Origin of the sequence: Dickeya undicola, assembly GCF_000784735.1 — a bacterium.
Taxonomy (GTDB): domain Bacteria; phylum Pseudomonadota; class Gammaproteobacteria; order Enterobacterales; family Enterobacteriaceae; genus Dickeya; species Dickeya undicola.
Map to the genome: position 1 here is coordinate 1 of NZ_JSYG01000033.1, position 57671 is coordinate 57671.

General features: G+C 56.5%; 53 protein-coding genes and 1 pseudogene (1 of these 54 running past the window's edge). 28 read left to right on the top strand and 26 right to left on the bottom strand.

Translation table 11 applies throughout. From position 1 onward, the window contains the following. Nucleotides 1-3343 (bottom strand): Ig-like domain-containing protein (locus tag OB87_RS15325; protein ID WP_161783621.1); only part of this gene is annotated, 3343 nt, incomplete at its 3' end. 340 nt (nucleotides 3344-3683) lie between these two features. Further along, nucleotides 3684-4079 (bottom strand): winged helix-turn-helix transcriptional regulator, encoded by a 396-nt coding sequence (locus OB87_RS15330; protein ID WP_033570286.1) that lies wholly within the window; start codon nucleotides 4077-4079, stop codon nucleotides 3684-3686. Nucleotides 4080-4862: 783 nt separating this feature from the next. On the opposite strand from OB87_RS15330, the gene OB87_RS15335 reads away from it, so the two are divergent. After that, the gene (locus tag OB87_RS15335) at nucleotides 4863-6110 is read left to right on the top strand and encodes a conjugal transfer protein TraF (RefSeq protein WP_033570287.1); all 1248 of its coding nucleotides are present in this window, start codon (nucleotides 4863-4865) and stop codon (nucleotides 6108-6110) included. 40 nt (nucleotides 6111-6150) lie between these two features. On the opposite strand, the gene OB87_RS15340 is transcribed toward OB87_RS15335, so the two are convergent. The 4 genes from OB87_RS15340 to OB87_RS15355 form a co-directional block, all read right to left on the bottom strand. Beyond that, on the bottom strand, nucleotides 6151-9237 hold the full coding sequence (locus OB87_RS15340) for an efflux RND transporter permease subunit (protein WP_033570288.1): 3087 nt from the start codon (nucleotides 9235-9237) through the stop codon (nucleotides 6151-6153). Then, nucleotides 9237-10379 (bottom strand): efflux RND transporter periplasmic adaptor subunit, encoded by a 1143-nt coding sequence (locus OB87_RS15345; protein WP_081977404.1) that lies wholly within the window; start codon nucleotides 10377-10379, stop codon nucleotides 9237-9239. The genes OB87_RS15340 and OB87_RS15345 overlap by 1 nt, the downstream gene beginning before the upstream one ends. Nucleotides 10380-10510: 131 nt before the next feature. Continuing rightward, nucleotides 10511-11680: a sensor histidine kinase gene (locus tag OB87_RS15350; protein ID WP_033570289.1), complete on the bottom strand. Its 1170-nt coding sequence runs from the start codon at nucleotides 11678-11680 to the stop codon at nucleotides 10511-10513. Next, nucleotides 11677-12372 (bottom strand): response regulator, encoded by a 696-nt coding sequence (locus OB87_RS15355; protein WP_033570290.1) that lies wholly within the window; start codon nucleotides 12370-12372, stop codon nucleotides 11677-11679. The genes OB87_RS15350 and OB87_RS15355 overlap by 4 nt, the downstream gene beginning before the upstream one ends. A gap of 139 nt (nucleotides 12373-12511) precedes the next feature. On the opposite strand from OB87_RS15355, the gene OB87_RS15360 reads away from it, so the two are divergent. Together OB87_RS15360 and OB87_RS15365 are read left to right on the top strand one after the other, a co-directional pair. Further along, nucleotides 12512-13297, top strand: a complete 786-nt coding sequence (locus OB87_RS15360; RefSeq protein ID WP_033570291.1) for a MipA/OmpV family protein — start codon at nucleotides 12512-12514, stop codon at nucleotides 13295-13297. Between the two features lie 371 nt (nucleotides 13298-13668). Beyond that, entirely contained in the window at nucleotides 13669-14778 is a 1110-nt protein-coding gene (locus OB87_RS15365; RefSeq protein WP_033570292.1) for an SDR family oxidoreductase, read from the top strand. A 48-nt stretch (nucleotides 14779-14826) separates the two neighbouring features. On the opposite strand, the gene OB87_RS15370 is transcribed toward OB87_RS15365, so the two are convergent. Beyond that, complete coding sequence (locus OB87_RS15370; protein WP_033570293.1) at nucleotides 14827-15651, bottom strand: hypothetical protein; 825 nt, start codon at nucleotides 15649-15651, stop codon at nucleotides 14827-14829. A 279-nt stretch (nucleotides 15652-15930) separates the two neighbouring features. Between OB87_RS15370 and OB87_RS15375 the strand changes: the two genes are divergently transcribed. After that, nucleotides 15931-16215 (top strand): sulfite exporter TauE/SafE family protein, encoded by a 285-nt coding sequence (locus tag OB87_RS15375; RefSeq protein WP_235425286.1) that lies wholly within the window; start codon nucleotides 15931-15933, stop codon nucleotides 16213-16215. Here the strand turns inward: OB87_RS15375 and OB87_RS15380 are convergent. The 11 genes from OB87_RS15380 to OB87_RS15430 form a co-directional block, all read right to left on the bottom strand. After that, complete coding sequence (locus OB87_RS15380) at nucleotides 16212-16676, bottom strand: NUDIX domain-containing protein (RefSeq protein WP_033570294.1); 465 nt, start codon at nucleotides 16674-16676, stop codon at nucleotides 16212-16214. The genes OB87_RS15375 and OB87_RS15380 overlap by 4 nt on opposite strands. 82 nt (nucleotides 16677-16758) lie before the next feature. Continuing rightward, on the bottom strand, nucleotides 16759-16986 hold the full coding sequence (locus tag OB87_RS15385) for a hypothetical protein (protein WP_033570295.1): 228 nt from the start codon (nucleotides 16984-16986) through the stop codon (nucleotides 16759-16761). A gap of 89 nt (nucleotides 16987-17075) precedes the next feature. Beyond that, nucleotides 17076-19001: a BglG family transcription antiterminator gene (locus OB87_RS15390; RefSeq protein WP_033570296.1), complete on the bottom strand. Its 1926-nt coding sequence runs from the start codon at nucleotides 18999-19001 to the stop codon at nucleotides 17076-17078. A gap of 136 nt (nucleotides 19002-19137) precedes the next feature. Then, nucleotides 19138-19878: a 2-dehydro-3-deoxy-phosphogluconate aldolase gene (gene dagF, locus OB87_RS15395; protein ID WP_033570297.1), complete on the bottom strand. Its 741-nt coding sequence runs from the start codon at nucleotides 19876-19878 to the stop codon at nucleotides 19138-19140. Continuing rightward, nucleotides 19875-20996, bottom strand: a complete 1122-nt coding sequence (locus OB87_RS15400) for a DgaE family pyridoxal phosphate-dependent ammonia lyase (RefSeq protein WP_033570298.1) — start codon at nucleotides 20994-20996, stop codon at nucleotides 19875-19877. Before OB87_RS15400 ends, dagF begins: the two co-directional genes overlap by 4 nt. Beyond that, entirely contained in the window at nucleotides 20980-22113 is a 1134-nt protein-coding gene (locus OB87_RS15405) for an amidohydrolase/deacetylase family metallohydrolase (RefSeq protein WP_033570299.1), read from the bottom strand. Before OB87_RS15405 ends, OB87_RS15400 begins: the two co-directional genes overlap by 17 nt. Nucleotides 22114-22153: 40 nt before the next feature. Beyond that, nucleotides 22154-22801, bottom strand: a complete 648-nt coding sequence (locus OB87_RS15410; protein ID WP_033570300.1) for a DUF4310 family protein — start codon at nucleotides 22799-22801, stop codon at nucleotides 22154-22156. Nucleotides 22802-22814: 13 nt separating this feature from the next. Beyond that, nucleotides 22815-23591 carry a DUF4311 domain-containing protein gene (locus OB87_RS15415; protein ID WP_033570301.1) on the bottom strand — a complete coding sequence of 259 codons (777 nt, stop codon included), beginning with the start codon at nucleotides 23589-23591 and terminating at the stop codon, nucleotides 22815-22817. 64 nt (nucleotides 23592-23655) lie between these two features. Beyond that, the gene (locus OB87_RS15420; RefSeq protein ID WP_033570302.1) at nucleotides 23656-23955 is read right to left on the bottom strand and encodes a DUF4312 family protein; all 300 of its coding nucleotides are present in this window, start codon (nucleotides 23953-23955) and stop codon (nucleotides 23656-23658) included. 2 nt (nucleotides 23956-23957) lie between these two features. Beyond that, the gene (locus OB87_RS15425; protein WP_033570303.1) at nucleotides 23958-24314 is read right to left on the bottom strand and encodes an SFCGS family glycine-rich protein; all 357 of its coding nucleotides are present in this window, start codon (nucleotides 24312-24314) and stop codon (nucleotides 23958-23960) included. 40 nt (nucleotides 24315-24354) lie between these two features. Beyond that, nucleotides 24355-24711 (bottom strand): glycine dehydrogenase, encoded by a 357-nt coding sequence (locus OB87_RS15430; protein ID WP_033570304.1) that lies wholly within the window; start codon nucleotides 24709-24711, stop codon nucleotides 24355-24357. A gap of 698 nt (nucleotides 24712-25409) precedes the next feature. On the opposite strand from OB87_RS15430, the gene OB87_RS15435 reads away from it, so the two are divergent. Further along, complete coding sequence (locus OB87_RS15435; protein WP_033570305.1) at nucleotides 25410-27671, top strand: molybdopterin-dependent oxidoreductase; 2262 nt, start codon at nucleotides 25410-25412, stop codon at nucleotides 27669-27671. A gap of 96 nt (nucleotides 27672-27767) precedes the next feature. On the opposite strand, the gene OB87_RS15440 is transcribed toward OB87_RS15435, so the two are convergent. Next, complete coding sequence (locus OB87_RS15440; protein ID WP_033570306.1) at nucleotides 27768-28301, bottom strand: TIGR00645 family protein; 534 nt, start codon at nucleotides 28299-28301, stop codon at nucleotides 27768-27770. Nucleotides 28302-28622: 321 nt separating this feature from the next. Here OB87_RS15440 and OB87_RS15445 point away from each other — a divergent pair, with 321 nt between their 5' ends. The 5 genes and pseudogenes from OB87_RS15445 (at nucleotide 28623) to queF (ending at nucleotide 33412) form a co-directional block, all read left to right on the top strand. Next, a complete protein-coding gene (locus OB87_RS15445; protein WP_033570307.1) occupies nucleotides 28623-30353 on the top strand; it encodes a polysaccharide lyase family protein in 1731 nt (576 codons plus the stop codon). Nucleotides 30354-30486: 133 nt separating this feature from the next. Then, nucleotides 30487-30567: pseudogene (locus OB87_RS20410) on the top strand (NAD(P)-dependent oxidoreductase); the annotation flags it as partial. Nucleotides 30568-31079: 512 nt separating this feature from the next. Continuing rightward, nucleotides 31080-31694, top strand: coding sequence for a helix-turn-helix domain-containing protein (locus OB87_RS15450; RefSeq protein ID WP_033570308.1), 615 nt, complete (start codon nucleotides 31080-31082; stop codon nucleotides 31692-31694). After that, entirely contained in the window at nucleotides 31695-32564 is an 870-nt protein-coding gene (locus tag OB87_RS15455; protein ID WP_033570309.1) for a queuosine precursor transporter, read from the top strand. Between the two features lie 5 nt (nucleotides 32565-32569). After that, nucleotides 32570-33412, top strand: coding sequence for an NADPH-dependent 7-cyano-7-deazaguanine reductase QueF (queF, locus tag OB87_RS15460; RefSeq protein WP_033570310.1), 843 nt, complete (start codon nucleotides 32570-32572; stop codon nucleotides 33410-33412). 28 nt (nucleotides 33413-33440) lie between these two features. Here queF and OB87_RS15465 read toward each other — a convergent pair whose 3' ends face one another. Next, nucleotides 33441-34346 carry a LysR family transcriptional regulator gene (locus OB87_RS15465; protein ID WP_033570311.1) on the bottom strand — a complete coding sequence of 302 codons (906 nt, stop codon included), beginning with the start codon at nucleotides 34344-34346 and terminating at the stop codon, nucleotides 33441-33443. 121 nt (nucleotides 34347-34467) lie between these two features. Here OB87_RS15465 and OB87_RS15470 point away from each other — a divergent pair, with 121 nt between their 5' ends. Next, nucleotides 34468-35553, top strand: a complete 1086-nt coding sequence (locus OB87_RS15470; protein ID WP_033570312.1) for a tartrate dehydrogenase — start codon at nucleotides 34468-34470, stop codon at nucleotides 35551-35553. A 165-nt stretch (nucleotides 35554-35718) separates the two neighbouring features. Here OB87_RS15470 and azuC read toward each other — a convergent pair whose 3' ends face one another. Next, complete coding sequence (azuC, locus tag OB87_RS21190) at nucleotides 35719-35805, bottom strand: stress response protein AzuC (protein ID WP_119958309.1); 87 nt, start codon at nucleotides 35803-35805, stop codon at nucleotides 35719-35721. Between the two features lie 334 nt (nucleotides 35806-36139). On the opposite strand from azuC, the gene OB87_RS15475 reads away from it, so the two are divergent. From OB87_RS15475 to OB87_RS15505, 7 genes are all read left to right on the top strand, one after another. After that, complete coding sequence (locus OB87_RS15475) at nucleotides 36140-37333, top strand: multidrug efflux MFS transporter (RefSeq protein WP_033570313.1); 1194 nt, start codon at nucleotides 36140-36142, stop codon at nucleotides 37331-37333. Between the two features lie 142 nt (nucleotides 37334-37475). Then, nucleotides 37476-38735 (top strand): ABC transporter substrate-binding protein, encoded by a 1260-nt coding sequence (locus tag OB87_RS15480; RefSeq protein WP_050515731.1) that lies wholly within the window; start codon nucleotides 37476-37478, stop codon nucleotides 38733-38735. A 43-nt stretch (nucleotides 38736-38778) separates the two neighbouring features. Continuing rightward, nucleotides 38779-39651 carry a carbohydrate ABC transporter permease gene (locus OB87_RS15485; protein ID WP_033570314.1) on the top strand — a complete coding sequence of 291 codons (873 nt, stop codon included), beginning with the start codon at nucleotides 38779-38781 and terminating at the stop codon, nucleotides 39649-39651. Next, nucleotides 39648-40475, top strand: coding sequence for a carbohydrate ABC transporter permease (locus OB87_RS15490; protein WP_033570315.1), 828 nt, complete (start codon nucleotides 39648-39650; stop codon nucleotides 40473-40475). The genes OB87_RS15485 and OB87_RS15490 overlap by 4 nt, the downstream gene beginning before the upstream one ends. Before the next feature lie 9 nt (nucleotides 40476-40484). After that, nucleotides 40485-41573 (top strand): ABC transporter ATP-binding protein, encoded by a 1089-nt coding sequence (locus OB87_RS15495; RefSeq protein WP_033570316.1) that lies wholly within the window; start codon nucleotides 40485-40487, stop codon nucleotides 41571-41573. Continuing rightward, the gene (locus OB87_RS15500; RefSeq protein ID WP_033570317.1) at nucleotides 41563-42330 is read left to right on the top strand and encodes an MBL fold metallo-hydrolase; all 768 of its coding nucleotides are present in this window, start codon (nucleotides 41563-41565) and stop codon (nucleotides 42328-42330) included. The genes OB87_RS15495 and OB87_RS15500 overlap by 11 nt, the downstream gene beginning before the upstream one ends. Then, a complete protein-coding gene (locus tag OB87_RS15505; RefSeq protein WP_033570318.1) occupies nucleotides 42323-43309 on the top strand; it encodes a LacI family DNA-binding transcriptional regulator in 987 nt (328 codons plus the stop codon). The genes OB87_RS15500 and OB87_RS15505 overlap by 8 nt, the downstream gene beginning before the upstream one ends. Before the next feature lie 99 nt (nucleotides 43310-43408). Here the strand turns inward: OB87_RS15505 and OB87_RS15510 are convergent, their stop codons facing one another. Further along, nucleotides 43409-44356 (bottom strand): LysR family transcriptional regulator, encoded by a 948-nt coding sequence (locus tag OB87_RS15510; RefSeq protein WP_050515732.1) that lies wholly within the window; start codon nucleotides 44354-44356, stop codon nucleotides 43409-43411. Nucleotides 44357-44531: 175 nt separating this feature from the next. On the opposite strand from OB87_RS15510, the gene OB87_RS15515 reads away from it, so the two are divergent. Continuing rightward, a complete protein-coding gene (locus tag OB87_RS15515) occupies nucleotides 44532-45506 on the top strand; it encodes an alpha/beta hydrolase (RefSeq protein WP_033570319.1) in 975 nt (324 codons plus the stop codon). Here OB87_RS15515 and OB87_RS20730 read toward each other — a convergent pair. Next, nucleotides 45491-45709, bottom strand: coding sequence for a hypothetical protein (locus OB87_RS20730; RefSeq protein WP_152605900.1), 219 nt, complete (start codon nucleotides 45707-45709; stop codon nucleotides 45491-45493). The two genes, OB87_RS15515 and OB87_RS20730, sit on opposite strands and share 16 nt — an antisense overlap. Before the next feature lie 355 nt (nucleotides 45710-46064). Between OB87_RS20730 and OB87_RS15520 the strand changes: the two genes are divergently transcribed. From OB87_RS15520 to OB87_RS15540, 5 genes are all read left to right on the top strand, one after another. Then, the gene (locus OB87_RS15520) at nucleotides 46065-46760 is read left to right on the top strand and encodes a 4Fe-4S dicluster domain-containing protein (protein ID WP_033570320.1); all 696 of its coding nucleotides are present in this window, start codon (nucleotides 46065-46067) and stop codon (nucleotides 46758-46760) included. Beyond that, nucleotides 46753-47709, top strand: coding sequence for a cytochrome c nitrite reductase subunit NrfD (nrfD, locus tag OB87_RS15525; RefSeq protein ID WP_033570321.1), 957 nt, complete (start codon nucleotides 46753-46755; stop codon nucleotides 47707-47709). Before OB87_RS15520 ends, nrfD begins: the two co-directional genes overlap by 8 nt. Nucleotides 47710-47711: 2 nt before the next feature. After that, nucleotides 47712-49091 (top strand): MFS transporter, encoded by a 1380-nt coding sequence (locus OB87_RS15530; RefSeq protein ID WP_033570322.1) that lies wholly within the window; start codon nucleotides 47712-47714, stop codon nucleotides 49089-49091. A gap of 59 nt (nucleotides 49092-49150) precedes the next feature. Next, nucleotides 49151-49501 (top strand): FMN-binding protein, encoded by a 351-nt coding sequence (locus OB87_RS15535; protein WP_033570323.1) that lies wholly within the window; start codon nucleotides 49151-49153, stop codon nucleotides 49499-49501. Nucleotides 49502-49573: 72 nt separating this feature from the next. Beyond that, entirely contained in the window at nucleotides 49574-51136 is a 1563-nt protein-coding gene (locus OB87_RS15540) for an FAD-dependent oxidoreductase (protein WP_033570324.1), read from the top strand. Between the two features lie 31 nt (nucleotides 51137-51167). Here the strand turns inward: OB87_RS15540 and alkB are convergent, their stop codons facing one another. After that, complete coding sequence (gene alkB, locus OB87_RS15545) at nucleotides 51168-51821, bottom strand: DNA oxidative demethylase AlkB (protein WP_033570325.1); 654 nt, start codon at nucleotides 51819-51821, stop codon at nucleotides 51168-51170. A 476-nt stretch (nucleotides 51822-52297) separates the two neighbouring features. Between alkB and OB87_RS15550 the strand changes: the two genes are divergently transcribed. After that, nucleotides 52298-52972 (top strand): DNA-3-methyladenine glycosylase family protein, encoded by a 675-nt coding sequence (locus tag OB87_RS15550; protein WP_033570326.1) that lies wholly within the window; start codon nucleotides 52298-52300, stop codon nucleotides 52970-52972. A 32-nt stretch (nucleotides 52973-53004) separates the two neighbouring features. Here OB87_RS15550 and OB87_RS15555 read toward each other — a convergent pair whose 3' ends face one another. Further along, nucleotides 53005-53469: a multidrug/biocide efflux PACE transporter gene (locus tag OB87_RS15555; protein ID WP_033570327.1), complete on the bottom strand. Its 465-nt coding sequence runs from the start codon at nucleotides 53467-53469 to the stop codon at nucleotides 53005-53007. A 105-nt stretch (nucleotides 53470-53574) separates the two neighbouring features. On the opposite strand from OB87_RS15555, the gene OB87_RS15560 reads away from it, so the two are divergent. The 3 genes from OB87_RS15560 (at nucleotide 53575) to tehB (ending at nucleotide 57564) form a co-directional block, all read left to right on the top strand. After that, on the top strand, nucleotides 53575-54441 hold the full coding sequence (locus OB87_RS15560; RefSeq protein WP_033570328.1) for a LysR family transcriptional regulator: 867 nt from the start codon (nucleotides 53575-53577) through the stop codon (nucleotides 54439-54441). A gap of 421 nt (nucleotides 54442-54862) precedes the next feature. Next, the gene (gene fumA, locus OB87_RS15565) at nucleotides 54863-56506 is read left to right on the top strand and encodes a class I fumarate hydratase FumA (protein WP_033570329.1); all 1644 of its coding nucleotides are present in this window, start codon (nucleotides 54863-54865) and stop codon (nucleotides 56504-56506) included. Nucleotides 56507-56691: 185 nt separating this feature from the next. Next, a complete protein-coding gene (gene tehB / locus OB87_RS15570) occupies nucleotides 56692-57564 on the top strand; it encodes an SAM-dependent methyltransferase TehB (protein ID WP_395857013.1) in 873 nt (290 codons plus the stop codon). Between the two features lie 71 nt (nucleotides 57565-57635). Here the strand turns inward: tehB and ribB are convergent, their stop codons facing one another. Further along, nucleotides 57636-57671, bottom strand: the 3' portion of a protein-coding gene (gene ribB, locus OB87_RS15575) for a 3,4-dihydroxy-2-butanone-4-phosphate synthase (protein WP_033570330.1). It continues 618 nt past the right edge of the window; the window shows 36 of its 654 coding nt (coding positions 619-654); its start codon lies beyond the right edge, outside the window; its stop codon occupies nucleotides 57636-57638.

The following is a 57671-nucleotide window of genomic DNA, read 5'->3' on the forward strand; positions in this document are numbered from 1 at the left end:
CATTCGCCAGCACATTGACGGTCACCGGCGTGTCTTCGTCAGTGGTGGCGCTGTCGTTGCCCGTCACCGGGGCATCGTTTACCGCAGTGACAGTGATGGTCAACGTTCCTGTAGCCAATCCTCCCTGGCTATTACTGACGGTGTAGGTCACCGTGTCGGTGCCGTTAAAGTTGGCATTCGGGGTGTAGGTCAGCGTGCCATCGGCGTTGATGGAGACAACACCGTTACCTGCGACAGCACTCTGTAGAGTCAAGGGCGGGCCGCTTGCATTGGTATCATTCGCCAATACATCCACCGTCACCGGTGTGTCTTCCAATGTATTTGCGCTATCAGGATTTGCCGAAGGAGCACTACTCACCGATGAAATGGTCACCGTTAGCGTCCCCAGGGCAGTACCGCCGACACCATCACTGACGGTATAAGTCACCGTATCAGTACCGCTGTAATTCGTATCAGGCGTATAGGTCAGGGTGCCATCCGGGTTGATCACCACTGTGCCGTGATCAGCACTGGCGGCTGTCACCGTCAGCGTATCGCCATCCACATCACTGTCATTGTTCAACACATTGACCGTGACTGGTATGTTTTGACTGGTAGCAGCCGTATCCGTTCCAGCCACAGGTGCGTCATTCACGGCCGTCACCGTGACAGTCAATGAGCCGGTTGCTACCCCACCCACCCCGTCGCTGACGGTGTAGGTCACGGTATCGGTGCCATTAAAGTTAGCGTTGGGGGTGTAGGTCATCGTGCCATTGGCGTTGATCACCACCGTGCCGTGCCCGGCGCTGGCCGAGGTCACCGTCAGCGTATCACCGTCCACATCACTGTCGTTCGCCAGCACATTGACGGTGACCGGCGTGTCTTCAGCCGTCGTGGCCGTGTCGTTCGCGGCGACTGGCGCATCGTTCACCGGTGTGATAGTGACCGCCACGCTGGCGGTCGCGGTGCCGCCGTGGCCGTCGCTGACGGTGTAGCTGATAGTGTCGCTACCGTTGTAGTTGGCGGCCGGGGTGTAAGTCAGCGTGCCATTGGCGTTGATCACCACCGTGCCGTGCCCGGCGCTGGCGGCGGTCACCGTCAGCGGGTTACCGTCCACATCGCTGTCGTTCGCCAGCACATTCACCGTCACCGGCGTGTCTTCCGCCGTGGTGGCCGTGTCGTTCGCGGCGACTGGCGCATCGTTCACCGGTGTGATGGTGACCGCCACGCTGGCGGTCGCAGTGCCACCGTGGCCGTCGCTGACGGTGTAGCTGATGGTGTCGCTACCGTTGTAGTTGGCGGCCGGGGTGTAAGTCAGCGTGCCATTGGCGTTGATCACCACCGTGCCGTGCCCCGCGCTGGCGGCGGTCACCGTCAGCGTATCACCGTCCACATCGCTGTCGTTCGCCAGCACATTCACCGTCACCGGCGTGTCTTCAGCCGTGGTGGCCGTGTCGTTCGCGGCGACTGGCGCGTCATTGACTGGCGTAACCGTCACGGTCACCGTCCCCGTCGCGCTGGCCCCCAGGCCATCACTGATCTTATAGGTAATGGTGTCGCTGCCGTTGTAGTTCGCCGCCGGGGTGTAGGTCAGCGTGCCGTTGGCGTTGATCACCACCGTGCCGTGCCCGGCGCTGGCCGACGTCACGGTCAGGGTATTACAGTCTGCATCGGTATCGTTCGCCAGCACATTCACCGTCACCGACGTATCCTCCGGCGTGGTGGCAGTGTCCGGATTGGCAACGGGTGGCGTATTAATGTGGATAGTGACCGTAGTAGTTTCCGTGGTGCCATTACTGGTAACGGTATACGTAAACGAGTCGTTGCCCAGATAACCGCTAGTGGGGGTGTAGACCGCGTTACCGGTGCTATCAATCACCACCGTACCGTGTGATGGCGTGCTGTAAGACGTCACCCTCGCATTGATGTTTTCAAAGGTATCGTTCGCCATGACGTTGAAGCTGACTGGCGAGCTAACGTTGGTGATAATGGAATCACTGACAATATCCGCCACCGGCGCAATACCAATTGGCAGCGAGACGGTAATCGGTATCGCCAGCAAGGTATCGGTTGCCCCAACAGTGATAGTCACCGGGCCGTTATAGTCCGCATCCGGGGTATAAATCAGGCCATTCAACGCTGCCCTGATATCAACAATGCTACCCTGCATGGTGATGTTGCTGTCGTTAATGCCATCTCCCTGGCTAAGCGACAGATTGGCAGTCTGGGATAGCGTCAGCGAACCTATTGGCACCGACAATGAGACTTTGGCGATGCTGCCATCCAGATCGCCGATACTGATTTGGGTGCCCAAAATATCGGCGAAGACTATCGGCGTATCTTCATTGAACAGGTTGACGATCACCGGCAACGATAATGTCGGCAAGCGATTGACCGTTACAGCGACCGTACCTGGCAGCAACGCCGACAGCCCCTTGCTGTCAGCAACGGTATAAGTGATGGTATCCACACCGAAATAGCCGGCATTGGGTTGATAAGTCAGCGTGCTATCAGCATTAACCGTCACCTTGCCAAATAGCGCACTGGCCCCGGTGACCTTGACGGCATCCCCCTCCGAATCGATATCGTTCGCGGTCACATTAATGATGGTCGAGCTATTTTGGCTCACCAGTGCTACATCAGCCACGGCGGTAGGCGCGGTATTTATTCCCAACAACAGGTTGCTATGCCAGCCTGTCGGATTGATGGATTCGGTTTCGATACTGCCGACATGGCTTTCCAGCACCCAGTTACCGTCAATACCGGTAATATCGGATGACGCCGCCACATCTGAATCCAGCGACGACGATAGTGCGTTCAATAACTGTTGCCCGGCATCATTCCCAACATTACAGCCATAAATTAAAACATCAGCAGAACTATTCAGTGATAAATTAATTTGCTGCAACATGGTTTGATAACTATCGATATTCCCCGCCGAGATTAATGCATTGCCCAATTCAATCTGGCCACTATCACCATGGGAAATAATATGAATTGCATCAACGTTTTTATAATTAGAAAGAATATCAGCAATCTGATTCAGCCCATCCTGATTACTATCCAGAATATAAACCGAAGCACCAGCCGGTAATTGTGAAACTAGCGCATCTTTATTTGGCAACGCACCGTCAATAAAGAAAACCTCGACGCGGGCGGGCGGCGTTTCGATTTGGCTAATTGCCTGAATTAAATCGGTATTGGTATGATCCTGCGCTGCTGAATCGGCGCTACCGTCATGGCTGGCGCTGTCTGGCTGATCATTAGCAACCAGATCCGCCGTGGCAACCGCTGCGGCATCAAACATCAAACGGCGCTCAAGCACCATGCGGGTCGCGTTATATAGAGTTCGTTGCTGGGCCATAAGCATCACCGATATTGACAGGTTTGAAAAACAGGCAACCGCCCCCACGCCAACCGGCAGGATGTCCATGGCAAAAATCTGTTATTCTAAAAATCTATACCCTAAATACTTCAAGTTGCAGGACAACGCACCTGCAACTTGAAGTATGACGGGTATATACCTGGTGTAAAAATCGATAACACTAAAATAGAAAAAATGCGTAAGCATTAACTTAAAATTAAACACAACTTTGTGGTTTTATCAACAATAAAACCGGTAGAAATCATTAGGCTGTGATCATTCACTAACACGTGAAAAATACTCAGTGAAAGCGAAAGTCCGGCATGATTCCCGCCGCGTTTCAGGCAGACGTTTTCTGCGCTCGTGCCGTCCCCGACTCATGCCAGTGTTCAGTAATGCGCGGCATACTGCCTTCAATCCAGTCAACCAGTACCCGCACCTTCTCTGCGGCCTCTTTCCCCAACGGAGTCAGGCTATATTCCACGTGCGGTGGCACCACATCATAGGCCACCCGGTTTATCAGGCCATCACCTTCCAGACATTGTAAGGTCTGGGCCAGCATACGTTCGCTGACACCGTTGATCAGGCGGCGCAGCTCACTAAAACGGAGTGTTTTCGATTCCAATACAATAAGAATCAGGATACCCCAACGACTGGTGATGTGCTGGAGCACACCACGTGACGGGCAAGCTGCCGCCAGCACGTCGCCGCGCTGAAATTTTTCGATTGTCCGCATACCTTACCCTTTGCCGCTCACTGATTACCGAATCACATTGTGCCTGAACATTCAGGGTAAGGAGGCTCCCTTAAATAAGCAATCGCTTTCGTGCGCCGTCTCTCCGGCCGTATCAGGCAGCGGCAGGCTGCAATAGCATAAAATAATCTGATGGAATACGGTTGATTGAATGACACCGAATACAATCGAGGGAAAAGACATTGAAAGAATCCGGGTCACCGCAAAATGAATATTCACTTTATCTAATGAGGGCTATGGTTTAAAAATAGACATAAGCCCCACGGCAATTCAAGAAATTCATTCACTCAAATAAGCCGAGTTAAACCCCTTTATTCACTCAATCAATAAATCCAATAAATTCAATTCACTAGGGAATCATTATGCCTAAACATGCCTGAAACCGGGTAAAGGGCTATCGCCGCCAGAAATGAAAATGCTAGGCTGTGCCACTATTGTCGCAAGACACGCCGAAACGCAGTTTTAGTTTGACGCGAGATATTCATTCCTTTCAACCAAGGTATGTTTTTGCTCAGCCTGAATAAGGGTGTCCTCGCGTTTTATTTATTTTAGTTATCGAATTTATACCCAAAATAATTCGAGTTGCAGGAAGGCGGCAAGTGAGTGAATCCCGATGAGCTTACTCAGGTAAGTGATTCGGGTGAATGAGCGCAGCCAACACACCTGCAACTTGAAGTATGACGGGTATACACATATAAAAAAACTACGAGCACACAGCAAAAAGGAATTTTTTCCTCAATACCTTCGTTGATAAAGGATGCTCGTATGCATAAAAGATCACTTGTCCGCGCCATGACGGTAGCGGGTCTATTTTCTCCTGCCGTGACACTTGCCGCTGGAACCTGGTCAGATGCCAGGAACGATGCCATGGGCGGAACAGGGGTTGCTTCATCACACTACGGCTCCGCCGCGTTAGTCAACCCAGCACTGCTGACCAAAGCACAACCCAGTGATAACGTTAGCCTGATCCTGCCTTCGGTAGGCGCGGTGGTGTCTGACCCCGACAAAGTGGAAGATAAATTCGACCGCATCAAAAGCAGTTGGGATAGCATCAAAGACCTGCTGAACGCCAGCAGCGGCATCACTAACCCGCTGTTGCGTCGACTGGCATTACAACAAGGTATTTCCTCCTTTCAGTCACTGAGAAGTGATTTGCACAGCATCAATGACGACCGTGCTTACGGCGATGCTGCCGCCGCGACCGTGGTGGCGGTTCCTAACGAAACACTGCCTTTTGCCGTCGTGGTCAAAGGCTGGGGCGTGGCGAATGCCAAAGCCGTGGTGACCGACCGCGACCTGGCGTATCTGGATAGCGTGGCGGCGGGCACCACCATTCCCACATCGGCTGACCTGAACAATTTCACCTCACGGGCTGAAGGCGTGGGCGCGCTGGTGACCGAATACGGCGTTGCGATGGCAAAATCGTTCAGCATCGCTGGTCAGCCGGTTTCCGTCGGTATCACCCCCAAACTGCAACGGATCGACACCTATAACTATATTGCCTCGATCAATAACTACAGCACGTCCGATTTCCGCAATTCAGAGTTCAAGAAATCCAGTTCCGGTGCCAACCTGGATCTCGGATTCAGTACCGATCTGACATCACGCTGGAGCGCCGGGCTGGTAGCGCAGAACCTGATTAACCGTCGCATCGACACCAAAGAGGTGCAGGGTATACAGAGAACCTTCAACCTTCGGCCACAAGTCACCGCAGGCACCGCCTGGAATACAGAAGCGCTGACGCTGGCTACCGATATCGACCTGACGCCCGCCAGCGGTTTTGACTCAGAGAAGAAAAATCAGTACGCCGGTGTAGGTGCAGAATACCGCGTATTGTCCTGGGCGCAGTTACGCGTCGGTTATCGCGCCAATATGCGCGACAGCGACAGAAATCTGGTCACCGCCGGTCTTGGTCTGTCGCCGTTTGGCGTACACCTCGACCTGACGGGCATGGTCGGCACTGAAAGCAAGCACACCTACGGTGCCGCAGCCAAACTGAGCTTTACCTTCTGATCTCGCTGCCCCGGCATCGTCACGGATGCCGGGGCACCGTTCATCGATTCGCCCCGCCGTTCTCTCCCTGCGTTTTATCGCGCGTTTCCCACTGCATTACCAGGCTGATCGCTGCTGGCAACACCGTCAGCGTTAATAACGTAGCGACGATCAACCCGCCGATAATGGCGTAGGCCATCGGCCCCCAAAAGACCTGATGGGAAATCGGGATCATCCCTAGAATTGCCGCCAGCGCGGTCAACAGAATCGGTCGGGAGCGGTGACGCGCCGCATGGATAATCGCCTCGCTGGCGGACATACCCGCCGCCGTGTTGGTGTCCACTTCACTAATCAGGATCACCGCGTTACGAATGATCATTCCCGCCAGTGCAATCACCCCCAATAAGGCGACAAACCCCATCGGCGTCCCCGTCGGCAACATCGCCGCCACCACGCCAATCAGCCCGAACGGTGCCATCAGCAACGCCAGCATCATGCGAGAGAAGCGTTGTAACTGCACCATCAGCAAAATCAGCATCACCAGCAATGTCACCGGCAACACCTGATACACCGAGTTGTTGCCTTTGTTAGACTCCGCCACCGAGCCGCCTTCCTCAATGTGATACCCCATTGGCAAGGCCGCCTGATAAGCCGCCACCTGTGGTGCCAGCGCTGTCGATAAGGTCTGGGCGCGCACGCCCGGTGCCAGGTCAGTTTGTACCGTGATAAACGGCAAGCGCTGTCGACGCCAGATGATCGGCTCGTCTACACCGTATCCGATAGAGGCGATTTGCCCCAGCGGCACTTGCTGGCCGTTAGCGGCGCGCAGTTGCAGGCTGGCGACGGTATCCAGATTTTGGCGCTCCTCATCCCGGGCGCGCACCACCACCCCCACCATCCGGTTGCGATCGCGTACACTGGTCACCACCGAACCGGAGAAAATGGTCGCCAACGCGCTGGCGACATCCTGCGAGCTGATACCCACCGCCCGCGCCTCGGTCTGGTTAACATCAACACGAATAGCACGCTCTGGTTCACCGGCGGTCAGGTTAACTTCGCGCGCATCCGGGTTATTGCCGACCAGCGTCGCCAGTCCGGTGGCGTACTCACGCACTTTATTGATATCCGGCCCGGTTACCCGGTACTTAAGCGGCCAGCCGACCGGCGGCCCCAGTTCCAGCGGCGATACGCGGGTCACCAGGTCGCCGAAGTCCTGTTGCAAACGTTTCTCCAGCCGGGCGCGCAGCGCATCGCGTTCCTTTAATCCTTTCGCTACCATCACCAGTTGCGCGATATTTTCATTCTGCAACAGCACATCCATCGGCAAATAGAAACGCACCGCGCCGGACCCAATATAGGTGGAGTAATGATCCAGATCCGGATCGTTTTTCAACGACTGCTCCAGCCGCACGACCTCACGCTCAGTGGCCTCTTGCGAGGCATTGCGCGGCAATGTCAGGCTGACCAACAGTTCCGGTCGGTCCGACGCCGGGAAAAACTCGCCCTCCAGCCGACCGGCCGCCACGACCGCCAGCGCCAGCAGCGCCACCGCCAGCAACAGCGTGCGGCCGCGATAGCGCAACGCCGCCGTCAATAACCGGTCATACATCCGCGACAGGCGGCCAGGCTGGGCGTCATGAGATTTCAGGGTCCTGGGCAGCAGCCAGACGCCGATCAGCGGCGAAAACAGAATCGCCACCACCCACGAACTGAGCAGCGAAATCAGCACCACAATGAACAGCGAATAGCAGTATTCACCCGCGCTGGAAGCGGCAAACCCCACCGGAATAAACCCAGCCACCATCACCAGCGTGCCGGTCAGCATCGGAAATGCAGTAGTTTCGTAAGCGCGGGTGGCGGCCTGTTCGCGGGCTTCGCCCTTCTCCAGGCTGGACACCATCGCCTCTACCGTGATCATGGCGTCGTCCACCAACAGCCCGAGCGCGATGATCAACGCGCCCAGCGAAATCCGCTGCAAACCGATACCGGCTATCTCCATGCCGGTGAACGTCATCGCCAGTACAATCGGAATCGACGCAGCCACCACCAGCCCGGCACGGCTGCCCAACGATACGAACGACACCGCCAGCACAATCACCACCGCTTCCAGCAGCACCTTGACGAAACCGTTAACCGAGGATTTCACCACCGATGACTGGTCCGCCACGTTGACGACCTCGATACCGTGCGGCAGCGATGCGCTAATCGTCGCCATTTTACTGCGCAACGCCTGACCGAAATCCAGCATGTTGCCGGTCGGTGCCATCGAGATCGCCAGCCCGATGGCAGGTTGACCGTTGACCCGAAATGTCGGTGTCGGGGGCTCCGCCACCTGACGGTGAATGGTAGCAATATCAGTCAGCGGGATAAAACGCCCACCGATACGCAGCGTGACCTGACGTAAGCTCTCTTCAGAAACAAACGCACCACTGACGCGTAACGCCACCTGGTCACTATCAGTCCGGATGGTGCCTGCCGGGCTAACGGCATTCTGCGCCTGTAGCGCCGCGGTGACCTGCTGCAAATCCAGCCCCATACCGGCCAGTTGCCGCGGAGAAAACGCCACCACGATTTGCTCCTCCTGAGCGCCCAGCACATCGATTTTACCGACATCCGGCGTGGTAAGCAGTTCGGTACGGATGTCATCCACCTTGTCACGCAACTCGCGCGGTGAGTAGCCGTCGGCAGTAAAGCCATAAATGGTGCCGAAGGTATCGTCGAACTCGTCGTTCACCGCCGGTTCGCTCACCCCGTCTGGCAGACTGGGGGTAATGTCTTTCATTTTTTTGCGCAGGGTGTACCAAATGCCCTTTACCTCTGACGGCGGCGTACTGTCGCGCAGGTTGACGAAAATCACCGCTTCACCGGGCCTGCTGTAGCTTTCGATAAAATCCAGGTAGGGGATTTCTTGTAGTTTCTTTTCCAGCACATCGGTCACAAAACTAACGGTGTCTTGCACCGTGGCCCCCGGCCAGCTGGCGGACACCACCGCGGTTTTGATGGTAAAAGCCGGGTCTTCGTTACGTGGCAAACGTTCGTAGCTCATGACGCCCGCCGCCACAATCACCAGCATAAAAAACGCTACCAGTTGTTGATGAGCCAGCGCCCAGGCGGAGAAGTTCCACTTCTGTTTGAATGCGGATGACATTACTGGCCCTCCGTTAGCGCGACCTTCTCGCCCGCTCGCAACTTGCTGACGCCAGCGGTCACCACCTTGTCGCCGACGGTCAAGCCATCCGCAACCACGATCTGCGAGTCACTGTAATTACGCAGCGTAATCGGCTGCAACCGCAGCGTCTGCGTTTGCGGGTCGACCACAAAGACCGCCGGGCGATCACCCTGACGAGTTAACGCCGATGCGGGTAGTTCAATGGCGTTGCCCCCCGGCAACGTGACTTCACCTTGTACGGTCGCGCCCAGCACCATCTCCTGCGGTGGTTCGACGAGTGAAACCCGCACCCGCCAGGTGCGCGTTTCGCTATCGGCCAGCGGACTGACGTCACGCACATGCCCTTGTGTTTTGACAGCCGGGTTGGACAACAATGAAACCGTCACCAGCGGATCCTTCAACCCGCTGGTAATCAGACGCTCAGAGACATTAAACACCGCATCGCGGCCGGTGAAGGTCGCCAACCGCACGACCTCCTGACCCGCGTTTACCACCTGACCGGGGTTCGCGCTAACGGCGGTAATGACCCCGGCGACCGGCGCAGACAAGCGGGTATAGCCCAGACGATCCTGCGCGCTTTTGACGCTGGCCTGCGCACTTTCACGCACAGAAACCGCTGAAGCCCAGTTAGATTGCGCTTCATCCAATTGCGAACGGGAAATGGCACCATTGGGCGCGAGCAGTTTCATCCGGTTCAGGTTCTGCTCTGCCAGCCGTTCCGAGGCGACCGCACGGGCCAGGTCCGCTTTCGCACTCTGCAACTGGTTTTCACTGTCACGCGCATCCAGTGTCGCGATCACATCGCCAGCCTTGACGACAGCGCCTACGTCCACCGCACGCGAAATCACCCGCCCGTCAAGACGAAAACCCAACGCGGTTTCTTCGGTCGGGCGGATCTCTCCAGTCTGCGACAGCACTTCGCCCGTGGCAGACGGGGCGACGGTTACGGTGCGAACCGGACGCGGCGGCGCAGGTGCCGGTTCACTGCTGGTGTTGTCGCAGCCAGACAATAGGCTTGCCAGCAACAGCAGCACCCCCAGCCCGCCGAGACGAAAAATGACGTTTCCCCCATGATGGGTGAAGTGATGAAAGGCGCGAAGGGTGGACTCGGTGTTTGTCATGATGGGCTTCCTGTTACCAACTGGTAACTATTACACCGCACACATTTCCAGATTGTTTCCACGCTTCATCAAGAAACGGTCAAGAGCGCTGAAAAATTGATTCACACTCAGCCACCATGAACGCAACGAGGTCACACCGCCGGTAGTTCAAGCAGAAAACACATGCCGCCCTCTGGGTGATTCTCCGCCCTCAGGCTACCGCCCAGCACCTCGCAAATCGCCAGCGCGATCGACAACCCCAGCCCGCTACCGCCTGAATGACGCGCCCGCGAAGTATCGGCACGGGAAAAGCGCTCGAAAATATGCGGCAGGAAGGCGTCACTTACACCGGGACCGAAATCACGAAAGCAGATCAACCAACGATTGTCACGCCGTACCACGTCAATGTGTTGCGCCTTGCCTTCTACCGCGTAGCGCAACGCGTTATCCATCAGGATGGTGAATACCTGCCCCAGCCGGAGTGGGTCCGCCAGGCAATACCCTTCCTCGTCAGCGTGCAGGATGATGCTAAACCCTGCGGTTTCGGCATTCGGCTTTAACCAGGCGATGCGGTCGCGCAGCAGCTCTACCGGGTTCAACCGGGTGTTATCGATAGCCAACTGACCGGCGCTCACCATCGACAACAAATGCAGATCCTCAATCAGACGGTTGAGGTTAAGCATCTGGTTCATCACCATCTGTAACTGCCGCTCGTCAGGAGGAAAAACACCGTCCAGCATCCCCTGCAAGCGCCCCATTGCGGCGGTCAGCGGCGAGCGCAGTTCGTGCGCCATCGCCACGTGCGAGGCATGTAACTCACGCTCATAACGCTCCAGTTGGGACGTCATGGCATTGAAGTCTTGGGTCAGCAGCGTCAGCTCTGCCGGTGCGCCCGGCACCATACGAGCGCGGGTGGTAAACTGCCCGCGCGCCACCGCACGGGCAGACAACGCCAGTTGGCTGAACTGCACCGACAACGGTCGTGCCGCCCACAGCCCCAACATCACAATCAGCGGAATGGCAACCAGCACCAGCACCCAAAGGATCAGCCAGTCTTCAGAAGCAATGGACAGGTCGAAAGATTTAGGGCCGAACCAGGTGTCCAAAATCTCGTAGTAACGGGTGCGATTCAGCGCAGGGTTGTGCTGTAGTGTGGTGAGTTCCTGACGCACCGCTTCCGGCATTCGATGGATAACCCACAGATTCCAGATGGCAAACCGCAGCCACATACAGGTGGCGATTAGCACTATCGAGCCAATCGCCAGCGACAAAATGCGAATACAGAGCCATCGCCATAGCGACAGCGGAGGCATGTTTTTCATGGCTGACGGAACCTGTAGCCAAACGCGCGGACCGTCAGCAGTACACCACCGATGCCGACCGCTTCGAGCTTCTTGCGCAGGTTATAAATATGGGTATCCACCACCCGCTCCAGTGCATCGCTGTCCGGCAGGCACGCCTCCAGCAACTCCTGACGGGAAAACGCCCTGGTCTGTGCGCGCAGCAGCGTCGCTAATAGGCTGAACTCCGTCGGAGTTAAATCCAGCGGCTGGCGATGGCCTTGCACATCGGTCACGGAAACAACCATCGCATCCTGATCGACCTCCAGCGCACCAAAGGTCAACACACGTCCGGCCGTCATCGCACCGCTGGTACGCCGTAACACCGCCTGCACCCGCGCGACCACCTCGCCGGGATGGTAGGGTTTGGTCACGTAATCGTCCGCACCGTAACGCAGCGCCCCGATCTTATCGGTATCGTCCCCCATCGCAGTGACCATGATCACCGGTACATCGCTTTTGCGACGCAGAGCGGCCAGTACTTCGGTGCCATTCATTCCCGGCAGCATCACATCCAGCAAGATCAGATCCGGTTTCAGGCGCTGGGCCATATCCAACCCACTCACCCCATCTCCTGCCAGCAAAACCTGAAAGTTGTCACGTTTCAGGTAAGCTTCCAGCACGCTGGCAGCATCCGTGTCATCTTCGATTATCAGAATGCGTTTCGGACTCATCGTGGTTCTCTTGATAATTTCTTCATGATTTGCTGACGGTACATTGACGCTGATGCGTATACTAACCAGCTCTCGTACAGGGATGCACGAAAACACCTGTTACAGGCAACACATTTACCCGTTTAAGGAGTCAGTCAGGATGATAGTGCGACATATTCCCTTTTATATAGCTACTTTTTTCTTCGCCAGTAGCAACGTCAGTTGGGCCGACGATGCCGCGCCCGGTCAGCAGGATGGCGTGACCCTTGGTCTTGCAGTCCACAATGCGCCGCGCTACAGCGGCTCGGATGAACGCCGCACAGATCTGCTGCCAGTGATTCAGGCTCGTCAGGGTGCCTTCTTTTTCGACACCGCCAAAGGCGCAGGTTATGACTTGCAGTTCGGCCAGTTTTATCTTGAGCACACGCTGGGCTACGCCCCTGGACGTACCGACAAGAAATCCTCTTTCCGCGCAGGTTCTGACAAATTACGCGGGATGGGCAACATTGATGGCGTGCTGAATACCGCCGTGGCGATGGGTTGGCAATTTACCGATCAACTGTCGGTAGAAGCGAAGGCAATTCTGCCGCTGACCGACAGCCAGGGCGTGCAATACCAGACATCGCTCACTGCCATCCTGTTCCAGGATAAATCGGATACGCTAGGTACTCAGGGGACGCTGCTATTTGGTGATGCGCGCTATAACAACCTGTTTTATGGCGTCAACCAGCAGCAAAGCCAGAACTCCGGCTACCGCACCTATCAGGCCGGAAGTGGTCTGTACGGTCAGTCCATCTCGCTGTTCTGGAGCCATCAGTTTGATCCGCACTGGACTACCACGCTCAGCGGCAGCTATACCCACCTGAACGATAAAGCCTCAAACAGCCCCATTGTTTTTCGCGCCGAGCAGGGCGAAGGGACGTTTGCCGTCAGCTATACGTTCTAATCCAGCCTCTGTCGTCTCCGGTATCTGTGCCTGTTACATTCCGGCGGCGACAGGCTACTGTGTTATCGTCTTCTCTCCACCTTCTGCCATTGCTAACCGAAAACATTGACCAGCAATGTTGACGCACCCTTATATTGATACTCACATTAAATTTAATAATTCATCACATGATTGTTTAATACATCTATAGTTATATTAATCATGACTGAATTTATTAATTAAGCACAAAAAGCTAAACGAAGTGACAACAAGATAAGAAAAGCCTGCCGGGAAATTGAAATCTTAAAACCCACTGAAATAGAATACCGCCGCTGTGTCTGAGCGCGATTCAGACAGTACCTCCCTCTTTACATAAAAATGGTCTTAACATCATGAAAACAATACTCATCACCGGGGCCACAGGCTTCCTGGGCGGTGCTGTGATGGAAAAAGCGCTACAGGACAAGCAAATTGAAAATATGTTTATGCTGGTCAGAGCCGAAAATAAACAGAGCGGACTTAAACGAATCCTAAATAACTTGCGTAAATTTGATATTTCGGAATCGTCATTATCTCGCTTAACAGAAGAGAATATTATTATCGGCGATTTGGCCGAGCCCGAATCTTTTCTTCAACATCCGGCGCTGGATAGCATTACTCATGTTATCAACAGTGCTGCAATTGCTTCTTTTGGCAATAATCCGCTGATCTGGAAAGTGAATGTGGAAGGCACGTTGGCTTTTGCCAAACGGATGAGCCAGGTGAAATCGCTGCAAAAATTCATTCAGATCGGCACCGCGATGTCCTGCGTACCGGATCAGGACGAAGTGGTAGAGGAGTCCAACCTGCTGGATACGGAAAAATCACACATCGTTGAATACACCCTGTCCAAAGCCACCATCGAAAACCTGATGCGCGAGCACTGCCCGGCTATGCCGCTGCTGATTGTGCGCCCGTCGATCATCGTCGGCCATTCCCGTCTGGGCTGTAAGCCATCCAGCAGTATCTACTGGGTGTTTGAGATGGCGATGAAACTCCAGAAATTCATGTGCTCGCTTGACGATAAAATCGATGTTATTCCGGTGGATTTCTGCGCCGAAGCGATCCTGATGCTGCTGCACGCTGAGCAGGCCGTTGACGATATCTACCATATTTCTGCTGGCGAAGCCTCCAGCGTGAGTTTCAGCGAAGTCGACATGGCAATGGCGCAGGCCGCCTCACGCCCACCGATGGGAGAAGCCTACCGTCAGGTGAGTTACCCTGACCTGATCAAACTGCGCAGCAGCTTCAGCGCGTTGTACGGCCCCTGCAATGAACGCCTGATGCTGCGAGCCATGCGTTTATACGGTTCATTCGCCCAATTGAACGTCAAGTTCAGCAACCGCAAGTTACTGCAACTGGGTATGAAAACCCCGCCGCGCTTTACCGAGTATGTAGGTAAATGCGTTGAAACCACCCGTCAGTTTAGCGTGCCTGAACTGATGACGGTGGACTTCAAATAACGCCCTGCATTTACAGGGCGTCCGTCGATATGTTCAGACCGTATTATTTCACGCATCGCCGATAGACTGGCGTGAGCCAGGGCAAACTAATTGCCTGCTTTTGATATGGTACATTTCCAGATTGGGCCGCAGGAAAAACGCCATTTCCCACGGGTTCTTATTGATAAACGCGTGGCGAACATCCTCAAACAGTGACGTTGCCGGGTCGATCAGGTAGGCATCGCCTTCAATCAGGGTGTAGTTCCATTCGATTGAACGTTCAAAGGTGTAGTGCGAACGTTCATCCATGGCGAAAAAGCAGTGCGGGTTACGTTTGAGCAGTTTGGATTTAAACGTTTCCGGGAAGGTAATCAGGAAAATATCGTCTTCCACCGAGGAAAGGAATGCCAGCACCGTGGTGTGCGGCTGTTCTTCCGCCATCGTGACTAACACACCGACTTTATTGGTAAAGTCTTTACGTTCGGTATCCGGCAACGTCGTCATCGAGGTAAACGGCACCGGTCGCTCCGGCCGGAGATCGGTCGGGAACAGATAGCCTGGCTCGCGAATATCCACCACCGGCGTAAAACCATGTAATAGCTGGCACTCACGCGGTGCCAGAATCACCCAGTCGTCATCCACGCTGACCACGCGCCCTTTATAGGAGGCACGGTACACCGAAATATTGGCGTCAAACTCATCAACACCGGTGCGATTATCAAGATGCACCGTCGCCAAATCACCCACCGCCAGATCATGCCCCTTGGGGAAAAACACCCGCAGGCTGTTATCGGCGCGTGGATAAACACCACAGATATGAATTACCACCTTTCCTTGTTGGTAACAGGCCAGTACCCCCAGCACCTGTTTGCCAAGATACGTCGTCAGACTCATGTTGCAGCACCTTGTTTATTATTCTCGTTACCGGATACGTCAGACTGTGTGTAGAACCACCACAGGCATCGACTGGACGGATTTCTCCCGCCCACCACGTCTGCTGTTTCCACCCTATGCGAGCGGCAGATTGACTGTCAAGGCGTTTGCAGTCGGTGTCTCCCCCCTCGCAGATACGTGAATTAAACTCACATATGTGTGATTTTTTCGTCAGAGATATTCACCTTTCACACAGCTATGCTCGCTTCAGACAAAACAATTCACACAGCGAGGTCACCTGTGAGCTACATCCTGATTCTTCTGCTCGGCTTGTTTGCCGGTAGCGTCAGCGGCATCGTCGGCACCGGCGGTTCCATCATCCTGCTGCCCGCGCTGGCGTGGGCGATTGGCCCACAAGCCGCAGTGCCGATCATGGCGATTGCCGCCACCATGAGCAATATCTCCAAAGTGATTCTATGGCGTAACGCAATTAACCTGCGGGCGTTGGGCTACTACTGTCTGCCCGGTATCCCGGCGTCGATAATCGGTGCCAGCCTGCTGTGGGAAACGCTGCCAGCGCACTAACGTGGTGAGGATGCCAATAACGGCAATGACAGAAAATAATCAAGGTATTCGCGGTATTCCTCACCCAATAGGGGCAATGCCTGAAGATCAAAGAAACGCACATCCCGCGATTCGGTTTTATCCACCACAATATCGCCCTGCCAGTGATGGGAAACATACAGGGCGGTAATCACATAGATCTGATCCTGATTCGGCAAAGTAAAAAAATGATCGGGACCGGAGAACACCTTCAGAAAATCAAGCGCGTCCAGTTGCAGCCCGGTTTCTTCACGCACTTCCCGAATCGCGGCCTCCTCCAGTGACTCGCCCAATTCCAGCAGACCGCCGGGCAGCCCCCAGACGCCCTCCAGCCGATGCTGTAGCAGCACCTGTCGGTGTGCATTCAGCACAATCACGTTAGATCCGGCCAGCAACAGCGGACGATGCCCGATCAACTGACGCATTTCCTGCACATAGTTCATGGCTACCCCCTCCTTCATTCGGTCATTTCGCCCCACGGTAACGCGGATGCATGACAGTTATATGAGCCGGATGTCAGCACCGTCAGGCGCTATCCGACTTCGCCCCCTCTTCCAGCAACCAGCATTCAAAACGGTAATGCAGCCGGGTTTTCACCAGCCCGGCGGGGGTCAGCAAATAGTAGGTGCGCTCAGCGATGCGCAGATCCGGCAAGGGAGCTGTCAGTCGGCCGAGCGCCACATCACGAGCCAGCAGCGGCAGCAGCCCCGGCCCCGGCCCGACGCCTAACCCGTCAATCAGGCGGCCAGACACGCTTTCAGGGCAGGCAAAGGAGGAAGTCGGGAGGTCATGTTATCTCCAGGCCGAAAAGATACCCCCACGCTACTGCCGTTACGACACGGCTACAAACGGCTCAGGCAATCCATCGCCACCGCTTTGAAACTGTCGAAATCCGGGCATTCCCGCAATCGTGCCATCGCCCGCTCGCGCATGAAGGTGACGAACAGGTCGTAGATCGCCATCGCTTCTTCGTATTCACGCTTACTGATCGCCAGCAAAAAGATAACGTAGGCGGTTTCATCCCCCCAGGGAATGCCCTGCGGTGCCAGCACGGTAAACACCACGGTTTCCCGCGCCATCAACCCCAGCGAATGCGGCAACGCAATCCCCTCGCCCAGCATGGTGCTGACGATAGCTTCACGCTCCACCACCGAGGTATGAAAATCGCCGTCCACCCGCCCTTCTCGCTCTAACTGGTCGCACAATGTGCGGAACAACGTCGCTTGATCCATCGGCTGGTCGATGATGCAAAAGTGCTGCCGGTCAAAAAACTTCTCCAGCATGTAAGGGCGGGTGCGATCCACCAGCACCAGTTTTCCTAGCTGCTCCAGTTGGTAGTCGGTAGGAAACGGCGACATCAACAGCACCGGTTTGCCCTTCTCTGTCAGCCGGATGGTGGAAATGACAAAATCCTCTTCCACTTCCGGCAACGCACGGTAGTCACGCAGGGAGATGATACGGTTGACCACCATCTGCGGATAGCGCCGCCACAGCATGGCCTGAATCATACGGATGGTGGAATTACCGGTGTCGCACACCAGCAGCACCTGCGGATGGCGCTGGTAGCCCACGTCATAGTGCCGCTCCAGCCCGACGCCGATATGCAGCACCAGAAAACCCACTTCATTTTCGCTGATCACATAAGGGGTGTACTTACTCCAGCTCGACACCGCCGCCAGCGTGACGTCGTAGGCCATCGGGTAGTGCTGCTTGATATTGGTCAGCAGCGGATTGGGGATGGTTATCTGGTAACGCACACGGGTGATCATGGTTTTGATGTGCGTCAGCAGGTCCGCCCGCAGTTGCGGATCGTTCTGTAGGTTGAAGTTGTAGTGGGTGTTGATGTAACTCAGGATATAGTCCACCAGCGATTCGCCGTCGTCAGGGCTGATGGCGCTGGCATTGCCGGACAGCTCCTGAATCCGGCGCGCCGCCAAATTCACCCGCAGATAGGCTTCCTCCGATGCGGAAATCGCCTTACCGGTCATGGCACGCATTACGCTAATCAACTGATGCGCCGCTTCCCGCACGTCGTCGTCGACATCCTCGGCGGAAAAATCGGATAACGGATACCCCTCGCTGATACGACGGATCGCCACCGCGCAGTACAACCCGAGATAACACTCAGCCTCGTCGGTCATCCGAATGCCGCTGCGCGAAAACACATCGTGCAGAATCACCTGCAAACGGCTCAGGGTATCGCGATCCAACGCGTCCGGCGGCAGCATCGACGCCTCCCGCCCACCGTCCTGCTCCATCCGGTACACCAAATCGGTCAGACAAGTGCGGATTGACACCTCACTGCCCAGCAGCTTCATGCCGTAGCGCGGCTTGGTTTCGATCGACAGGTGATAACGCCCTAACACCTCCCGCACTTCCGCCATATCGCCCTGCAAGGTAGGGCGGCTGACAAACCAGCGCTCAGCCACCTCCTCCAGCTTGAACGCAAACGCCGAGGTGAGAAAGTGCACCAACAGCGATTGCACGCGCTCCGTTGAAGTCCGCGGCACACGGGCGGGCGTTGCCACGGTCTGGGTGGCTTCCCAGCGGGTATAGCGCTGCGCATCCTGAATCTGCAATTGATACCCGACACCGCGACTGAGCACCAGATGCGCGCCATGTTCCGCCAACAGTGCATTGATCTGGTTGATATCGGTACGCACCGTGCGTGTCGATACCGCACAGCGCCGCGCCAGCTCATCCTGAGGCAGCGGTTCGTTTTTCAGCAGTTCAAACAAGTGAGCCAGTCTTGGGTTGGAGAATCGCACTGTGGTTACCCATCGTTCGGGAGCGACAGCCGCTCCCGTCATTCATCACATCATTCACGCCATTGTGCAGGCCGCACGGGGAATCGCACGGTGGTGCTCCCGGTACTTGCTGCGTACTCGACTGCCCGCCACCGGCTTACGCCAGCAAACGTCGGGTCATCGCCAGCAGTTGCCGCACATCATCAGGGCGGGTATCGCCGCTGGCTTTGTCGATAATCGAACTATAGACGTGCGGGATGATTTTGCTGACACCGGCTTCCAACGCCACCCGGACAATCGCTTCATAGTTATGCAGATCGATACCGCCCGTCGGCTCCAGCCAGAAATCCTGCCGGGCGCAGGCTTCCGCCACGGCTCTGAACTCGTCGATCGCCGCCAGCCCGCCCATCGGGAAATATTTGACCGAGCTGCCGCCCATATCCTGTAGCATGGCGATGGCTGTCGCCACTGGCACGATGCCGTCCGCCTGGCACGAGCTGCGCGGCCCGGTGGAAATCTTCACCTTGCCAACCTCGCCGGTGGGCGTTACCAGCCCGTTGACCACGGTCTGATGCTGGCCCAGCAGCGCCCGGCTGGTCGCTACGCCGGTAAACACCTGGTTAACGTGCTGCGGTTGCAGCGCGGCGGAAATCTCGCTAACCATCGCTGACTGGTTCGGGTCGCCCGCGCCCAGCCCCACCGACAGCGCATTATCGATAAGCGCCGCGTACTCGCGCATATCCGCCACCGCGTCCGGCACACTGGCGTAATTTTTCGACAGTACCCCCACCAGCACATAGCCTTCCGCCGCCTGCCAGATCTCATGGGCATTGGCTTTTGAACCGGCTAATACGTTCAGGCAAATACGGTCCTGATAAAACGTCGGCGTCAACGTCATGCGTGTGCTCCTCCAGCGATAACCGCTCGCAGACGGTCAACAATAACGTCCAGTTGCGCCGACGTGACGCTGCGCACGTCCACCTCTACTTTGCCTTCGTTGGCTTTATAGCCGCGGAAATAAATGGCGACATCACCCGCCTTCAGCGCCTGCACCAATGCCGCTGTCGACTGGCCAATAACCGCTTCATCCAGCCGAATTTCGGTACGGGCGATATCACGACCCGCCGCATCCCACACCACACTCGCCTGTACGCCGGGCAGTTGATTGAGCCCGTCGATGAAGGGCGTCATCTTCGTCACCATCTCAGCACCGCTCGGGCGGCGTTGGCTCAGATAGTTTTCAATCGCCTGCGTCAGCCCCAGAATCCCTTCCTTGCCGACCTTCATGGCGCGGCCGATACCGGCGGACTGGCGTTTTACCCACTCGACGTATTGTTGACGGCCAATCACCAGCCCGCTGGTGGGCCCTTCCAACGCTTTCGCACCGCTGTAGATCACCAGATCCGCGCCGTCGCGGTAATAACAATGCAAATCCTCTTCGGCGGCGGCATCGACAATCAGTGGTACCTGATGTTCACGCGCTACCGCTGCGGCCTGTGCCACGCTGAGGTGGCTTTTCTGCACGCAGTGGTGGGATTTGATATACAGAATCGCGGCGGTCTGCGGCGTTACCGCGGCGGACAGCTGCGCGGCGGAGCACTCATTGGCGTAGCCCGCCTCCACCAGCCGACCGCCGCCCAGTTGCACCATGGTGCCCACCGGCGCACCGAAATTCACGTTGTGGCCTTTCGGTATCACGATATCGTGCGGCACAGTCAACGGCTCCGCGTGCAGGTTTTCCAGCAGCCACTCGTTATCTTTGACAATCACCGCCGCTACCGACTGAGCAATCCCTGCCGATGCGCAAGACACCACTACCGCGTTTTCCACCGCCAGCAGACGAGCGATATAGGCACCGGTTTTATCGACCAGATCCTTCATCTCAAAATAGTGACCAAGGCCGTAACGCACGGTATCCGCTACGTCGTCCGACGGCGTAGAGACGCCAAGAATAGTCATACGGCCGGAAGCGTTGATCACCGGCTTCAGGCCATATTTTTCATACATTGAAGACATGATGCTTTTTTCCTTCATTGGTCATGAACCACTGGCCCGCCACCATGGCGGCCAGCGGTATCAGAGTGCGGTGCCCCTGCAATAGAACGTTGTCCGAATCGGCCAACGACACGTCGCCTTCACGTAGCCTGAACAACGTCAGGTCGGCATCCAGCCCTGACGACAGTCGGCCTCGGGTTGGCAAACGCAGGCCGTCCGCTGCGTTGCAGGTCACTCGTTCGATCACCTGCGGCAAGGTCATGCCCAGCGCAAGAAACTTGGACATAACATGCGCCAGGCTGCGCACCGGCCCGTCCAGACGATTACGGCAATAAATATCCGAACTGATGGTGTCCGGCAGGATGCCCTGGGCGATGGCCTGGCGCGCCACCTCAAAGCTGAGGCTGGCGGAGCCGTGCCCGACATCCAACCGTACACCGCGCGCCAGCGCGGCTTGCATCGCCGCGCGCAGTTCCCCCGCAGGCGTCAACATCCGGTTCGGTTTGCCGTTGTAGCAGTGGGTCAGAATATCGCCAGCGCTCAGCAACCCGGCGATCTCATCCAGATCCGGCGGAGTATTGCCGACGTGGACCATCAGCGGCAGCCCGCCGCAGCGCTGCTGAATGCTCTTGGCAAGGCGCAGCGGTTCAATGCCGTTGCGCCCCACCACGCTGCTACTCATGCGCGCTTTAAGACCGACGATAAAATCAGGCAATCGCCGGACAGCATCGCAAACGGCATCGCCATCAATGTCGTCGAGATTAGCCAACTCCGCCTGGGTAATCAGCCCGATTCGGGACACATTCAACAGCGCCAGCACCCGGGTCGACGCCTGCGACGCCAACGCGTGAAAATCGTCCACATCGTTGGCACCGGTGCTGCCTGCATCAATGACGGTGGTCACGCCGGTGTCGATGCCGACACGATCCGGTTCATCGTGATAGATGGGTGACGCCGGGTAACAGTGCACGTGCGAATCTATCCAACCCGCGCTGAGGTACACGTCCTCCGCTAAGGTCAGCACCTGCCGTGCCGTGCCGGTGACCTCGCCAACGGCGGCAATCCGGCCGCCAAGGATCGCCACATCCATCCGCTGCTCATCAGGCAAACGGGCGTGGCGAATAATCAGATCGAACATAGAGCCTCCTGACCGGCGGGCGAAACCCGCCGGAACAGATTCAACTGATGGCGACCGGGAAGATGGCCCCCAAAATCATTGCGCCCAAAATCGCACCGCCGGTAATCGGCTTATTCCAGAGGTAAAACAGCAATGCGCCGACCAACGATCCCAACCCGATGGGGATCGACGCCGACATGGCCGACAGGATGATCAACGGCCCCAGAAAACGGCCGGATGCATTACCCGCGCCCATCATCACATCGGCACCGTAGGTGGAATCGCCCTGATTAACGGTAAACTTGCGCGCCAGAATGATGACGTAGCCTATCGCCAGCCCTAAGACCAGGCCGGTCAGCAGCGATGCCGCAAAGTTCGCCACCGGGAATACGATGCCAGCACCAAGCAGCAGCGCTGGCACCCCCAGCCCGACACCAGTTTGGATTGCGCCGCCGATATCCAGAATACCGACCAGCGACCCTTCAATAATGCGGGCAAACAGGAAGCTGGCACCGAACGCCGCCACCGCGCCGTACACGCCGGTAGAAATGCCGGAACGCAGCATGGATACAAACGCGACTTCGTTAAACGCGCCGATGCCGTACAGGTAGTACATGTGCGTTCCGGCGAACACGCCAGCCGACAGCAACCCGACAAAGATCGGGAATGACCAGTCGGCGTACCAGAAACCTTTTTTTGTCTCGTCCATTGTTTCGCTCCCGTTACTTGCCGCTGAGGGCGTTGTGGATCAGCGTCATCCAGTCAGGAATACCTAACTGGAACGATTGCAGCAGTTTCATATCAAAGCCGCGGAAGAAACCGCTCAGTACGAACAACAGCACGATGGACACCATCATCACCTTGGTGACCTTGTTCCAGCCGCCCTCTTCCACGCCCTTGCCGATCAGAATGCCCAGCACCAGCCCCGGCACAGCGTTGCCCATAATCAACTGGGCCAGGCCGCCGAAAATGGTGGCCCAGAACCCGGATTTTTTACCCGCGTCGATAGCGGCCAGCCAGAAAATCACCGGCATCACCGTATTCACCAGCAAGTTGGCAGCGGGCACCAATACCTTCACCGCCGTTACCTGCAACGCCGCAGGCACAGCTGAGGCGGTGGAGTTCAGAAACGCCACCACCACCATGCCGACGATGCCGCAGGCGATAGCCATTTTTTTCGGGTCGTGCAGCGTCTCAGCAACATTGCGGTTTTTCATCATCAGCGCTGCTGCGCCCCAGTTCGGCAGAATGCGGTGATCCACATCCTGCGTGAAGGAGCCCGCCGCGACTGACGATGCCCAGGCGTTAAAGAAAAACCCCAGTCCGAACGAGAAATGGGAGGCCGGATCGCCCTCGCAGGAGTTAAGCTCTCCCAGCGTGCGAAACGCCCCCATGCCTTGTGTGACCGGTGCATGAAACATGCGGGCGGCACCTGCCCCCACCCCGACGCCAACCAATCCCCCGATGATTAACGACTTCAACAAAATTATTAAAAACATCTGTTTTTCCTTTCGTTTTATCGCCCCACATGGTTATGCCCGCTCCGCAATGCGGAAACGCGCGCTATTCCGTCGTCGTGAACGTCACACTCTGGATATCGATAGCGGTCACGCTGACGGTAATTTCCAACTCAACCCGGTAGTACCGGCGTTGCCGCGCCAGAAAAAAGAACAGGAATTTTTCGTTTTTTACCTGCTCCTGGGCACGAAGCACGTTCACGTCCTGGGGCTCAATTCGCAGCAGCACCTTATCAGTGGCACGCAATACCGTGCTTTGTACCCGGCTAAGCGCGTCGGAAAACGCTTTAGCCTTGCTGTCGCCGCTGCCGCTGACGTGTACGGTGGTCGTGAATTGCTCTTTCATGGTTAGCCGCCGTATTTCCGGTTCCAGGCCTGCACCAGCTTTTCCCCCAACTCTTCTTTGTCCATAAAGCCGAAGCCCAACACCAGCGCCCCTTCATTGATGGCGGTAACGCCCTCTTCAATCGAACGCATCCCGTGTTTGGCCTTGTAGCCGTACTTGTTCTGCGCGGTGATGGCACCTGCGCCACCACTGCCGCAAAAGGAGATACCGAAGTCTGCGCTTTCCGCTTTCATCACATCCCCGAGCTTCATGTCTGCCGCTACGCCCGGCACGACAACGGCACGTCCACCAGCGAGCTCCACGCCCGCCGCCACTTTCTGCCCTTTTCCCAGCCGATCGCCAATGACTACCGTTACCATGCTTCGCCCCTCGTTTTGTTCATGCCGAAAATACGGTGATTCAGACGCCGCTTTCCGACGGTTTATTTTCCTTTGCGACTTCAAAATGGACCGAAAGCAACCAGCTTTCTTCCACTGGCAAGTTGCCGAACAGATCCACCACCTGCTGCGCCAGTTGCTTTGAGCTGTCCGAAATTTCCTCGAACAGCACCTCCTCCACTTCTGGCAACGGCTCGCCCGTCAGCGAGCGCCGAGCCATCGCTCGCACATGTGACAACAGCATCTGCTGCTGCACGCCGTTGGGCACGATTGCCCTGGTCGCGAACAGGCCGCCGATTTGCGTCATCACACGATCGGTCAGTTGTTGAATCGCATCGGGGTTTACTGCCGTATTGACCGGTACTGCTCCGTTACTCACCTGGTTGCTCCTGTTTCCTGTTACGGATAAATGACAGTCATTCGTGTTGTTCAGAAAGTAATGCCACCCCGACACAATGTGTAGACACACTTTTTCCGCTTCAAAGTGGAAATGTTTTTTCACCCCAGACGAAGCGGAAATAATCAGAAAAGGCGGAGGGCGAACCTAAAAAATAGCGAATGAATAACAGTACCTTACGTTATCCCACTTTATTACCGCCCTAAGACATGAAATTGGAAACGCTTATAGGAAAAATAATTAACCATAAGAAAAAACAATTAAAACAGCGAATTAAAAGGCAGAAACACCAGACCTTATAGCTAAAAAAAGCATGTATTCATTCTGCGAATATCATCACAAAACCAAAGATAAGCCGCGTCGGTTATATCGTCGAAATAATGATGGATAGCTGGAGGCGTAATATTTTATCGAACCTGAAAAATGGGCAATAGGGGTTAGCTAGCCGTTTATTTATCACTCGGCAACGCGCATGACGCGAAATAAGAGCCTATGGGGATAGGTTCTATACCCAAAATAATTCGAGTTGCAGGACAACACACAGCCCAGTAGATGGGTATAAGTCAGACAGGAATGGCATAACCCCCTGCTGGCGACAGCCTGTGCATATCGTTATCATCCTAATCAATAACGAGAAACACCGCCGGTCGACCTGCCGACCCGAAAAACTTGAGGACGTTATGACCATCAAGCGCTACCCGCATCTTGCCCATTGGGGGGCATTCACCGCCGTTGTGGAAGACGGCCGACTTATCCGTTGCGAACCGTTTGCGGGCGATGCCGATCCGTCGCCGATGCTCGACTCCATCGTGCCGCTGGTGTATTCCGACAAGCGCATCCGCAAACCGTCGGTACGTCGATCCTGGCTGGAAAAACGCGAAAACAGCGATCGTACACTACGTGGCAAGGAACCATTCGTCGAGGTGGACTGGGATCTGGCGCTGGACCTGGTGGCGGAAGAAAACCGCCGCGTGCGTGACCGCTATGGTGCCGACGGTCTGTTCGCCGGTTCCTACGGTTGGTCGTCCGCCGGGCGTTTTCATCATGCCCGTTCACAAGTGCGGCGTTTTTATTTCTCCGGTGGCGGCGCGGTAGACCAGAGCGGCAATTACAGCTGGGGTGCAGCGCAGTTCTTCCTGCCGTATGTAATCGGCACCTTCCACCCGCTGACCGGCAAAGTCACCGAGTGGCGCAGCGTGGCGGATCACTGCGAACTGTTCCTCGCCTTCGGTGGGCTGGCGCTGAAAAACGCGCAGATAGCTTCCGGCGGTGCCGGGCACCACACGCTGAAACCGGCGCTGGAAAAACTGGTGGAACGCGGCATTCCGGTGATCAATATCAGCCCGATGCGCGACGACTGTCCGGCGTTCGTCAACGCCGAGTGGATCCCGATCCGCCCCAATACCGATGTAGCGCTGATGCTGGCGCTGGGCTACCAGATCCAGCGGCTGGGCGCGGAGGACCGCGAGTTTCTCGATCGCCACTGCGTCGGTTACCCGCAGTTACGCGACTACCTCAACGGCCACACCGACGGCATCGCCAAGACCCCGGATTGGGCCAGCGCCATCACTGGCATCCCGGCCGCCCGCATCGAAAAGCTGGCTCAGCAGTTGATCGGCGTGCGCAGCTTTATTACCTGTTCCTATTCGGTACAACGCGCGCATCGTGGCGAGCAACCCTACTGGATGATGATCGCCCTTGCGTCGATGCTCGGCCAGGTGGGGCTGCCGGGCGGAGGATTCTCCTTCGGCCACGGTTCGATGAACAGCGTCGGCAATGAGCGCATGACGTCCCCTGCTCCCGCTTCGCCGTCGGTCCCCAATCCTGGTCAGTCGATACCGGTGGCGCGCATCGCCGACATGCTGCTGCACCCCGGCGAACCCTACACCTTCTGTGGCGAGAATCGTACCTATCCCGATATCCACCTGATTCACTGGGCTGGCGGCAACCCGTTCCACCATCATCAACAGCTCAACCGGCTGGTGGAAGGCTGGCAACGGCCGGATACCGTCATCGTGCAGGATATCGTCTGGACCGCAGCGGCGCAGATGGCGGATATCGTGCTGCCTGCCACCACATCGCTGGAAAGAAACGATGTGGGCGGCTCCTCGCGTGACCGGTTTGTGTTCGCCATGCATCAGGCGATCGCGCCGCAACATCAGGCTCGTCACGACTACGATATCTTCAGCGAACTGGCCCAGCGACTGGGTTATGGCGATGCATTCACCCACGGTGGCCGTACCGAGCGGCAGTGGCTGGAGTCGATGTACCTCGCCTGCCGGGAGCGTCAGGGAGCGGCGGGCGAGCCCTGGCCCGATTTTGACCGTTTCTGGCAGCAAGGCTATGTCGACATTCCGATGGACGACCAGCCGTTCGTGTTCTTCGAAGAATTCCGCCGCGACCCGGCGCGTTATCCGCTGAACACGCCCAGCGGCAGGATCGAGCTATTCAGCAGCACTATCGCCGATTATCGCTACCCGGATTTTGCTCCCCATCCGCAATGGCAACCGCCGGTAGAATGGTTGGGTGCCGCACAAACGCAGCGTTGGCCGCTGCATTTTATCTCCATCCAGCCAGCGGATCGGCTGCACAGTCAGCTTGATTGCACGCCGCAGGTGGCCGCCAACAAAACCGCCGGTCACGAAACGCTGTACATGCATTCGCAAGACGCCACCGCGCGTGGCATCCGTCACGGCGACCGGGTAGAAGTACGCAACGAACGCGGGCGCATTTACGCCGGGGTGGCGGTAACCGACGGCATTACGCCGGGCGTGGTGATCATGGCGACCGGTGCCTGGTTTGATCCGGGCTTTGGGCAGGCACAATGGCACCCGGTGGAACAATCCGGCAATGCCAACGTGTTAACCCGCGACATGGGCACCTCACCGCTGACGCAGGGCCCCAACGCTATGAGCTGCCTGGTAGACGTGCTCGCGCTCTGACTTTTCCTTGCTCACGGGCGAAAAAAACGCCCCCGGCAGTCGGCCAGGGGCGTCGTTCACATCAGCAACGTTGGTTATCAATGCTTATGGTGAGATTTAATGCTTATCATGGGCCTTATCAGCACCGTGATGAGTATGATGCTCGTGGCGGGACAGCCAGTCCAGATACCCCATGACAAAGGCGGACAGCACGAAAGTCAGGTGGATAATCACATACCACATCAGCTTGTTGTCCGGCACGCTCTTGGCATCCATGAACACCCGCAGCAAGTGGATGGACGAAATCGCCACGATCGACGCCGCCACTTTATTTTTCAGTGAGCTGGCGTCCATTTTGCCCAGCCAGCTCAGCTTCTCCTTGTCCTCGCCAATATCCAGCGCCGACACAAAGTTTTCATAGCCGGAAAACATCATCATCACCAGCAGCCCGCCCACCAGCGTCATATCGACCAGCGACAACAACGTCAGGATCAGATCAGATTCCGCAATGGAAAAAATATTCGGCAGGACATGCCAGATTTCTTCAAAGAACTTGATGACCAGCGCCAGTAATCCCAGCGACAACCCCAGATAAACCGGAGCCAACAGCCACCGTGCAGCGTACATCGTATTTTCCAGAAAACGTTCCATAACGCCTATCAGATACAGATTTGAGAGGAACGCATAATAGCGAAAAACCGTACCGAAGTGTTATTCAATTATCTTTCGATGCAATGCATTGATTTTAAATAAAATTAACTGAATTTCACCGGATTATGCCACCACTAGCCCGAGAGCGGCCCCCTCGCATTAGAAATCGACAAATATGATCCCGATCGTGCCGATCTTCACACCACTGCCACCTTCGCCCTGGAGATGACCATCCAACAAAGGAGCGGCGTTTACCGCCGCGCTAGGCTGTGCCCAGCAGGACATCTCCATCAACACAACGATGACAATGGATGGCACAACATGAATAAACCTCTGCAGATATGGCGTACCCCGCTACTGGTGCTGACTCTCGCGCTGCCGCTGGCGGCGACAGGGGCGGTGAAACTGACGCTCGACGGCATGGACAGTACGCTGGACAACGGGTTGCTGAAAGTCCGCTTTGGCGCGGACGGCAGCGCCAAAGAAGTGTGGAAAGGCAGCACCAACCTGATTTCCCGTCTCTCCGGCGCGGCACGCGATCCGGATAAAAACCGCAGCTTTTACCTCGATTACTACTCCGGCGGCGTTAACGAATTCGTGCCGGAACGGCTGGAAGTCATCAAGCAGACGCCGGATCAGGTGCACCTGGCCTACATCGACGACCAGAACGGCAAACTGCGGCTGGAATACCACCTGATCATGACCAGCGACGTCAGCGGCCTGTACAGTTATGTGGTGGCCGCCAACACCGGCTCAGCACCGGTGACGGTCAGCGAGCTGCGCAACGTTTACCGGTTTGACGCCACCCGGCTGAACGAGCTGTTCAACAGCATCCAGCGCGGTACGCCGCTGTTGTACGATGAACTGGAACAGTTGCCGAAGGTGCAGGATGAAACCTGGCGACTGCCGGACGGCAGCGTCTACTCTAAATACGATTTCGCCGGTTATCAGCGTGAAAGCCGTTACTGGGGTGTGATGGGCAACGGTTATGGTGCCTGGATGGTGCCCGCCAGCGGCGAGTATTACTCGGGCGACGCCCTGAAGCAGGAACTGCTGGTGCATCAGGACGCGATTATCCTGAACTATCTTACCGGCTCGCATTTCGGCACCCCGGATATGGTGGCGCAGCCGGGTTTTGAAAAACTCTACGGTCCGTGGCTGCTGTACATCAATCAGGGCAGCGATCGGGAACTGGTGGCGGACGTCAGCCGCCGGGCCGAACATGAGCGCGCCAGTTGGCCTTACCGCTGGCTGGACGATGCGCGCTATCCGCGCCAGCGCGCTACCGTCAGCGGTCGCCTGCGTACCGATGCGCCTCACGCTACAGTGGTGCTGAGCAGCAGCACTGAAAACTTCGACATTCAGACCACCGGTTACCTGTTCACCGCCCGTACCAATCGGGACGGCCGTTTCAGCCTGCGCAATGTGCCGCCGGGCGAATACCGGCTGTCGGCCTACGCCGACGGCGGCACACAAATCGGCCTGCTGGCGCAGCAAACGGTGCAGGTGGAAGGCAAGAAAACCCGGCTCGGCCACATTGACGCCCCGCGTCCCGCACCGCTGGCATGGGCTATTGGTCAGGCCGACCGCCGGGCCGACGAATTCCGCTTCGGCGATCGCCCGCGCCTTTATCGCTGGCAAACCGAGGTGCCAGCCAACCTGACCTTTGAGATCGGCAAAAGCCGTGAGCGCAAGGACTGGTACTACGCCCAGACCCAACCCGGCAGTTGGAACATTCTGTTCAACACCCGCACGCCCGAGCAGCCTTACACCCTGAATATCGCCATCGCCGCCGCCAGTAACAACGGGATGACCACACCAGCCAGTTCGCCGCAACTGGCGGTGAAACTCAACGGTCAGTTGCTGACTACGCTGAAGTACGACAACGACAAGGCTATCTACCGGGGCGCGATGCAAAGCGGCCGCTACCACGAAGCACACATACCGCTACCCACGGGCGCACTACAACAGGGCAGCAACCGTATCACGCTGGAGCTGCTGGGCGGCATGGTGATGTACGACGCGATTACGCTAACGGAAACGCCACAATAACCGCCCAACGATAATCACGCCTCGTTCCGCGTCGGCATCAGGTCGGCGCGGAATTTCCCGCCGTTCTTTACCGATACTCATACCAACGAATCGAACTGATTGAGTTATGCGGTGGTCATCAAGGGGAGGGTTAGCCAGCGCCATTGCCTGGCTACTGTCGGATGAAGCCAGCTACGTCACCGGAAGTTTTATCGATCTGGCTGGCGGTAAATAGAGATTACAGTCACAGCCTATTTCATCGGCTGATAAAACAAAAACGCTGCGCATTAGCGCAGCGTCTTCAGCGTGTGTCATCGATAATGACTATCCCTTATTTCCTCACCTCTTTGCTGAGCGTCCGTTCTGGGTTCCCTGGTGTCGGATAGATGGCAGTCCGCGTCAACGACGTCGAAACCAACCAATTAGTTTGTTAACTATATCTTATGTTTATAATAAATTATCTGCACCACACAGATTAATTAATTTTTCTAACCGTTATAGCAACAAAAATAACCAAGTCAACAGATTAATGGACATTTTATGATCTTTAGTGTCTATTTTTAATAATGCCGTTACAGCAACCACCAATTAATTGAATAAGTTCACACTATTCCGCCCGTTTTTTCCGCTGTAAACACCCGCGACACGCCGTGATTACCGATTTTTTTTCTTGCTGACGGGATAGGTGAACGTAAGGCTTTATCGTAAGATGAACCTGTCTGAGAACTGACCTGAGAAGGGATGACCATGAAAACAACGAATGCTCAGCGCAAAACTAATATCATTAAAAATATTGAATATCTGATGCGTACCCGAGGCGAAACCAAAGCCTCGTTTTCTAACCGTACCGGGGTAACGCGTACCACTATCTACAAAATTCTTGAAGGTAGGGTAAACAAGGTTCAGCAATCCACCATCAATCGTATTTCCGATTTCTTTGGCGTGTCCTGTGAGGAAATCGAAGATTACGATCTGGAAAAGGTCGAGCGCCTGAACAATACCGTTTCTTTTGAAGGCAACAAAAATCCGGCGGCGATTCCCATCATTCCGCAGTCGCAATTGTTGTTGGCTCGGCAGCATAAGATTGGTCAGTTATCAGTTCAGTATCCGCTGACCTATTTCTTCGGAGAAGAAGCCAACATGGTGGCAGTACAGATCGAGTCACCGATTGGCGGCACGTTCTCTCCCGGTTCGCTGCTCATCATCCGACGGCCGCCTGCGCTGGTGCCGAATACGCCGATACTCTGTCACTCTCCTGCCACGGGATTTTTTGTCGACATCCCGGATTCGCCGGACATGGCGGACAGAAAACGCCCCGAGGACACCGTCCTGCTGGGATATATCATAGAGGAAAGGATATAAATGGATGCAAACAGGAAATTCAAGCTGCTGGGGTTTAACCACAGCGGCGAATTGTCAGCGAATATCATGGTGTTATCGACCGGCAAGACGATCCATATGGATCTTAAAGAGCTGGTCGACAGTGAAATTTCCGATGATCTGAGTCGGCACGAACTCAACGCACTGTACAAAAAACTCTATTCCGGCAAAGACATCACTACCGCCTACGATATCAGCGACAGAAACGAACGTTCCTGGCTGGCGTACCTGATTATTACCGCCGCACTCTGCGTCATCTATATTTTTTCCACCGTCAGCGGTGTTAAACCGATATTTATTCCGGCGCTGAATCTGGTGGTGCCACCTGCCGTTTTCGTCTACCCGCTGACCTTCATTTTGGTGGATATCCTGAATGAATTTTATGGCCTGCGGCTGGCGCGTCGCACCATCCTCATCGCCTTCTTCTTCCATCTGGCGTTTGTGCTCGGGCTGTGGGTTACCAGCCTGATCCCCGGTCTGCCGGAATGGGAATACAGCAAGACCTATAGCGGCATTGTGGAAAGCATGATGGCGGTACTGGCAGCTTCATCGCTGGCCTACCTGATCTCCGAAAACATCAATGCCTGGGTACTGCACAAAATCAAGATTCTGACTAAGTCCCGTTATCTGTTTATCCGCGTGATCACCAGTACGGTCACCGCTTCTGCTATCGACAGTGTGATTTTCTGCACCATCGCGTTTTATAATGTGCTGAGTTTTGACGTGATCCGCACCATGATCCTGTCGCAATTTCTGATCAAAGTAGTCTACGCGGTGTTGGGCGTCGGCCCAATTTACGGTACTCGCCGACTATTCAGAAAATACATTCATGCCGTACCAGCAAGGAACTGAGCGATATGCATATTACAGAAAACGATAGCATTACCCATCTGGGGGTGCGCTCCAGCTACCCAGACAAATACGACCCGGCGCTGCTGGAAGCACTGCCGCGCGCCCGTGGCCGCGATCTGGTTGGCCTGACCGGGCCGGACCTGCCGTTTAGCGGCTACGACCTGTGGACCGCCTTCGAGCTGTCGTGGCTCAATCACAAGGGAAAGCCGTTGGTGGGCATCGCCGAATTCATCATCCCGGCCAGTTCAGAAAACCTGATCGAGTCCAAATCGTTCAAGCTGTACCTCAATAGCTTCAACCAGACCCGCTTTCGCGATATCGGCGAAGTACACGCTACCTTGATTAAAGATCTGTCCGCCGCCGCCAATGGTGACGTCAAGGTTACCCTGTATCCGGGCCTGACCGGTTATCCGGCACAGATCGATACCCTGCCCGGCATCAACATTGACGAGCTGGACATCGAAGTGAACGATTACGGCTTCAACCCAGATTATCTGCAACACGCAGTGCGCGACAACGCGCCTTTGGTTGCGGAAACCCTGTGCTCTAACCTGTTGAAATCCAACTGTCTGGTCACTTACCAGCCGGACTGGGGCAGTGTGGTCATCAAATATGAAGGGCGTCAGATTGATCGGGAAGCGCTGCTGCGTTACCTGATTTCGTTCCGCCAGCACAACGAATTCCATGAACAGTGTGTTGAGCGCATTTTTAATGACCTCAAACGCTACTGTCAGCCGGAAAAACTGACCGTATTCGCCCGCTATACCCGCCGTGGCGGTCTGGACATCAACCCGTTCCGCAGCGATTTCGAAACCGAAGCTGCTACCGGCCGTCTGGTACGCCAGTAATTCCTGTCGCCTCCCCGCCGGGGAGGCGTTAGCGGTTTCCCGCTTCCCCTTGTGACAGTTGCTGCTTCAGCCAGGCGATAAACGCCGAAATGCGCGCTGGCACATGCCGCCGCTGCTGATAGACCGCGTAAATATCCGCTTCCGGCATAATATAGTCCGGCAACAGCGCCACTAATTCACCACTGGCAAGCCACGGGCGCACATCCCACAGCGAACGCAGGATAATGCCGTGCCCGTCCAGCGCGTAACGCATGATCACCTCGCCGTCGTTGGCGGAAAGATTGCCGAAAGCGCGGTGGGTAAACTCGCGCCCATCGCGGTAGAAACGCCACAATCCGTAATCACTCTCATACTGACGCAACACCAGGCAGTTGTGCCCGGCCAGGTCTGCTACCGTACCTGGCGTACCGCAGCGCGCCAGGTACGCCGGTGATGCGCACAACAGGCGCGGATTTGCCATCAACCGATGCGCCACCAGCCGGGAATCCGGCGGTGCGCCAAAGCGAATATCAATATCCACACCGGCGTCCAGCATGTTGAGCGGTTGACTGGTGAGCTGTAGCTGCACTTCCAGCTCACTGTGCTGGCGGGCGAAAGCGGAAATCAGCGGCGCGATATGGCGACGGCCGAAACCGAACGACGCGTTGACGGTCAACCGCCCACGTAGCGTTAGCTGGTTACGACGAACCTGGCTTTCCAGTTCCTCAATTTCATGCAGAATCGGCACTGCGCCGTCGGCGTACAACTGCCCTTCCGGCGTCAAATCCAACCGCCGGGTGGTACGCCTGATCAACTGTACGCCCAGCCGTTGTTCCAGTTGTGTCAGGCGTTTGCTGACCGCTGGTAGCGACAGGCCGCTTTCGCGCGCCACCGCTGTCAGGCTGCCGAGCGCGGCGATGCGGCTGAAGAACAGCAAATCGTCGATGACACTCATTTATTCTTCTCTTTTATTCAACAATGCCTTTACCAGAAGCGAAATTGTTTACATCGAATAGAGTAAATACACTCTCTGTTACCCAAGTGCAATCGATCAAAAAAACCGTTCAGGAGTTGCCATGTCTCAAGCGTGTTACCGCATTGCCGTTATCCCTGGCGACGGCATCGGCAAGGAAGTGATGCCGGAAGGGGTACGGGTGATCACCCGTGCCGCCGAACTGTTTGATATCCAGCTGGAGTGGGAATGGTTTGATTTCGCCAGCGCCGATTACTACCTCCAGCACGGCAAGATGATGCCGGACAACTGGTTCTCACTGCTGAAGGGCTTCGACGCGATTTATTTCGGCGCGGTCGGTTGGCCGGAGGTGGTGCCGGATCACGTGTCGCTGTGGCAATCACTGCTGCTGTTCCGCCGTGAATTCGACCAATACGTCAACCTGCGCCCTTGTCGTCTGATGCCGGGTGTAAAAGCGCCGCTGGCCGGGCGTCAACCCGGCGACATCGACTTCTATATCGTGCGCGAAAACACCGAAGGCGAGTATTCCAGCGTAGGCGGTGCCATGTTCGCTGGCACCGATCGCGAAGTGGTGATTCAGGAAACGGTGATGACCCGCGTCGGTGTCGATCGCATCCTCAAATTCGCCTACGAGCTGGCGATGAAACGCCCGAAAAAACATCTGACCTCCGCCACCAAATCCAACGGTATCGCCATCACTATGCCGTACTGGGACAGCCGTGTTGCGGAAATGGGCACGCGCTATCCAGAGGTGAAGGTGGACAAGTATCACATCGATATTCTTACCGCCAATTTTGTGCTGCACCCGGACTGGTTTGATGTGGTGGTCGCCAGCAACCTGTTCGGCGATATTCTGTCCGACCTTGGCCCGGCCTGCACCGGCACCATCGGCATCGCGCCGTCGGCCAACATCAACCCGGATCGCACCTTCCCCAGCCTGTTTGAACCGGTACACGGCTCAGCACCGGATATCGCCGGTAAAGGTATCGCCAACCCGATCGGCCAAATCTGGTGCGGGGCGATGATGCTGGAACATCTGGGACATGACGACGCTGGAGCCGCGGTACTCAGCGCCATTGAACACGTGCTGGAACAAGGGCCGGAAAACGCGCCGCTAACGCGGGATCTCGGCGGCAGCGGCAATACAACGGCACTGGGCGAAGCGATAGCGCAGGCGCTGAGTCGTTAAGGCTATGATCGTTAAAACTCTGATTCGTTAAAACGATGATTTGCGAAAACGATGAGCCGTTACCACACGTGAATTGAAGTAAAAGCGACGAAGCAAAAAACGAAGACATGAAAAAGGCCGCTGTCATAGCGGCCTTCTTATTAATACTGATCTGCTCAAGGGCAATTAATGCATGGCACCCGGCGGGATGTCTTTGTAAGCATTGATGTAAGCGACCAGAAGTTTTTTCAGGAATTTACGCACGTCGATCACCTTGGTTAATGAATGATTTGTGAACTTTCTGGTAAAAGATTGTACGTTTTGTTGAATCCTGACGCAATGCTTTTGTGACTCAAATCACAAAAAATTCAGAATCGCGTTTTGCTTTTCTCCGCCAGCCAGATAGCACGCCTGTTCAAATGTCTGAATCAGCATCATTTCTTTGCAACCAAAAACGCATCCAGGACCGGGATTGGATTATTCTTTGATATATAAAATTATTTCCCGGCTAAGACAAAAGCAGCCATACTAGCTGTGTCGCGTAATTCAGCGTGGCACTGGCGCGGGAGCGACCCGGCCTTTCACTGACGACGTAAAAACCTGCCCTATGGAAACCTGGAAACTCAACCTTTTCTCCGCCTGGCTGGGATGCTTTTTTACCGGCATGGCCATGAGCCAGATACTGCCGTTCCTGCCGCTCTACATCGAACATCTGGGCGTGAGCGATCACACCGCGCTCAATCTGTGGTCCGGGCTGGTATTCAGCTCCTCGTTTCTGATTTCGGCGATTGTCGCGCCGCTGTGGGGCAGCCTGGCCGACCGCAAAGGCCGCAAGCTGATGCTGCTGCGCGCCGCGCTCGGCATGTCGCTGGTCATGGGGTTACAGGGCATGGCCACCAACGTCTGGCAACTGTTTATTCTGCGCGCGCTGATGGGGCTGACCTCCGGCTACATTCCCAACGCGATGGCGTTGATTGCCTCGCAAGTGCCGCGCAGCCGCAGCGGCTGGGCACTCGGTACGTTGTCCACCGGGCAGGTGGCTGGGGTGCTGGTAGGCCCGCTGCTCGGCGGCTTCATGGCCGATACCATCGGTCTGCGTATGGTGTTTTTCGTCACCTCCGCCATGCTGTTTATCTGCTTTCTCATTACGCTGTTTGCCATCCGTGAAAACGCCATTACTGTCAGCAAAAAAGCACAGCTTAGCGGCCGGGCGGTGTTCGCCTCGCTGCCTTATCCGCTGCTGATTATCAGCCTGTGTTTCACCACCATGATGATCCAGATGGCGAACGGCTCCATCAGCCCGATACTGACACTGTTTATCCGCGACCTCTCTCCCAACATCGAAAATATCGCGTTTATCAGCGGCGTCATCGCCGCTGTGCCTGGCGTTTCTGCGCTGTTGTCCGCACCGCGCCTTGGCCGCCTCGGCGATCGTATCGGTTCTCAGCGAGTGCTGATCGTGGCGCTGTTTCTGTGTGCGCTGCTGTTCTTCCTGATGTCGGCGGTGCAAAGCTCGGTCCAGCTCGGCATCCTGCGCTTCGCGTTGGGTTTCGCCGACGGCGCACTGATGCCCGCGGTGCAGGCGCTGCTGGTGAAATACAGCAGCCAACAGGTGACTGGGCGTATTTTTGGTTATAACCAATCCTGCATGTATCTCGGCAACGTGGTCGGGCCGCTACTCGGCTCCACGGTTTCTGCCACGCTGGGTTACCGCTGGGTGTTCCTGGTCACCGCGCTGCTGGTGCTGATTAATAGCATCCAGTTGATGGTGAGCTTCGCCCGTATGCCAAAGAAAAGCTGACACCATCACGGAAGCCGGTATCCGGCTTCCGATTGCCATCCCGCATCTTGGATTGTTCATCCTGCTTTCATGTTTTTGTCATCCTCATCACCAAAGATAGCGCCTGTGCAAACGTATGCACTCCTGACAAAAGGCGCTCACTATGTTTGGCAACACCTCACTGATAGCAAAATCGCACAGCAAGAAAACCCTTTCCCGCCTGCTGCTCGCCGCCGGTCTGGCGTGCAGCATGGCGTCGCAAGCCGCCGACCTGGTGATCGCCGGGCGCGATGACGTTTACGGCAAGGCGCTCGACAGTACGCTGGCCCGTTTTCAGCAACAACATCCCGGCAAGCAGATAGAACTGCTGAAGCTGCCCTACGCCAACCTGTATGAAAAACTGGTGATTTCCCTGCGGGAAAACGCCTCGGCCTACGACTTGATGTTGATGGACGACAGCTGGAGCCCCGAATTCGCTGGTAACGGCTGGATCCAGCCACTGCCGGATAGCCTGCAAAGCAGCGATTTCATTCCGGCGGTGTTGAACGTGTCGCGCGTACCGGAAAACAGCGGCCCGGTTTACAGCCTGCCGGTGGTCGGCAACGTGGCGATGTTCGCCTACCGTCAGGACCTGTTCGACAAGCACCAGCTCAAGGCTCCCGATAGCTGGGACGCGGTGCTGAAAGACGCCAAAACGCTGCAACAGCAGGAGCCGGGCGTCTCCGGCGTGGTGTTCCGCGGCATGAAGGGCAACCCGATTGTTTCCGGCTTTATGCCGATGCTGTGGGCCTACGGCGGCAACGTGATCACTAACGGCAAAGCGTCGCTGGATTCGCCACAGGCGTTGCAGGCGCTTAATACCCTCAAAGCGCTGAAGGCATTCGCGCCCACCGGGGTAGAGGTGTACAACGCTGCCGACGTGCGCCAGGCGATGGAACAGGGCAAAGCCGCGATGGCGATCGAAGTCTGGCCTGCCTGGGCATCCACGCTGGACGACGCCACCAAATCCAAAGTGGTCGGTAACATGACGCTGCAACCAGCACCGGGGCAGAACGCCGGTCCGTCGCCAATGCTCGGCATCTGGCAAATGGCTATCGCCAAAAACAGCCAGCACAGCGAGTTGGCGCAGCAATTTCTGAGCTACCTGACCAGCGCTGACAACCAGAAAGCACTGGCGCTGGAACTGGGGCTGCCGCCAACCCGCCGCAGCGTGTATCAGGATGCGCAGGTGGTGCAGAAGTACCGCTGGTATCCGGCACAGTTGGCTGCACTGGAAGCAGGCAAAGCGCGCCCACGTATTCGCAACTGGCAGGAAGTGGAAAGCATCCTCGGCGACTACCTGCAACTGGCGCTGATGGATCAGATGCCAGCGCAGGTGGCGTTGCAGCAAGCCAATCAGAAGATTGCGCAAGTACTGAAATAACCGCTGTCGGGCGGGCCACGGCCCGCTCATTCAAGGACATCCCATGCATTTTGACTCCCGCTGGCAACGCTGGCTGCTGCTGATGCCCGCCGCCACGCTGCTGTTGCTGCTGACGCTCTACCCCATCGGCCAGATGCTGCTTTACTCCTTCAGCAAGGTGGATTACGCCGCCGCCAGCCGCAGTTGGGTCGGGCTGGAAAACTACCGTCAGTTGTTCACCGACTGGTTTTTCACCACCAGCCTGAAAAACACCCTGCTGTTCTCGTTCGGCAGTTCGCTGTTGCAGGTGCTGCTGGGGCTGGCGCTGGCATTGCTGCTGTATCGCCATTTTCCCGGCCGCCAGTGGGTGCTGAGCCTGCTGATCTACCCGATGATGATCTCGACGCTGGTGTGCTCGGCTATCTGGCGCGTGTGGTTTCATTACGATTTCGGGTTGCTCAACAACTGCCTGACCGCGCTGGGCCTGATGCCGCAGCCGTGGCTGTCCAGCCCGCATCTGGCGTTGTGGTCGTTGATGCTGGTGGATATCTGGCAGTGGACGCCGATGGCCTGCCTCATCATCCTTGCCGGGTTGCAGGCGATTCCCAAAGACGTGCTGGAAGCCGCACAAAGCGACGGTGCCAACGGCTGGAAGCGGCTGTGGTACGTCACGCTGCCGCTTGTCCGCCAGCCAATCATGCTGGCATTGCTACTGCGCTCCATCGATACCTTTAAGCTGTTCGACAAAGTGTACGCCCTGACCGGCGGCGGCCCCGGTTATGCCACCGAAACCCTGTCGCTCTATATCTACCAGCAAGGCTTCAAGTTCTTCAATCTGGGGCTCGCCAGCGCCGGTGCGGTGATCATGCTGCTGTTCGCGGCGGCCATGAGTCTGGTTTACGCCTGGCAACTGATGCGCGGAGGGAAAACCGCATGAGACTCCCCTACTGGCTGATGGCACTGCGTGCGCTGGCGCTGACCGTCGCGCTACTGTTTTTTACCCTGCCGATCCTGTGGATGGTGGCAGCGGCGTTTAAGTCCACCGCTGAATTCGCAAGCCTTGCCAGCCCGTTCTGGCCGCAACAGTGGACGCTCACCCACCTGAAAAGCCTGCTGAATAACGGCGTCGGCGAGCGGCTGTTTAATACCTTTTGGGTGGCCGCCGGTGCCACCGCGTTATCGCTGCTGACCGGGTTTCTGGCCGCCTACACGCTGGCCCGCCACCGTTTTCCGGCACGGCTCGACAGCCTGTTTTTGTTGCTGGTGTTGCTTATCAAGATGATGCCGCCGATGGTGGTGGCGATCCCGCTCTATTCGCTGCTCAAATCGCTGCATCTGCTCAACAGCCTGACTGGGCTGATGCTGGCTTATCAGGTTTACACCTTGCCGTTCTGCATCTGGATGCTGCTCAGCTTTATCCGCGACGTGCCGCTGGCGCTGGAAGAGGCCGCGGCGATGGACGGTGCCGGGTTATGGCGACGGCTGCGCTACATTGTGCTGCCGGTGTGCGCCCCCGGTCTGGTCGCCACGGCGATCTTCACCCTGATCATGGCGTGGAATGAATTTCTGTTCGCTCTGCTGTACCTGCAAACCCCGCAGCAATTCACGCTGCCGCTGTTTATCGCCAACTTCATGACCGAAAACCAGATCTACTGGGGAGAACTGATGAGCATCGGGCTGCTGTCTTCGCTGCCGGTGCTGCTGGTGGCGGGCTTTGTTCAACGTTATTTGCTGCGCGGCTTTGCCGTCAGCCAGAAATAGGACTCGCAGATGAGTGAATTACGGTTACATCAGGTCGCCAAGCGTTACGGTCGTCAGCCGGTGCTGCACGGCATCGACCTGCATATCCGGCAGGGAGAACTGGTGGTGTTCGTCGGCCCGTCCGGCTGTGGTAAATCCACCCTGCTGCGCACCATCGCCGGGCTGGAACAGCAAGACAGCGGCCAGATCCTGCTGGGTGACGAGGACATTTCGCGCCAGCCGCCGGGTCAGCGGGAAATGGCGATGGTGTTTCAGTCCTACGCGCTCTACCCACACATGACCGTGGCAGAAAACATGGGTTTCGCGCTGAAAATGGCCGGAGAACGGCGTCAGGCCATTAACGAGAAAGTGGCGCAGGTGGCGGAGATGCTGCAACTGACGCCGTTGCTGCACCGCAAACCCGGCGCGCTCTCCGGCGGCCAGCGTCAGCGGGTGGCGATTGGCCGCGCTATCGTGCGTAAACCGCGCCTGTTTTTGTTTGATGAGCCGCTGTCCAATCTGGACGCCAAACTGCGCACTCACACCAGGGTGCAACTGAAAGCACTGCACCAGCAACTGGCCGCCACCATGATTTACGTCACCCACGATCAGGTGGAAGCGATGACGCTGGCCGACCGCATCGTGGTGCTGCATGAGGGCCGTATCGCCCAGGTGGGGACGCCGGAAGAGCTGTACCACCAGCCCGCCACGACCTTTGTCGCTGGGTTTATCGGTACGCCGGAAATGAACTTTTTCCCGTTGCCATCGGGCCAAATGCCGCCTCCCGGCCAACTGCTGTCGCCGTGGCTGCAACGGTTGGACTGTGATGAACGCGCCGCCACCCTCGGTATTCGACCGGACGCCTTTGAAATCACCGGAGGTATTCCGACCTTTAAGGTCGACCTGGTGGAAAATCTGGGTGCGCAGTATCACCTGCACGGTCACTTCATCCACGAGCCTTGCCTGACGCTGGTGGTGGAAGGCCGCCACCCGGCGCATATCGGCCAGGAGCTGGCATTGCAAGTCGCGCCGGAACGTTGTCACTGGTTTGACGCGGCCGGTCAACGCTTGCCGCAACCCTCGCGTGCCAGCGGGCAGGAGAGCCAGCATGGAGCTTGAGATTCTTGGCAGCGGCGAAGCCTATGACAGCCAACGGGTCAACGCCGCGATACGGGTCAGCGAAGGCGGATTCCAGTTACTGGTGGATTGCGGCCCGACCGTACCGCAGGCGCTGTGGCAGCGCCAAACCGCGCCGGACGACATTCACGCAATCTACATTACCCATGCTCACCCCGACCACACACTCGGCCTGACCACCTGGCTTAACTGGTGCGAATCCTGCGGGCGTACCGCGCCGCTGACAATTATCGCCCCGCGCCAGCAACGGCCGCAGTTGCAGCAACTGGTGGATTTCGCCTTTTGGCCCGCCGGTCGGCCGCTGTTCACCCTGAACTGGCAGAACAGCGAAGACCTGAGCGAACTGGGACCGTGGCGCTGCCAGACCGCGCCGACCCGCCATTCGGTGCCCAACCACGCCCTGTGGCTCGGCGGCGAACAGGGGTCGTTGTTCTATAGCGGCGACGGCCAGTTAACGCCCGCAAGCGCTGCATTACTGGCTCGTGCTGATCTGGCGCTGGTGGAGTGTTTTTCGCCTCAGGTCGCGGACAATGCCTACCACGGCAACTGGCCACAGGTGCAGACGCTGGTTCGCAAACCGGGCGCATCGTTAGGGTTGTATCACGTGCAGCAGTCGCAAAAAGCGGCGCTGCAACCGCTTATCGCCGCCGTTCCCAGCGTATTTCTGCCGGAACAAGGCGACCGGGCGCAATGCCGCAATGGGCGCTGGCACATCACCAGGGACGCTGAACATGAGTAAAAAACGTATCACCTCGATTGATGTCGCCCGTTGTGCCGGTGTTTCGGCATCCGCAGTATCACGCACCTATTCCGCGCCGGGTAAGGTCAGCCAGGCGACCAGAGCACGGGTGCTGGCGGCGGCAAATGAACTGGGCTATCGCCCTAATGCGCTGGCGCGGGCGCTGGTCAATTCCGGGCGACAAGGCTCCGGCATTGTGGCGGTGGTGATGGGCGAATTCGACAACCCGTTCCAGCCCTGGCTGTTCAGCTTGCTGACGCAGGCGCTGCAACAACACGGGCTGGTGCCGATGCTGGTCAGCATCACCGATCAATGCGATATCCGCGCCCGTCTGCAACAGGCACAGTCGTGGCAGGTGGAAGCGGCGATCATCTCCGCCGGTAGCCTGTCTCGCGAAGCCACCGAGCGCTGTCTGGAATTGTCGCTACCGATGGTGCTGATGGGCCGGGAGGACCAGCGTGAAACCGTCACCGCGGTACTGTCCGATAACCGGCTGGCAGGCGAACTGGCGGCAGACCACTTGTTCTCGCTGGGGTTGACGCAACTGGCCTATATCGGCGGCCGTCAGGACGGGCAGGCGTCGCTGGAGCGGTTGGCGGGGTTTCGCCAGCGGTTGACTTATCACGGCTTGCCGGAACCTGTCGTGACGGATAACCCGGATTACGCCTACCACAGCGGCTATCACGCCATGTGCCGGTTGCAGCAACAGCATCCGCTGGTCGAAGGCGTGTTTTGCGCCTGCGACGCGCTGGCCTTCGGAGCCCTTGACGCCCTGCGCCTGACCAACGGCCCGGCTTGCAAGGTGGTGGGTTGCGACGATACCCCGCAGGCAGCCTGGGAAGGATACCGCCTGACCACCGTCCGCCAGCCGGTGGAGCTGTTGGTGGAGCAAGTGATGCGCCACCTGCAACGGGTGCTGAGCGGCGAAGCGCAGAAAGGGGAAACCGTCCGTATTAAACCGACGCTGGTTGTGCGTTAACCGTATGTAGCCGCATCACGAGTGAGCCGCATACCGCGCTTAGGCTGTTATCGGGCGATACTCATCGCCCGATTGCTGTTTTCCTTTGCCATAAGCCGGTTATTCACGCGGTATCGGATCACGCAACAGAGGCTCACGCAACGTCGAATCACGCAACATTGGGTGATGCCGTTCCATAAAATCCAGAAAACGGCGCACCATTGGAATACCGGCGCTGCGTTTGAGGTAACTTACCGCAAATGTGCGGTTAATCGGCGTCGCCATCGGGCGAATCACGATATCGTAACCTTTCAGGCTGCTTGCCACTGACGTGCACAGAAACACCACCCCGCCGTGATGCATCACCAGATCCATAATGATGTCGAGATTGCTGCATTCCCGAAAGCAGGTGTCTTCCAGCCCGGCGCGGCTGAATGCCGCTGACACAGCGGCATGTTCACCGGTGCCTTTTTGCGGCACAATCGGCCGTTCCTGCGCCATTTGGTCAAGCGTCAGGCTCGCTTGAGCCGCCAACGGGTGGCCCGCCGCCATCACAGCCACCAGACTCTCTTCGAGAAAAATGGTGTGATTAAACAGCGGGTCCTGAAGGTAGTCGTCGAAGGGTGTCGAGAGTGAAACATGGATCTCGGCACTTCTCACCTTTTCCAGCAGGTCACTGCTGACGCCATCGATAAACGACAGTTCGATATTCGGGTGCTGTTTTTGAAACAGCGTGAAGACATCGTAGTATTTCAGCCGATTGAAGATCGGAATCACCCCCACCATTAGGGCACCATCCTGACTGTCTTCATACGACTGCACAAATTGTTCAACGTCATAATATTCCCGGATCAGCGGTTTGATTTTGTCATCAAAGGCTTCACCGAATGGTGTCAGTGCAAATTGACGGGTAGTGCGATTAATCAGTTTCCTTTCCAGTTCCTGTTCCAGCCGGGATATTTCCTGAGAAAGAAACGCCTGAGAGATATTAAGTGACTTGGCTGCACGGGTAAAACTCCCTTTGCGCACCAGCTCATGGTAATAAAGTGCTCGCTTGATACTTATCATGATTATATTTATTTATAACCTTAACGAATATTAATTATATTAAATTACGAAAATACTAATGTGAGATTAAGCACACTTGCATTAATCCCAGTCGTGATAGCCTGCCTTCTGATTTTTTTCCTTCCTGTATTGATAGGACAAGCATCAGTTACATAATAATCCTAAGGAATATTCCATGCGTACCCTCCCATTGAAAATGCTATTGTTGTCCGCAGTGACACTTACCGGAGCCGCTCAGCTGACAAACGCCATGGCCGCAGACAACATACATGAATTAACCCTGACACCCCGCCAACCGGTGGTTAAACTGATTTCCGACGTGGTTTACTCCCAGGAGCCGATGCGTGGTTATGCCAATGTGGCCTTGAAAATGGACATCCTACAGCCGGAAGCGAAATCACCGCAGCCCGCCGTACTGTTCATCACCGGTGGCGGCTTCATCAACGCCAATAAAGACAGCTACATCCAGCAGCGGCTGAAACTGGCGGAAGCCGGTTACGTGGTCGCCAGTATGGAGTACCGCGTAGCACCAACCGTGCTGTTCCCAGCCCCACTGGAAGACGTCAAATCCGCCATTCGCTATCTGCGCGCCAACGCGAATAAATTTGGCATCGATGCCTCGCACGTGGCGGTATTCGGCGCTTCCGCTGGTGGTTATCTGGCCGCGTTTGCTGGCACCACCAACGGCAACAAGCAGTTTGACCGCGGCGAGCACCTCGACCAGAGCAGCCAGGTGCAGGCGGTGATCGATTTCTACGGCCTGTCGGACCTGACCCGCGTCGGTGAAGGTTTCCCGGACGACGTAGTGCAGAAACACGCCTCGCCGTCTTCCACCGAGGCTATCTGGGTCAACGGCACCTCGGTGTTCAATGAGGGCGGCCCGATTACCCGTTTCCCGGAGAAAACCGCCGCTGCCAACCCCATCACCTACATCGGCCAGCATACCCCGCCGTTTTTGATCATGCACGGCAGCGCCGATACACTGGTTTCACCGCGTCAGACCGAAATTCTACACCGGGCGCTGATAGCTCACGGTATCGACAGCACCTACTATGTGGTGAAAGGCGCTGAGCATGGCGGCGTTTACTGGTTACAGCCCGAGATCATGCAGAAAGTGATCGCGTTCCTGGATCGTCACTTGAAGCCATAATGGCTGATGGTCATGGCGGTTAACAGACTGCCAGGCACAGTTTTTAACGCTGGGAAAAACCTTCGTATTACATTTAAAGAATTTTCCAGCCATCTGAAACGCCTCGCAGGAGGCGTTTTTATTTTCTTATTTTTTATATTCCCTCGAAAATAAATCATCTCGAACGTTAATTCTTGCGCCACATCATTTTCATTTATTTCCACCAAAATAGGCTTTCCTCACGCAAATCAAAAAAGACAATAAAATAACAACATGACACAATTAAATAACAACAAGGGTGAAAACGAGACAATAATAACACTACTACGCCAGTTATCGTATTTTGCAATTATTTTTATCCGAATATACAAAAAATTAAATGTGAAGCGCGCCACATATCCCGCCAGATACGCATGTTCCAATTATTCACGCCAACAGATTTTATTTCCCGACACACGGGCTTTGTCGTTATTTATCACGCTCACTGAATACCGATGAGTAAGAAAATAAAAAATTGATTTATTGCTGAGCAGATATCGGTTGCGCCAGACCTAATATCTACCTCTGAAAGGTTATTTTATGGAAAATTACACCCGACGCCGTTTTATTGCCATTATGGGTAGCGCGCTGGCTGTTTCCGGCAGCGGGTTGCCCGCGGTCGCGCAGGAAACGGCAACGCCCTCCGGCCCGCGCCCCGTCAAATACGGTATCCTGCATAACGAGCTACGCTGTATCGGCTGCAAAGCCTGCATGACCGCCTGCCGCAAAACCAATCAGGTGCCGGAGGGCGTCACCCGGCTGGATATTCTGCAAACCGTCGATATCCCCGCCACCGACAGCAGTAAACCGATCAAACAGTTCTTCCGCCAGTCTTGCCAGCACTGCGATAACCCGCCCTGTGTATCGGTCTGCCCGACCGGCGCGTCGTTCAAGGACGCGCTGACCGGCATTGTTGATGTCAACGACAAGCGTTGCGTCGGCTGCCGCTACTGTATCGCCGCCTGCCCGTACCACGTGCGCTTCATCAACCCACAGACTCACACCGCAGATAAGTGCAACTTCTGCCGGGAAACCAATCTGGCAGCAGGCAAAAGACCGGCCTGCGTCGAGATCTGCCCGACCAAAGCGCTGGTGTTCGGCGATCTCAACGATCCGGATAGCGAGATCTCGAAAATGATCAAAAACAATCCGATCTACCGCAGCAAAGTCTACCTGGGCACCGGCCCCAACCTCTACCGCATCCCCGGTAAATACGGAGAGAGCGACCATGCATAACGCTTTTCACTTTCACTCGCTGGTGTGGGACTGGCCAATTGCGGTGTACCTGCTGCTGGTGGGGATCTCATCCGGGATGATGACGCTCACCCTGTTGTTTCGCCGCTATGTGCCGCAGGAATATCATCACGCCAACCCGCTGGTCGTCGCCACCGCTATCGTAGCACCGCTGTCGGTCATGCTGGGATTGCTGATTCTGATTTTCCATCTGGCCCGGCCGCTGACCTTCTGGTATCTGCTGCTGTTCTACAACCCGACGTCCATCATGTCGCTGGGTGTCATGCTGTTTCAGGTGTATTTGCTGGTGATGCTGCTGTGGCTGCTCGCGCTGTATCGCCAGCCATTGCTGGGCTGGTGTGAAAACCGTCTGTCCGCTCGCCTGAATCAGACGTTCGCCAGCCTGCTGAACGCCCTCGTGCGCCGTATCCGCCTGCTGGAGAATCTGCTGCTGGCGTTGGCGCTGCTACTGGGCTGTTATACCGGCTTTCTGCTCTCGGCGCTGAAGTCGTTCCCGCTGTTGAACAACCCGCTGCTGCCGGTGCTGTTTCTGGTATCCGGCGTGACTTCCGGCATCGCCGTGATGCTGCTGGTGGCGTCATCATCGCGCTGGCGCGATGCCTGCCCGCAAACGCTGCACTTTTTGCACCAGTTGGAAAAACCGGTGGCGATCATCGAACTGTGTTTGCTGTTCGCCTTTTTCATCGGCCTGCTGTTGGGTGGCGGGCAGAAAACCGTCGCGGCACAGGCGGCGTTGAGCGGCTTCTGGGGCGCGGTGTTCTGGCTGGGGATTCTGGGAGCCGGTATTCTCGTGCCGATGGCCGCGGGTGCCATACCCGCGTGGCGTCATGCTGGCGGCCGACTGACATTGACCACCGCCACACTGAGTCTGCTCGGTGTATTTTTACTGCGACTGTTCGTGCTGTACGCCGGACAGATGACGGTAGCCTGATCATGACCGGCTCACGTGCGCTGTTCTGGCTGGCATCAGTGGCGTTCTTCATGCAATCGCTGGATACCACCATGCTGTATGTCGCCATTCCGGCGATAGCGCGCACGTTGCACCAGCCGGTACTGCGCATGGAGCCGGTCGTGATGGCTTACCTCATCGCCGTGGTGGCGTTCACCCCGATCAACAGCTGGCTAAGCCAGCGGCTGGGAGAACGGCGCACCTGCCAGTTGGCATTGTTGATATTTATCGCAGGTTCACTGTTGTGCAGCCAGGCCACGTCAGGCGCTGCACTGGCGGTCTGGCGCTGCCTGCAAGGCATCGGCGGGGCACTGTTGCTGCCGGTGCTCCGCACTCAGGTGCTACGTACGACGGCTCCCGAACAAAAACTGCCCTTTCTTAACCGCATGACACTGCTCGGCCTGCTTGGCACCCTGACCGGCCCACTGGCGGGCAGCCTGCTGACCGATGTCTTCGGCTGGCGCGCCATTTTCCTCGCGCCGATCCCGCTGTCGCTGTTGTGCCTGTGGCTGACCGGATACGCCATTGCGGATGGCGTCACGCCGTCGTCACGCCGTATTCCGCTACGTAGCCTGCTACTGCTGACCGCCGCGCTGTCGTTGTTTGCCTTGCTGCTGGTCACCGCCCCCAAAAATCTGCTGCCGTTACCGGTGCTGACGCTGCTTGCGCTGGCGGGCGGCGGCTGTGGCTGGTTGTACCTGCACGGTGATCGTCATGCACGCGAAGCGCTACTGCCTACCTCGCTGTTCGGCATTCGTACCTTTTATGTCGGCGTGTGGGGTGGCGTACTGACCCGGCTGCTGCTGGCGTCAATACCAGTGCTGATTTCGCTGGTGACCCAGACCACGCTTGGCCTGCCACCCGCGATGGCTGGAATCATCATGCTGCTGTTTTCCACCGGTGCCCTGCTCGCCAAGCTGCTGTTTGAACCGCTGGTGCGTCGTGCGGGTTATCGCCAGTTGCTGATCGCCGCCACGTTGCTGGCGGCCATCGCGGTGCTGGCGCTCGGTGCCGCCATCCAGCACCAATCGCTGTCGTGCATCGGCGTGCTGTCCGGCTTGCTCGGCGTACTAACCGCGCTGCTGCACTCGGCGGAAAGCACGCTCGCCTGCTGCCATCTGGAAAACGATACCTGTAACAGCGGCAACAACATCCTGCTGCTGAGCCAACTGCTGGCGGTGATGCTAAGCATGGCACTGACCTTTCCGGCGCTGCGGGCGCTCTCGCGCCTGTCGCCGTGGCTACACATCAGCCCGTTTAGCCTGCTGCTCGTGCTGCTCGGGGTTGGCCTGGCCCTGAGCTGTCTACTGTTTCGTCATCTCGGCCATGAGGACGGGAACGTATTGCTGTCGCCGTCCCCCTGAACAGGCGGCTCGGTTTTTTATTCATCAACATGTCGTTAATTAACAGAGTGAAATCACGTATGAAGAGACGTTCAATCACATTACTCATCAGCCTGCTTTGTGCCGCCAGCACCGCCGCCGTGGCGCAAAGTGATCAATTCAAGGCCGGGACTTATTCCGCCGCTAAGCAGGGCATCGGCGGCGATGTCACCGTCACTCTGGAGGTGGATGCGAACGGCACGGTCAACAAGGCCAGCATCGACGCCCCGTCGGAAACGCCGGAAGTGGGCGGTGAAGCCGCTCAGGAACTGGCGAAAACCATGACCGACAAAAAGACCATCAATGTCGATGGCGTTTCCGGTGCCACCATGACCAGCGGTGCCGTGCATGACGCGGCACAAGAAGCTTACGAAAAAGCCCGTCTGCACTGATTCATGGCTGTCGGCGCTGCCCGGCCTGCCGTGTGTTATTTCGTGAAAACGATAAATAAAAAGGAAAACAAGATGGCTCAATACCGAAGAACAATCCTTGCCGCCCTGTGCCTGTCGATGCTGGGGATGACCGCCGCCAATGCGGAGCAGGCGGCACCACAACCCGCCGCCAGTGCAGAACCGGCCAAACCGGCGGCACTCCCCAAAAGCGCTGACGTGGTGATCATCGGCGCGGGAGCGGCTGGCACCGCCGCCACCATGGCGGCAGCAGAGAAAGGTGCCAGCGTCGTATTGCTGGAAAAACAGGGGGTGGTCGGCGGCACCGGCAACTTTGCTGAAGGGATTTTCGCCGCCAACAGCACCATGCAGAAACGTCAGGGCATCGTGGTCACGCCGGACATGGCGTTCAAAACCATCATGGAATACAGCCACTGGATGGCGAACCCGTTTGTGGTGCGCGCTTTCGTCAACCGCTCTGCCGACACCATCGAGTGGGTCAAATCCAAAGGTATCAAGTTTGAATACATCGGCCCCGGCGGGCCAGGCGGGATGTTGACCTGGCACGTGATCGACGGCCCCGGCCACGGTCGCCACCTGATCAAAACCTTCCATGAACAGTTCAAAACCATGCCGGTCACCACGCTGGTGAAAACCGCCGGTAAAGAGCTGGTGATGAAGGACGGCAAAGTCGCCGGGGTGATCGCCGAAGGCAGCGACGGCAAACCGTTCCAGATCGACGCCAAAGCAGTAATCATCGCCACCGGCGGCTACGCCAACAACAAAGAGATGTTGCAAAAGTACGTGGCGGTGCCGGACACCATCATGGTGGGCAATATCGGCAAAGATGGCGATGGCATCAAAATGGCATGGAAAGCCGGAGCCAAAGAAGAAGGGATGGGCGTAGTGCAGTCCTACCGTCCTGGCCTGCCGGACTATGCGCCTAACTCCCAGTTACTGGCCGCCGCCCGTCAGCCGTATCTGTGGGTGGATCAACACGGCCGCCGTTTCACTGACGAATCCATCGTCATCATCTGGCCTCATGCCGGTAATGCACTAGCGAAAGCCGGTGGCGTGATGTATTCGGTGTTTGATGAAGACGCCCGCAAACACTTCGTCAACGACGGCATCGACGTGCCGATCGGCGAATGGGTGATCGCCAACACCAAGCTGGTGAAATTCGATGACGAGTTCACCAAAGAGAGCCAGAAAAACCGCGGCTATGTATTCAAGGCTAATACGCTGGACGAACTGGCGAAACAGATGGGCGTCGACGCCAGCGTGTTGAAACACACCGTTGACGACAACAACCGCTTCGCCGCACAGAAACGGGACGAGGTGTTCAACAAGAATATGGATTACCTGCGCCCGATGAAGACCGGTCCGTTCTACGCGGTGAAAATGCTGCCAGCCGCACTCGGCACGCTGGGCGGTGTGAAGATCAACGAGAAGATGGAAGCGGTATCGCCAGCAGGCAATGCCGTGCCGGGGCTGTATGTCACTGGTAACGATGCGGCGGGTATGTACGGCGACACCTACGACCTGCTGCTGGGCGGCGGCACCTTCGGCTTTGCGCTCAACTCAGGTCGCATGGCGGCAGAAAACGCCCTCGCGTATCTCCACTTCACTAAAAAGTAATGCCTTTCGTCCCCCACGGCGTGGGGGACTTTCACACTTTGCGAAAGGTGAGATTGAAGCGAACCTCATCCGACATTCCCGTCGGCAAGGGTCCATTCCTGAGCGGTAAAATAGTATGGTAATACAGCCGTGAAGGACCGCCCCACACCACCACATCGCCATGCATCAGCGCCAGACGCTGACACGGGTCGCTGCGCTTTTCCCCACCAAACAGAAACACCGCGCTTAACCCCAGCGAAACGGAAACAATCGGCTGGCGCAAGTCCTGCTCGTCTTTGTCCTGATGCAACGACAGTTTAGCGCCGACGGAGTAGCGGTTAATCAGGCAAGCATCGGGCGCGAAACCATCATAGCCCGCCTCGTGCGCCGCCGCCTGAGATAACGATAAGAAACAGGCGGGCATAGCAGGCCACGGCCGACCGGTCAGCGGATCCTGCGCGCTGTAGCGATACCCTCGTTCGTCGCTCACCCAGCCCAGCGGCCCGCAGTTACTCATCGCCACCGACATGGTATGCCCGCCCGGCGTCACCATGTGACGAAACGGCGACGGCTGGGTCACCTGTTCCAGCGCGGCCAGCAATGCTCCGGCCTGTTGCCAGGCGAAACCGCGCAGCAGCATCGCGCCCGGTGCCAGCGTTTCATTCCGGCGTTCCGGCGGCTCATCGGCAAACAGTTCAAAATTCATGCAAACCTCTGTCTAAATAACCAGTATTATCGAGTGTACGCGGTCAATGAACAGCTTGCCCGCGTTGTTTTACACGACACGATAATTTCCCGGAATAGAACAAAACATATTGCTGAAAAACCTTTTTATTTACAGGCAATAGGTTTTTACGGCGTCAAAAACTGTGCTGAGGTGGGCGACTTCGCCGGGTGAGCGACAGGACGTCGCGAAAGTCCGTGCCGTGCCGGGAGCACGTCACGGGCGGCCCGAACAGCGAAGGCGAACGCCGAAGGTACCGCGCAGCGGCACAGTTTAGCCATCAGCCAGTGGTCAAGGAGAGGTGGCGTTGAACCTCTCCTTGTCGGGCGTGCGATAATGTTGCAAAGGAACAGCGGACGTTACCACGCACGAAACTTTCCACTGTTCTGGCACAAATTCGCCTGTGACAAAACAACACGGCTGTTTGTCAACAGCCTCAAAAATAAGGATGCCACCGGATGCCCCCATCACTGCTCCCGCTTGACGAGCCGCAGGCTCTCGCTCATCTTGCCGCTATTGATGCGCACTGGGCGCGGCTAATCGAAGGTGTTGGGCATATTCGTTTTGAAAGCCGCCCGGCGCGCGAACCTTATGAGGCATTGATCCGGGCCGTCGCCAGCCAACAACTCAGCAATCGCGCCGCCGCGGCCATCATCGGTAAATTGCAGTTGCGCTTTGAGGTCGGTGAAGAGGGTTTTCCCTCCGCCCAGCAACTGTCGACATGCGAACCGGAGGTCTTGCGCCAATGCGGCTTTTCTGCCCGCAAAATCGATACGGTCAAAGGCATTGCCCAGGGGGTGCTGAACGGGCTGGTGCCAGGCCGGAAAGAGGCGGAGCATCTGGATGACGATACCTTGATCGAACGATTGTGTACGCTGAAAGGCATCGGCCGCTGGACGGTGGAAATGCTGCTGATCTCCACGCTGGAGCGGATGGACATTATGCCGGTGGACGATCTCGGCATCAAACAGGGGTTTCGTTATCTGTATCGCCTGCCACAAGACCCAACACGCAAAGCGATGCTGGAGATGAGTGAACCCTGTCGTCCTTACCGCACGCTGGCTGCCTGGTATCTATGGCGTATTCCTCATATGCCGGATTACGCCGAATACCGGGCGTCACTGCGCCTATAACGAACGCCCGTTTTACTCACTGAATCGTGCGGCTAGCGTCCTTGTACGGCGGTGGTCACTAGCCGCTCGCGCAGCAGGTCGTACAACCAGTTGTAGGCCACGGTATACGGCAGGAAGAACAGGAAGAAGCCAATCTCCACCATTAGCGCCTGCCACAAGGTGATATCCAGCATCCACGCGGCCAGCGGCAAGCCAATCAGGATAAAGCCACCTTCGAAGCCCAGCGCGTGCCCTATGCGCACCCACAGGCCGCGTCTGACCCGGCTGCTCGGCCACAGGCGATCAAACAGGCTGTTGTACACCACGTTCCAGACCATTGCCACGCTAGACAGCATTATCGACAGCGCGCCGACCTGCATAATGGAACGCCCAAGCACCCAGGCCCCTATCGGGGCACAAATCAGTAACGCCATGACTTCGAAACCGATGGCATGAGCCATCCGCTCACGAAGTGTTTTTTGCCCATGGCACGCGTTGCGCTGGACTTGCTGTTGCATGGTTTCTCCTTCAGCCAACATGACGGCGATTGCGGGTTGCCATTCTCATCGAAATATCAAATAGTGTTAAGTTAGTTTCCATCAATAAAATAGATAGAGGTGGCAATGCGTTATTCTCCCGAATCCCTGCTGGCGTTTATCGCCGCTGTCAATACCGGTTCGTTCTCTGCGGCGGCCCGTCATCTGCAAAAAAGCCAGTCCACCGTCAGTACAGCGGTGGCGAACCTGGAAGCAGACCTGGGGCTGACACTGTTCGACAGGCGCGGCCATCAGCCGGTGCTGACCGATGAAGGACGCAAAGTGCTCAGCCACGTCAAAGCGATTTTGTCCGCCAGCGAGGCACTGGACGAGCTGGCTATTCGACTGGCGGACAAGGTGGAGCCGCGGCTGACCTTTGTGCTGTCGGACACCTGGCAGTGCCGTTACTACTACCCGGTATTACAACGTTTTGCCGAGCGTTTTCCTGATGTGGAGTTCGAGTGTCTGATTGCAGAGGACGAAGACGTCATCGACTTGCTACAGTCACAACGCGCCCATGTCGGGGTGTTGCAAGCGCAAGCGCATTACCCCACCGATATTGCGGTATCCCGGCTACAGGTGAAAACCGAAATGGCGATCTACGCGGCCCACAACCACCCGCTGGCGCAGCACGTGTCGGTAACGCCAGAACAGCTCGCCACCGCGCGCCAGTTGTGCCTTTACACCTATAGCCAGCGGGAACGACCGCAGTCAGAAGGCACTACCTGGTCTACGCCGTCGTACCTGATGCTGCTGGAAATGGCCGAGCAGGGGTTTGGCTGGAGCATCCTGCCGCGCTGGCTGGTGAACGAGTACGCGCACAACCGGCTGGTGGAACTGGCGCTACCCGGCTGGCCCCGGAAAATTGAGGTGGATATCGCCTGGTCCCGGCCTTCCCCTCCTGGCCCGGCGGGTTTGTGGCTAATTGATACCCTGCTGGAACAACGTGAGTGAATATTCGCTATCAAGGTCTGAGGCCCAATTTAATTGGCGACCAATAAACCTTATTAATTTAATGGCTATTTAGGTGCACTTAATTAATTTAAATAAATGAATTAATATGGCACACACAGGGCATTTTTACCGACATCTACGCTATGTTTCTGTCAGGGATATATTTTCGACGAAAACATGACGGAGATAAAAATAATGTGACTTGTTGGCGTAGTACTCCCAGCCATAAAGCCATAGTATGTGAGGCGGTATCCCTCAAGGGGCGCGGTACTGGCGCAAGTTAAGGAATATCACCCTACGTTTATTGCTTTTGTCGTCGTGCCCGAAGCGATTGACACAACAATAAGACCGGCGCAAAAGCCCTAGACGGAAAATAAGACCCAATGAATCACTCAATTATGCGGCTGCAAGTGAGAAGAAAATGTCGAATAAACCGTTCTATTACCAAGATCCGTTTCCATTAGCGAAGGATAAAACTGAATATCGCTTAATCAGCAGCGATTTTGTTTCCGTTAGCCAGTTTGAAGGCCAGGATATTCTCAAAGTCGACCCACAAGGGCTGACGCTGTTGGCTCAGCAGGCATTCCACGATGCCTCTTTCCTGCTGCGCCCCTCCCACCAGCAACAGGTCGCCGATATCCTGCTTGACCCACAAGCCAGCGAAAACGACCGTTATGTTGCGTTGCAATTCCTGCGCAACTCCGAAATCGCCGCCAAAGGCATTCTGCCAACCTGTCAGGATACCGGCACCGCCATTATCGTCGGCAAGAAAGGCCAGCGCGTCTGGACCGGCGGCAACGACGCCGAAGCGCTGTCACACGGGGTGTACAACACCTTTATCGAAGACAACCTGCGTTACTCCCAAAACGCCGCGCTGGACATGTACAAAGAGGTCAATACCGGCACTAACCTACCGGCACAGATCGACCTCTACAGCACCGAAGGCGACGAGTACAAATTCCTGTTCGTCACCAAAGGTGGCGGTTCCGCCAACAAGACCTATCTGTACCAGGAAACCAAAGCGTTGCTGTCGCCGGGTAAACTGAAAAACTACCTGGTAGAAAAAATGCGCACGTTGGGTACAGCGGCCTGCCCGCCGTATCACATTGCCTTCGTCATCGGCGGCACATCGGCGGAAACCAACCTGAAAACCGTCAAACTGGCCTCTACTCGCTATTACGACGAACTGCCGACCGAAGGCAACGAACACGGCCAGGCGTTCCGCGATGTGGTGCTGGAACAGGAATTGCTGGAAGAAGCCCGTAACCTGGGATTGGGTGCACAGTTCGGCGGCAAATATTTTGCCCACGATGTGCGCGTAATTCGCCTGCCGCGTCATGGTGCCTCCTGCCCGGTCGGCATGGGGGTATCCTGTTCAGCAGACCGTAACATCAAAGCCAAGATCAACCGTCAGGGCATCTGGCTGGAACAGCTGGAAACCAACCCCGGCAAATACATTCCGGAACACTTGCGTCAGGCTGGTGAAGGCGAAGTGGTGCGCATCGACCTGAATCGCCCAATGGCCGACATTCTCAAGACGCTGTCGCAGTACCCGGTGTCCACCCGCCTGTCGCTCAACGGCACCATCATCGTGGCGCGTGACATTGCGCACGCCAAGCTGAAAGAGCTGTTGGACAACGGCGGCGAACTGCCGCAATACGTGAAAGATCACCCGATCTATTACGCCGGACCGGCCAAAACGCCAGAAGGTTATGCCTCTGGTTCGCTCGGCCCCACCACTGCTGGCCGTATGGACTCCTACGTTGATCTGCTGCAATCCCACGGCGGTAGCATGATCATGCTGGCCAAAGGCAACCGCAGCCAGCAGGTGACCGATGCCTGTCATAAACACGGCGGTTTCTACCTCGGCAGTATCGGTGGTCCGGCCGCCATTCTGGCGCAAAACAGCATCAAGAGTCTGGAGTGTGTGGAATACCCGGAACTGGGTATGGAAGCTATCTGGAAAATCGAAGTGGAAGACTTCCCAGCCTTCATTCTGGTGGATGACAAGGGTAACGATTTCTTCCAGGTGATCCAGTCGCAGAAATGCACCCGCTGCGGCTAAGCTGTCATTATTGATCCAAGGGCGGCGCTTGCCGCCCTTTAGTTTGTACGCTCTCAATGCCTATCGCGGTTATCCGCACCACGCTTCTATTCCAATCATTATTTGATGTATTTTTAATGCAACTTATAGCTATCCTTAGCTGCCCACCATAAAATAGCGCCAGATTCAGCGTCAGCGAGGCAACTATGCGCGAAATACAAGATTTAATCTGCTATCAACACATGCCGGTATGGAACAGCAGCACGCTGCCAGCGGCATTTCAGGAAAAACACAACACCAAAGAAGGCACCTGGGCAAAGCTACATATTTTAAAAGGCGAGCTGACTTTCGACCTGCTGACAGAGCAGGGCGACACCAAAGAACGCTTCCACTTCTCGCCACAACAGCAACCACCCTACATTGAACCACAGTGCTGGCATCGCATCGTCTCGTGTTCAGACGATCTGGAATGCCAGTTGGGGTTTTACTGCACGGCAGAAGACTATTACCACAAAAAATATGCACTGACGCGCACCCACTCGGAAGTGATCAACGCGGTGCGTTATGTGCAGCCGGGAAACGCGCTGGATCTGGGCTGTGGCGGCGGGCGCAACGCGCTCTATCTGAACCTGAAAGGGTTTGACGTCGCCGCCTGCGACAAGAACGTCATGAGCATTGATAAGCTCAATAGCATCATCGCCGATGAGCCGCTCAGCCGGATTGAGGCGTTCGTCCACGACATCAATCAGGCCGATATCCGTCACCAGTACGATTTCATCCTGTCGACAGTGGTGTTCATGTTTCTGGAGCGAGCTCGCATCCCGGCGATCATCAGCAATATGCAGGAGCACACCGTCGCCGGAGGCTATAACCTGATCGTCGCCGCCATGTCCACCGACGATTTCCCCTGCCCGATGCCGTTCTCATTCACCTTCGGGCACAACGAGTTGCACGACTATTACCGTGACTGGGACATCGTGAAATACAACGAGGATGTGGGAGAACTGCACAAAACCGACGCCAACGGCAACCGCATCAAACTGCGTTTTGCCACACTGCTGGCACGGAAACCCGCCTGAACCTGACACCTGAAAGCATCAGGGCCGGAAAACCGGCCCTGAAGGAACAAGCGTCAACGGCGCGCTGATAATCAGCTGGCTTTACGCTCAGCCGCCTGACGGTAAGC

Coding starts and splice junctions, on each gene's coding strand:
- OB87_RS15470 (WP_033570312.1), top strand. CDS start 34,468: ATGTCTCAAGCGTGTTACCGCATTGCCGTTATCCCTGGCGACGGCATC.
- OB87_RS15410 (WP_033570300.1), bottom strand. CDS start 22,801: ATGGACGAGACAAAAAAAGGTTTCTGGTACGCCGACTGGTCATTCCCG.
- OB87_RS15445 (WP_033570307.1), top strand. CDS start 28,623: ATGAATAAACCTCTGCAGATATGGCGTACCCCGCTACTGGTGCTGACT.
- OB87_RS15505 (WP_033570318.1), top strand. CDS start 42,323: ATGAGTAAAAAACGTATCACCTCGATTGATGTCGCCCGTTGTGCCGGT.
- OB87_RS15535 (WP_033570323.1), top strand. CDS start 49,151: ATGAAGAGACGTTCAATCACATTACTCATCAGCCTGCTTTGTGCCGCC.
- OB87_RS15400 (WP_033570298.1), bottom strand. CDS start 20,996: ATGTCTTCAATGTATGAAAAATATGGCCTGAAGCCGGTGATCAACGCT.
- OB87_RS15510 (WP_050515732.1), bottom strand. CDS start 44,356: ATGATAAGTATCAAGCGAGCACTTTATTACCATGAGCTGGTGCGCAAA.
- alkB (WP_033570325.1), bottom strand. CDS start 51,821: ATGAATTTTGAACTGTTTGCCGATGAGCCGCCGGAACGCCGGAATGAA.
- OB87_RS15550 (WP_033570326.1), top strand. CDS start 52,298: ATGCCCCCATCACTGCTCCCGCTTGACGAGCCGCAGGCTCTCGCTCAT.
- OB87_RS15465 (WP_033570311.1), bottom strand. CDS start 34,346: ATGAGTGTCATCGACGATTTGCTGTTCTTCAGCCGCATCGCCGCGCTC.
- OB87_RS15330 (WP_033570286.1), bottom strand. CDS start 4,079: ATGCGGACAATCGAAAAATTTCAGCGCGGCGACGTGCTGGCGGCAGCT.
- OB87_RS15455 (WP_033570309.1), top strand. CDS start 31,695: ATGGATGCAAACAGGAAATTCAAGCTGCTGGGGTTTAACCACAGCGGC.
- OB87_RS15480 (WP_050515731.1), top strand. CDS start 37,476: ATGTTTGGCAACACCTCACTGATAGCAAAATCGCACAGCAAGAAAACC.
- OB87_RS15365 (WP_033570292.1), top strand. CDS start 13,669: ATGAAAACAATACTCATCACCGGGGCCACAGGCTTCCTGGGCGGTGCT.
- OB87_RS15440 (WP_033570306.1), bottom strand. CDS start 28,301: ATGGAACGTTTTCTGGAAAATACGATGTACGCTGCACGGTGGCTGTTG.
- OB87_RS15425 (WP_033570303.1), bottom strand. CDS start 24,314: ATGGTAACGGTAGTCATTGGCGATCGGCTGGGAAAAGGGCAGAAAGTG.
- OB87_RS15500 (WP_033570317.1), top strand. CDS start 41,563: ATGGAGCTTGAGATTCTTGGCAGCGGCGAAGCCTATGACAGCCAACGG.
- OB87_RS15530 (WP_033570322.1), top strand. CDS start 47,712: ATGACCGGCTCACGTGCGCTGTTCTGGCTGGCATCAGTGGCGTTCTTC.
- OB87_RS15380 (WP_033570294.1), bottom strand. CDS start 16,676: ATGAACTATGTGCAGGAAATGCGTCAGTTGATCGGGCATCGTCCGCTG.
- OB87_RS15475 (WP_033570313.1), top strand. CDS start 36,140: ATGGAAACCTGGAAACTCAACCTTTTCTCCGCCTGGCTGGGATGCTTT.
- queF (WP_033570310.1), top strand. CDS start 32,570: ATGCATATTACAGAAAACGATAGCATTACCCATCTGGGGGTGCGCTCC.
- nrfD (WP_033570321.1), top strand. CDS start 46,753: ATGCATAACGCTTTTCACTTTCACTCGCTGGTGTGGGACTGGCCAATT.
- OB87_RS15555 (WP_033570327.1), bottom strand. CDS start 53,469: ATGCAACAGCAAGTCCAGCGCAACGCGTGCCATGGGCAAAAAACACTT.
- OB87_RS15435 (WP_033570305.1), top strand. CDS start 25,410: ATGACCATCAAGCGCTACCCGCATCTTGCCCATTGGGGGGCATTCACC.
- OB87_RS15520 (WP_033570320.1), top strand. CDS start 46,065: ATGGAAAATTACACCCGACGCCGTTTTATTGCCATTATGGGTAGCGCG.
- OB87_RS15485 (WP_033570314.1), top strand. CDS start 38,779: ATGCATTTTGACTCCCGCTGGCAACGCTGGCTGCTGCTGATGCCCGCC.
- OB87_RS15420 (WP_033570302.1), bottom strand. CDS start 23,955: ATGAAAGAGCAATTCACGACCACCGTACACGTCAGCGGCAGCGGCGAC.
- OB87_RS15335 (WP_033570287.1), top strand. CDS start 4,863: ATGCATAAAAGATCACTTGTCCGCGCCATGACGGTAGCGGGTCTATTT.
- OB87_RS15370 (WP_033570293.1), bottom strand. CDS start 15,651: ATGAGTCTGACGACGTATCTTGGCAAACAGGTGCTGGGGGTACTGGCC.
- OB87_RS15450 (WP_033570308.1), top strand. CDS start 31,080: ATGAAAACAACGAATGCTCAGCGCAAAACTAATATCATTAAAAATATT.
- OB87_RS15560 (WP_033570328.1), top strand. CDS start 53,575: ATGCGTTATTCTCCCGAATCCCTGCTGGCGTTTATCGCCGCTGTCAAT.
- OB87_RS15515 (WP_033570319.1), top strand. CDS start 44,532: ATGCGTACCCTCCCATTGAAAATGCTATTGTTGTCCGCAGTGACACTT.
- OB87_RS15350 (WP_033570289.1), bottom strand. CDS start 11,680: ATGAAAAACATGCCTCCGCTGTCGCTATGGCGATGGCTCTGTATTCGC.
- OB87_RS15355 (WP_033570290.1), bottom strand. CDS start 12,372: ATGAGTCCGAAACGCATTCTGATAATCGAAGATGACACGGATGCTGCC.
- OB87_RS15540 (WP_033570324.1), top strand. CDS start 49,574: ATGGCTCAATACCGAAGAACAATCCTTGCCGCCCTGTGCCTGTCGATG.
- tehB (WP_395857013.1), top strand. CDS start 56,692: ATGCGCGAAATACAAGATTTAATCTGCTATCAACACATGCCGGTATGG.
- fumA (WP_033570329.1), top strand. CDS start 54,863: ATGTCGAATAAACCGTTCTATTACCAAGATCCGTTTCCATTAGCGAAG.
- OB87_RS15405 (WP_033570299.1), bottom strand. CDS start 22,113: ATGTTCGATCTGATTATTCGCCACGCCCGTTTGCCTGATGAGCAGCGG.
- OB87_RS15360 (WP_033570291.1), top strand. CDS start 12,512: ATGATAGTGCGACATATTCCCTTTTATATAGCTACTTTTTTCTTCGCC.
- dagF (WP_033570297.1), bottom strand. CDS start 19,878: ATGACGTTGACGCCGACGTTTTATCAGGACCGTATTTGCCTGAACGTA.
- OB87_RS15490 (WP_033570315.1), top strand. CDS start 39,648: ATGAGACTCCCCTACTGGCTGATGGCACTGCGTGCGCTGGCGCTGACC.
- OB87_RS15345 (WP_081977404.1), bottom strand. CDS start 10,379: ATGACAAACACCGAGTCCACCCTTCGCGCCTTTCATCACTTCACCCAT.
- OB87_RS15495 (WP_033570316.1), top strand. CDS start 40,485: ATGAGTGAATTACGGTTACATCAGGTCGCCAAGCGTTACGGTCGTCAG.
- OB87_RS15415 (WP_033570301.1), bottom strand. CDS start 23,591: ATGTTTTTAATAATTTTGTTGAAGTCGTTAATCATCGGGGGATTGGTT.
- OB87_RS15340 (WP_033570288.1), bottom strand. CDS start 9,237: ATGTCATCCGCATTCAAACAGAAGTGGAACTTCTCCGCCTGGGCGCTG.